The sequence below is a fragment of the Mycobacterium sp. 155 genome (genome assembly GCF_000373905.1).
Lineage (GTDB): Bacteria > Actinomycetota > Actinomycetes > Mycobacteriales > Mycobacteriaceae > Mycobacterium.
Window position 1 is genome coordinate 1379653 of record NZ_KB892705.1, and the last position, 57671, is coordinate 1437323.

General features: G+C 65.3%; 33 protein-coding genes (1 of these 33 running past the window's edge). 9 read left to right on the forward strand and 24 right to left on the reverse strand.

Annotation, left to right across the window (positions count from 1 at the left end; genetic code table 11):
- Positions 1-48 precede the first annotated feature (48 nt).
- Genes B133_RS0106415 through B133_RS0106425 form a run of 3 tightly spaced genes read left to right on the forward strand, consistent with a single transcriptional unit; the run spans position 49 to position 1737 of the window.
- Entirely contained in the window at positions 49-477 is a 429-nt protein-coding gene (locus tag B133_RS0106415; protein WP_018599899.1) for an ester cyclase, read from the forward strand.
- A 5-nt stretch (positions 478-482) separates the two neighbouring features.
- Positions 483-1001: a flavin reductase family protein gene (locus tag B133_RS0106420; RefSeq protein ID WP_018599900.1), complete on the forward strand. Its 519-nt coding sequence runs from the start codon at positions 483-485 to the stop codon at positions 999-1001.
- A gap of 34 nt (positions 1002-1035) precedes the next feature.
- The gene (locus B133_RS0106425) at positions 1036-1737 is read left to right on the forward strand and encodes a GntR family transcriptional regulator (RefSeq protein ID WP_018599901.1); all 702 of its coding nucleotides are present in this window, start codon (positions 1036-1038) and stop codon (positions 1735-1737) included.
- A gap of 61 nt (positions 1738-1798) precedes the next feature.
- Here the strand turns inward: B133_RS0106425 and B133_RS0106430 are convergent, their stop codons facing one another.
- Together B133_RS0106430 and B133_RS0106435 are read right to left on the reverse strand one after the other, a co-directional pair.
- Positions 1799-2455 (reverse strand): 3,4-dihydroxy-2-butanone-4-phosphate synthase, encoded by a 657-nt coding sequence (locus B133_RS0106430; protein WP_018599902.1) that lies wholly within the window; start codon positions 2453-2455, stop codon positions 1799-1801.
- 38 nt (positions 2456-2493) lie between these two features.
- On the reverse strand, positions 2494-3138 hold the full coding sequence (locus tag B133_RS0106435) for a GntR family transcriptional regulator (protein ID WP_018599903.1): 645 nt from the start codon (positions 3136-3138) through the stop codon (positions 2494-2496).
- 440 nt (positions 3139-3578) lie between these two features.
- On the opposite strand from B133_RS0106435, the gene B133_RS25155 reads away from it, so the two are divergent.
- Complete coding sequence (locus B133_RS25155) at positions 3579-3713, forward strand: hypothetical protein (RefSeq protein ID WP_018599904.1); 135 nt, start codon at positions 3579-3581, stop codon at positions 3711-3713.
- A gap of 156 nt (positions 3714-3869) precedes the next feature.
- Positions 3870-3992, forward strand: a complete 123-nt coding sequence (locus B133_RS25160; RefSeq protein WP_255349241.1) for a hypothetical protein — start codon at positions 3870-3872, stop codon at positions 3990-3992.
- A 24-nt stretch (positions 3993-4016) separates the two neighbouring features.
- On the opposite strand, the gene B133_RS0106450 is transcribed toward B133_RS25160, so the two are convergent.
- The gene (locus tag B133_RS0106450; protein ID WP_026256057.1) at positions 4017-4658 is read right to left on the reverse strand and encodes an FKBP-type peptidyl-prolyl cis-trans isomerase; all 642 of its coding nucleotides are present in this window, start codon (positions 4656-4658) and stop codon (positions 4017-4019) included.
- 510 nt (positions 4659-5168) lie between these two features.
- Here B133_RS0106450 and B133_RS0106460 point away from each other — a divergent pair.
- Positions 5169-6410, forward strand: coding sequence for a S1C family serine protease (locus B133_RS0106460; RefSeq protein WP_018599909.1), 1242 nt, complete (start codon positions 5169-5171; stop codon positions 6408-6410).
- Positions 6411-6491: 81 nt separating this feature from the next.
- Here the strand turns inward: B133_RS0106460 and B133_RS0106465 are convergent, their stop codons facing one another.
- The 4 genes from B133_RS0106465 to B133_RS0106480 form a co-directional block, all read right to left on the reverse strand.
- On the reverse strand, positions 6492-7100 hold the full coding sequence (locus tag B133_RS0106465; RefSeq protein ID WP_018599910.1) for a bifunctional 2-polyprenyl-6-hydroxyphenol methylase/3-demethylubiquinol 3-O-methyltransferase UbiG: 609 nt from the start codon (positions 7098-7100) through the stop codon (positions 6492-6494).
- Positions 7101-7410: 310 nt separating this feature from the next.
- Positions 7411-8094 carry a response regulator gene (locus tag B133_RS0106470; RefSeq protein ID WP_018599911.1) on the reverse strand — a complete coding sequence of 228 codons (684 nt, stop codon included), beginning with the start codon at positions 8092-8094 and terminating at the stop codon, positions 7411-7413.
- Positions 8076-9764: a sensor histidine kinase gene (locus B133_RS0106475; RefSeq protein WP_018599912.1), complete on the reverse strand. Its 1689-nt coding sequence runs from the start codon at positions 9762-9764 to the stop codon at positions 8076-8078. The genes B133_RS0106470 and B133_RS0106475 overlap by 19 nt, the downstream gene beginning before the upstream one ends.
- Positions 9765-9832: 68 nt before the next feature.
- Positions 9833-11269 carry an MFS transporter gene (locus B133_RS0106480; protein ID WP_018599913.1) on the reverse strand — a complete coding sequence of 479 codons (1437 nt, stop codon included), beginning with the start codon at positions 11267-11269 and terminating at the stop codon, positions 9833-9835.
- Positions 11270-11677: 408 nt separating this feature from the next.
- Here B133_RS0106480 and B133_RS0106485 point away from each other — a divergent pair, with 408 nt between their 5' ends.
- A complete protein-coding gene (locus B133_RS0106485) occupies positions 11678-12619 on the forward strand; it encodes an alpha/beta fold hydrolase (RefSeq protein ID WP_232423352.1) in 942 nt (313 codons plus the stop codon).
- A gap of 78 nt (positions 12620-12697) precedes the next feature.
- Here B133_RS0106485 and B133_RS0106490 read toward each other — a convergent pair whose 3' ends face one another.
- The 10 genes from B133_RS0106490 to panD all read right to left on the reverse strand — a co-directional run bounded on the left by B133_RS0106490 (position 12698) and on the right by panD (position 26664).
- On the reverse strand, positions 12698-13075 hold the full coding sequence (locus B133_RS0106490; RefSeq protein WP_018599915.1) for a nuclear transport factor 2 family protein: 378 nt from the start codon (positions 13073-13075) through the stop codon (positions 12698-12700).
- 87 nt (positions 13076-13162) lie between these two features.
- Complete coding sequence (locus tag B133_RS0106495; protein ID WP_018599916.1) at positions 13163-16135, reverse strand: RND family transporter; 2973 nt, start codon at positions 16133-16135, stop codon at positions 13163-13165.
- Between the two features lie 127 nt (positions 16136-16262).
- On the reverse strand, positions 16263-17621 hold the full coding sequence (locus B133_RS0106500; protein WP_018599917.1) for a hypothetical protein: 1359 nt from the start codon (positions 17619-17621) through the stop codon (positions 16263-16265).
- Positions 17618-18970 carry a hypothetical protein gene (locus B133_RS0106505; protein WP_018599918.1) on the reverse strand — a complete coding sequence of 451 codons (1353 nt, stop codon included), beginning with the start codon at positions 18968-18970 and terminating at the stop codon, positions 17618-17620. The genes B133_RS0106500 and B133_RS0106505 overlap by 4 nt, the downstream gene beginning before the upstream one ends.
- Complete coding sequence (locus B133_RS0106510; protein WP_018599919.1) at positions 18967-20310, reverse strand: hypothetical protein; 1344 nt, start codon at positions 20308-20310, stop codon at positions 18967-18969. Before B133_RS0106510 ends, B133_RS0106505 begins: the two co-directional genes overlap by 4 nt.
- A gap of 79 nt (positions 20311-20389) precedes the next feature.
- Entirely contained in the window at positions 20390-21760 is a 1371-nt protein-coding gene (locus B133_RS0106515) for a hypothetical protein (RefSeq protein ID WP_018599920.1), read from the reverse strand.
- Positions 21757-23085, reverse strand: a complete 1329-nt coding sequence (locus B133_RS0106520) for a hypothetical protein (RefSeq protein ID WP_018599921.1) — start codon at positions 23083-23085, stop codon at positions 21757-21759. The genes B133_RS0106515 and B133_RS0106520 overlap by 4 nt, the downstream gene beginning before the upstream one ends.
- A 21-nt stretch (positions 23086-23106) precedes the next feature.
- Positions 23107-24573: a condensation domain-containing protein gene (locus B133_RS0106525; RefSeq protein WP_018599922.1), complete on the reverse strand. Its 1467-nt coding sequence runs from the start codon at positions 24571-24573 to the stop codon at positions 23107-23109.
- 331 nt (positions 24574-24904) lie between these two features.
- A complete protein-coding gene (locus tag B133_RS0106530; RefSeq protein ID WP_018599923.1) occupies positions 24905-26254 on the reverse strand; it encodes a lysine N(6)-hydroxylase/L-ornithine N(5)-oxygenase family protein in 1350 nt (449 codons plus the stop codon).
- Positions 26254-26664 carry an aspartate 1-decarboxylase gene (gene panD, locus B133_RS0106535; RefSeq protein ID WP_018599924.1) on the reverse strand — a complete coding sequence of 137 codons (411 nt, stop codon included), beginning with the start codon at positions 26662-26664 and terminating at the stop codon, positions 26254-26256. The genes B133_RS0106530 and panD overlap by 1 nt, the downstream gene beginning before the upstream one ends.
- 265 nt (positions 26665-26929) lie before the next feature.
- On the opposite strand from panD, the gene B133_RS0106540 reads away from it, so the two are divergent.
- Positions 26930-27910 (forward strand): ABC transporter substrate-binding protein, encoded by a 981-nt coding sequence (locus B133_RS0106540; protein WP_018599925.1) that lies wholly within the window; start codon positions 26930-26932, stop codon positions 27908-27910.
- A 61-nt stretch (positions 27911-27971) separates the two neighbouring features.
- Here B133_RS0106540 and B133_RS0106545 read toward each other — a convergent pair whose 3' ends face one another.
- From B133_RS0106545 to B133_RS0106560, 4 genes are read right to left on the reverse strand one after another with little or no spacing between them, the layout of a single operon-like run.
- On the reverse strand, positions 27972-50681 hold the full coding sequence (locus B133_RS0106545; RefSeq protein WP_018599926.1) for a non-ribosomal peptide synthetase: 22710 nt from the start codon (positions 50679-50681) through the stop codon (positions 27972-27974).
- Positions 50682-50739: 58 nt separating this feature from the next.
- Positions 50740-52518: an ABC transporter ATP-binding protein gene (locus tag B133_RS0106550; protein WP_018599927.1), complete on the reverse strand. Its 1779-nt coding sequence runs from the start codon at positions 52516-52518 to the stop codon at positions 50740-50742.
- A complete protein-coding gene (locus B133_RS0106555) occupies positions 52515-54206 on the reverse strand; it encodes an ABC transporter ATP-binding protein (protein ID WP_018599928.1) in 1692 nt (563 codons plus the stop codon). The genes B133_RS0106550 and B133_RS0106555 overlap by 4 nt, the downstream gene beginning before the upstream one ends.
- Complete coding sequence (locus B133_RS0106560; protein ID WP_026256060.1) at positions 54203-54457, reverse strand: MbtH family NRPS accessory protein; 255 nt, start codon at positions 54455-54457, stop codon at positions 54203-54205. The genes B133_RS0106555 and B133_RS0106560 overlap by 4 nt, the downstream gene beginning before the upstream one ends.
- A 171-nt stretch (positions 54458-54628) precedes the next feature.
- Here B133_RS0106560 and B133_RS0106565 point away from each other — a divergent pair, with 171 nt between their 5' ends.
- Entirely contained in the window at positions 54629-55588 is a 960-nt protein-coding gene (locus B133_RS0106565) for a methionyl-tRNA formyltransferase (protein ID WP_018599930.1), read from the forward strand.
- On the opposite strand, the gene B133_RS0106570 is transcribed toward B133_RS0106565, so the two are convergent.
- The 3 genes in view from B133_RS0106570 to B133_RS0106580 are tightly spaced (each overlapping or abutting the next) and all read right to left on the reverse strand, a layout consistent with a single transcriptional unit that may run on beyond the window.
- Positions 55578-56453, reverse strand: coding sequence for an ABC transporter ATP-binding protein (locus B133_RS0106570; protein ID WP_081618189.1), 876 nt, complete (start codon positions 56451-56453; stop codon positions 55578-55580). The two genes, B133_RS0106565 and B133_RS0106570, sit on opposite strands and share 11 nt — an antisense overlap.
- On the reverse strand, positions 56450-57514 hold the full coding sequence (locus tag B133_RS0106575; protein WP_018599932.1) for an iron chelate uptake ABC transporter family permease subunit: 1065 nt from the start codon (positions 57512-57514) through the stop codon (positions 56450-56452). Before B133_RS0106575 ends, B133_RS0106570 begins: the two co-directional genes overlap by 4 nt.
- Positions 57511-57671, reverse strand: the final stretch of a protein-coding gene (locus B133_RS0106580) for an iron chelate uptake ABC transporter family permease subunit (RefSeq protein ID WP_018599933.1). 880 nt of this gene lie beyond the right edge of the window; 161 of the gene's 1041 nt are visible here — the last part of the coding sequence; the start codon falls outside the window, past its right edge; the stop codon is at positions 57511-57513. The genes B133_RS0106575 and B133_RS0106580 overlap by 4 nt, the downstream gene beginning before the upstream one ends.

A 57671-nucleotide genomic window follows, 5' to 3' on the forward strand; every position in this document is an offset into this window, starting at 1 on the left:
CGTCCGTATGAGCAGATCGGTAGTCGCACAGTGAAAGGAGACAAGGACATGTCTGACATCGACGACCGTCGTGATCGGATCCAGCAAGTTTGGGAGGCGGCATGGGACCGCGGTGAAGTAGATGCTCTCGACAAGCTGTTTAGCCCAGACTACTTGCGGTTCGGCACTTCCAGCAGCGGTCAGAGTTTGGCCGATTTCAAGGCGTCGATTGTCAGCACTCGTGGTGCGTTTCCCGATCTTCTGACCGTGGTCGACGAAATTGTCATCGAGGGCGATCGTGCCGCGGTTCGCTGGCACAGCACGGGAACACACCAGCATCCGTTCTTGGGTGTACCGGCCACTCAGCGCACAGTCGAGATCAGCGGGGCGACATTCTCGCGATTTGACGGCGACCATGTCGTCGAAGAGTTCGTTACCTGGGACCCCAGAGCACTCCTGACTGCGCTCGGGATCATCACCGTCGGCCAGGATCATTGATCGAGATGACAAACGACGAAGGCGCGACGGTCCGGATTGAGCCCGACCTCAACGTGATGAAGCAGGTCAATCGGCAGTTCATCAGCGGAGTCACGGTTGTTACTGCGCTAGACGAACAGACGCCTCGGGGCTTGGCTGTTAATGCTTTCTCCAGCATCTCGCTCGAGCCCCCAACGGTGATGGTTGCAGTACAGCGGACCTCCTCCACTCACGACTGCCTTTATCGTGCGAGGCACCTGGCCATCAACATCTTGTCGACCGATCAACTCGATGTGGTCAATGTCTTCGCCACGAAAGCCCCGGACAAGTTCTCAGGTCTGGATTGGGCTCCGGGACCGTTCGGGAGCCCGCTGATCAACCACAGTGGCGCTCAGATGGAAGTGGAGATCCGCGAACGACTGCAAGCCAGCACCCATACGGTGTTCATCTGCCGAGTGGTACACGCCGCGGTCAGTGATCGTCCGCCGATGGTTTACAGTGCCGGTAAGTTTTTCGATGGCGGCGCTTTGTCGCCGCTGGGCTGACCCAGGTTGGAGTGACATCGGAGGGGACGCACGGGTGAGAAGCGACGACGGCTCCCGCAACGGCTCTATTCAGAGCAGACTGATTGCTGAGGTCCGTCGTCGCATCATCGCCGGTGAGATCGCTCCTGGAGTCAATATCTCAGAACTCGCTCTGGCCGAGGAGTTCGGTGTCTCCCGCACACCGGTGCGGGAGACGTTCAAGCAGCTACAGACCGAAGGCCTAATCGAGATTCGACCTCGAGTCGGTACTTTCGTGACTATCCCGTCGCGGCGCGAAATCCTGGAGCTGTTCGAGATGAAAGAGCTGCTGGAAGGCGCTGCGGCACGGTTGCTTGCCCAACGTGGGCGCGTGCCGGAAGTCGATCGACTCGAAGAAAACTTGCGCCAGTTCGATCAGGCCGTGGCATCCGACGATCGCGCCCGGTACGTCGAACTCATCGACGAGTTTCACAACCTTCTCATCGTTGGTGCTGACAACGCCAAATTGGAAAGCCACTATCGGACGTTGATGAATCAGCTTGCCTACTCGCGCCTGGTGACCACTTCGCTGAGCCAGCCCGGCCGGCCGCTGCAGTCCAACCGCGAGCACCGTCAGGTATTCGAGCTGATCCTCGCCAAAGACGGGGATACTGCCGAACGCGTAATGCGCGAACACGTCCGCGCCAGCCGCCAGGCCCTTCTTGCTGGTCTTGACCAGGGGTCGACCGTTTCCCGGGGCCGGCGACACGCCGTCTAGTTGCCCCGAGAGAAGGCGTGCCGTCTGGTCCCGCTGGGGGCCGATCGGGGCGGTTACCTGGTCAGTGCGTTCGCTTTGTCCGGACGCCGTCCGAGCGTGTGTCGATGTCAGAGGTTCCGGCGTTCAGCGCCAGTTGGTGGTTCAGTCCAAACAACGTCGCCGTCAGGCCGTCGAGGACCTCGCCGGCGTCATCGACGAGTCGGCACATCACGACTACCGGCGAATGCCCTGCGGCTCTGCTCAGATCGACGGCACGTTCCCACACCCGCCCGCGCTCTGCGAATCCGCCGTCCGCGCAGCGGACCGGCAGGACGTGGCCCGGCCGGGTCAGGTCATCGGCGACGGTGCCGGGGTCTGCGAGCACTTGCATGGTTTGGGCTCGGTCCCGTGCGGAAATGCCTGTGCCGATGCCTGATGCGGCATCGACAGCCACGGTGAACGACGCACCGCTGTGCTCTGAGGCGAGAACCGGCTGATCCGGTATCCGCAATCTGTCCAGCAGCGAACTCGGCATCGCGGCGTGAACAACTCCAGACGAGTGACTGATGGCGAAGTGCAGTTGGGCTGTGGTGGCGGTGGCTGCCGGAAATGCGAGTAGCGCGCCGCCCTCATCGAGGAACACTGCGGGCAATCCTGCAGCAAACGCGTCCCTGACCTCGGCACAAAAACCGTCGGCCCAGTCGGCGTTTGCCGCGGACGGTGTGATTGTGCTGGTCATCGATCGCGCTCCTGGTCTGATTGTTCGTCGGTTGATGGTCAGAACTGCACGCCGGCCAACAGTGCTTGCCGGCTGGCGCGAACATGTTCGCGCATTACGCGTTCGGCGTTGGCACCGTCTTGGGCGACGATCAGCTTGAACACGTGGCGATGCTCGCAGTCGCACTGGGCAAGCCGACCGGGCTGGCTCAGTGAAGTGGTCACCAGGCGCGAGTAGGCGAGTTGGTTCATCAACGTCCGGTAGTGGCCCTGCAACTTGGCGTTGTCAGCCCCGGACATGAGCACGTTGTGAAACTCGTGGACCAGCTCGGCGTACCGAGCGCGATCATCATCGATCACTGCGCTGGCGGCTCGCTGGAGGTTGTTTTCCAGCTGATCGATTTCTGGTACCTTTCCGCGCTCGGCGAGCAACCGGGCGCCGGCGCCTTCGAGTAGTTCTTTCATCTCGAACAACTCGACAATTTCGCGCCGCGACGGGGTAGTGACGAAGGTGCCGACCCGAGGTCGAATCTCGACCAGACCTTCGGTCTGCAGCTGCTTGAACGTCTCGCGTACCGGGGTTCGGGAGACACCGAACTCCTCGGCGAGGGTCAGTTCGGAGATATTGACACCGGGTGGGATCTCGCCGGCGATGATGCGGCGACGTATCTCGGAAATCAGCCGGTCGGGCTTGGGACGACTCACGGGATATCGCAGGTAACGGTGTTGCTGCGGCAGATGTCGACAGGCACTGGACTTACCTCTTCCGGTGATGGTCTGGTGTGGATGCGCCAACGGGGCCGAACAGTTGCTATGGCGAGACCGCGGTCAGGACCGGGTTCGGCCATCTCGCCGGATGCGCTTGTGGTATGCAACAGAATGTAGCTGTCAACACAAATGCATGTCAATGTGATGTGAGATCCTAAATCAGTTTCCCTGCACATCGGTGTGTGTGTCCAACCGATCATGCAGCTAAAACCGCTGGAGCATGGCGCTTGTGGGGCGTTGTTTTGTGTGCAACGACGCATCGACCAGGTGTACGAGTACAAGCATATTGTGCCGGGACTGAATGTCTACTGGCATGCAAGAAGGTCAGTGCGGGGTGTTCGAACCCAGGTTTGGTGGAGCATCGTCAGAGACCCGCTGTGGCTGAGTCGCTCGACGAGCTCCTCAACGGTGCCCGCATCGAGCAGGACGTGTTCGACCTGCGCTCGGCGCGTTGGACGACGAGCAGTTGCACGCTACCGCCGCTGACTTCGCCGCTCAGCTTTGTCGGTTAGGTACGAATATCCTTATCGCACAACGATTTCTGTCCAACACATCGATGACAGCCTAGGAATGCCGAACATGCTGGTCCACCCGTGGGGCTGCATTGGATACCGCCGAATGGCGCAATCCTGACTCGAACGCGAGGCCTGGCATCCCAAAGCCCCGTGATGCCAGGAGAAGTGGGGATCACCATGACGTTGTCAGGTGCGGGCGTGATGGAAGCAGGCCGGGTGCTCGCGGGTGTCGACGGTGCCGTCCGCATCGACCAGATCCACGACGACGTTTTGTGAGTGTGCCGGTCGCCTCAGCCGGCTTCAGTCCGTGGCGTCGAGAATCTTGATCGCGAAGACGAGTGTGTCACCCTTCTGGATTCCGGCGCGGGGCTCACCATCGGGATACCCGTCGGCGGATGACATGGCGACGGCGACTGTGGAGCCGACCTTCTGTCCTGCGATGGCCTTCTTGAAGCCGGTCACGACGCCGTCAAGCGGGAACTGGACCGGCTCGCCGCGTTGGTAACTGCTGTCGAACACATTCCCGTCACGTCCGTTGACGCCTGTATAGCAAACGGAAACCGTTGCGGTGTCGCCGACGACAGGGCCGTCTCCGGGTTGCAGTGTGTGCACCTGGGTCTCAGTCACGGTGAACGGTGCGCCCACGGTGACGTTCGGCGCCGCGGTATCGGTAGATCCCGTGACGGCGACGTTGCCGGTGGCGCCGGCCAGTGTCCACTCGGGGTTGGCGCCGGTATTCGGCGCTGCCGTCGGACACGTACTGGCAATGGGTGCTGCCGTGCTGACGGGCGACGGAGCCGATTGAGACGCGGAAGACGTATGTGTCGCCGGCGTGCTTGCTGATCGGTTGTCCGCGTCGGAGCTGCATGCGGCGAGCGTCATGGCGATCGATGCGGCGCAGGCTGCGAACGCGACGGAACAAGACACACGGGAGGAGTTCACGGCCGTCACCGTACAGCCTCGTTGCCGGGCTGACGCCGGTCAGGTGGCCCCGGCGACGGCCGGCGGGAGTTCCGGGAAGACTCACCCGACGGCTGACCGAGCCCGGTACCGACCCCGTCGAAAAGTCTTGGACGGCACCGAACTCATTCTCAGCAAAGTCTCAGCCAGCACAGGCAACCTACAGGCGGGCGCCGGCACGGCGCATGAGCATCTGCGTCTCGAGGAAGAAGAATCCACGCAATGAGCGACTGGTCGAGGAATTCGTCACAAGGAAGCCACAGCGAGTGGCGGCCGAAACAGCCATCCAATCAAGATAACCCGGCCCAATGGAATCAGTCCGGGTATCACTACCCGTACAACTCGGCCGGCGTCACCGGAATGTACCCTCCGCCCTATGCTCCGAGCTCTGAGGCGAGTACTCCGTTCCAGGAGGCGCAACCACAGCAAAACCCGCAGCATCGGAAGCGCTCTCGAGTCGGCGTACTCGTCGTAGGCACGGCCGCGGTTGCCATGGTGGCAGGCGCTGCGACGGCGGTAGCCGTCGTCGACCATGCGGGACATGGTGTACCCACCGCCCAGGCGCCGGCCCCGGTGAACATCGGAAAGCCCGTGCCGGCCAACGGTTCCACACCCAGCCAGCCAGGAAGCACGGCGCCCACCGGATCGGTCGAACAGGTGTCGGCCAAGGTGTTGCCCAGCGTGGTGAAACTGCAGATCGAAAGCGGGCAAGGACGCGAGGAGGGGTCCGGTATCGTGCTCAGCGCTGATGGACTGATCCTCACCAACAACCATGTCGTGGCTGCTGTCGCACAAGATGCCGGTGGTCAGCAGCCCATGACTCCGCAAGACGGGCCGAGCACCCGAATTCCCGGTCTGCCGCGCGGAATGTTCCCGGGTGGACAGTTCCCCGGCGACGGTCAGTCCGGACCCGACACCCAGGACGATCCGTCTGACAGTCCGTTCACCAGGCCGTCCAGCCGGGTCGCCAGCGCTGCACAGGCGACCGTGACCTTGTCCGATGGCCGCACAGTACCGTTCACCGTCGTCGGAACCGATCCCGATGACGACATCGCAGTGGTTCGGGCACAGAACGTCTCCGGGCTCACTCCGATCACAATTGGTTCTTCGAAAGATCTGAAGGTGGGGCAGAACGTCGTCGCTGTCGGCTCACCGTTGGGCCTGCAGGGGACCGTTACGACCGGCATCATCAGTGCATTGGATCGCCCGGTCGCGACCGGCGATGAGCAGACCGGTCAGCATTCGGTGATCAGCGCCATTCAGACCGATGCGGCGATTAATCCGGGCAACTCCGGAGGCGCGCTGGTGGACATGAATGGCGATCTCATCGGGGTGAATTCCGCCATTGCTTCGCTGGGCAGCGATCAGGGCTCGCAGAGCGGTTCCATCGGACTCGGTTTCGCAATCCCGGTGGATCAAGCCAAACGTATTGCCGACGAGCTGGTTTCGACGGGAACGGTCCGGCACGCCTCCCTGGGCGTCCAGCTCACGTCTGGTAACAACACGTCCGGTGCGATGGTCGCCGGGGTCCTCGACGGTGGTCCGGCAGCCCAGGCCGGACTGCCCAACGGAGTGGTGATCACAAAGCTCGACAACCAGGTGATCGACGGTCCCGACGCTCTGGTCGCGGCGGTTCATTCCAAGGCACCCGGGGACAACATCACGTTGACCTACGATGACCAGTCGGGAGCTTCCCGCACCGTGCAGGTCACCCTTGGGCAGCTCCAGTCGTAACCGCGCACTCTTTACACAGGGGCCACGAATCCGTTGGGTTCGTGGCCCCTGTGGCTTGATCGGATCCTTCCCGCCGAGGAGTCATGGTGACCGCCGGAGAACCGCGACCAGGAAGTCGGAGTTTTCGGTGAACGGACGTAGATCCCACGAGGACAGCAGCAGATCGGGCATGAATCCGGCCGCGGCTGCGTCATCGAAAAACTGACCGAATTCGTAGTCGCGGCCCCCTCCGAAGCCGATCACGGCCCGACCGTCGCCGAGAAGGTGCGCACGAAGTCGGACCAGCACCTGAACGCGGGTACTCGGGGCGAGAAATGTCATGACGTTGCCGGCCGACACGACGACGTCGAACAGCTGTGTGATGCCACGTGCGGGCAGGTCGAGTTCGGCGAGGTCGCCGACGAGCCAGCGTGGCCCCGGGTGATCTTGCTCGGCAGCCTTGATGAGTGCCGGATCGACATCGACGCCGACTACGTCGTGGCCTGCCGCGGCGAGGTACCCGCCTACGCGGCCAGGACCGCAGCCAGCATCGAGTATCCGGGCGCCGCGTGCCACCATCGCGTCTATCAGGCGGGCTTCGCCGTCCAGATCCTGGCCAGCGCGCGCCATGGATCGAAAACGTTCGATGTACCACTGTGAATGGCCGGGGTCAGCCGCGACCTTTTGCATCCAGATGCTCTGCTCGACCACGACACCATTGTCGCAGCGGATCTACCGCGAGGACATGTGCGTTGATCGGATAGTTCAACGGCAGGTAGCAGCTGGCCGCAGGCACGATCCGGCGGAACTGTTGGCAGCACTGCGGGCGTCGGTGAGTTCCACTGCCTCACCACCGCTTCCCATAATTTCGCGCCTCGTCGAGATCGTCGTGCACGGGGAGGACTGTCGGGTGGCAAGCGGCGTTACTGTTGGCGGCATGTGGTCGCCGAGTCGCGCTGTCCGAGCTGTCCGGACTCGGTGCCGCTGAGTTGGGGCGGCGGGCCGGCTCAGGCGATTGAGCTCACCGCGCTTGCCGATTGGGTGGTTTGTTGACAGCCACAAATTCCTGTTCGGGCCGACCGGTGGTGCCGTAACGCAGTTGAACCTTGGCCTCGCCGGCGTTGGCCAACGTCGACAGATACCGTTGTGCCGTCGCCCGCGAAACCCCGATCTCCGTGGAGATCTCGGCAGACGACATCGGCTGACCCGATGCGCGAAGTGCCTGGAGTACAAGCTGTTTGGTAGGCGAGGTGGCGGCGGTCGGGGACTGCGGGGGCGTGATGCGGGGGCGCAGGGCATCCAGCGCCGAGTCGACGTCGCCGGCGCCAAGATTGGTTCCAGAAAGGATTCTGCGATAGCGCGCGTAGCCCGACAGGCGGGCTGCCAGGTCTGCCGGAGCGAATGGCTTCACGAGATAGCTCAGGGCGCCGGCCGCCAACGCTGCGCGGATCGTTCGGGCGTCGGTGGCGGCGCTCAAAACCATACTGTCGCACTGTAACCCGCGGACAAAGTCGATCCCCGATCCATCCGGCAGATAGACGTCCACCAAGGCAAGGTCGACGGGGGCTGCCTTGTGGGCAGCGGCGAGCGTTGTCACTGTTGTTGATACGGAGAACCCCGGTAGTGCGTTGACGATGCCCGCGTGCATGTTCGCCACTCGGAAATCGTCATCGACCACCAGCACCGTCAGTTCTGTGCCACCCATTGGGCTTCCTCCTCCACCATCACACCCGGCAGCCGGGCGATGAACTCTGCGCCGCACAACTCTGTGTCCGGATCCCCCGGGCTCGACAGCCGGATATCGCCACCCAATGCACGACTGATCTGGCGAGACAAGGCCATTCCGATGCCGCGCCCACCCGGTATTCCGGAATCCGGCTTCGTCGACTTGCCTTCGGTGAACACGTGCTCGACGAAATCGGAGGCCACCCCATCGCCGGTATCGGCCACGGTGATGTGCAGTGTTGAACCATCCTGCAGCAGTTCCACTTCCACCACCTTGTCCTCTTTTGCGCCGGTGCGGGCTGCGTAGATGGCGTTGTCCAGTAGATTGCCGAGTACCGACGTCACATCCACCGGCAGCGCGAGTCGGCCGGGTGCCCAGGTGTTCTCGCCGATCGTCAACGTAACGCCTGCTTCTCGGGCGCCGGCAGCTTTTGCCGCCAAGAAGGCCTGCAGGAACGCGTCACGGATGGCTTCGATGCCGGGCAGTGCCGAGCCCAGGGGGCCAGACCCGAGCAGTTCCTCCACATACTGAGCTGCCTCGTTGACATGGCCGCCGTGCAGCAGACCGTTGAGCAGATGCAGCCGATTGGCGAACTCGTGGCGCTGGGCCCGCAACACCGTGCTCATCAGCTGCACGGCATCGAGTTCGCGGGTCAACGATTCGACATCGGTGCGATCCCGCACGACCAGTACGGTGCCCAGTTCGCGGCTGTCACGCGTGACGGGTCGAGAGGACACCACCACGATCCGGTCGCCGACGGTGGCAATACTCGGCGTCGCGTCTGCCGCCCTGAACACCTCGAGCACCCGCGGGGTCAGGCCGATGTCTTCCACCGACCTGCCCGCCTCTTTGCCGATCTCGAGCAGTCTGGAGGCTTCGTCGTTGACGAACGTCGTCTTCCACGTGGAGTCGACGGCGAGCACGCCCTCGTCGATACCGTGCAGGACTGCGGCCTGGCTGCGGATCAACTCCGCCATCTCCGAAGGCTGCAGACCCATGGTGAGCCCCCGCCAGCGTCGGGCGAGGAGGACCGAACCGACGACACCGATCACGAGTGCCACGCCGACCAGAACAGCCGCGGTCCGCACATCAGTCCACAGTTGATGGTGCACGGCCGACGTCGAAATGCCTACGCTGACTTCGCCGGTGACACGGTCCGAATCCGGTGCCAGCACAGGTACTTTCGCCCGAACCGACGGTCCCAGCGTGCCAGACTCCCTCGTCACCACCTCGTGTCCGGCGAGTGCGGCGGTGGGGTCGGTACTGACATGTCGGCCAAGCTGGTCTCGGCTGGGGTGGGAGAGCCTGATGCCCTGATTGTTGGTGATCACCACGAACAGCACGCCGGTGCGTTGCTGGATCTCGGTGGCGAGTTGCTGCAGGGGCCCGTGCGCCAACTCGTCGGTGAGCGCCGGGCTTTGTGTCAACGGGGCAGCGTCGTAGCGAGCGACGTCGGCGCGTACCGCAGGGGCGAAGGCGATGGCGCGGGCCATGTCCAACGAGCGGTCTTCGTACTGGTCGGCAAGGCGCTGGTGACTCATGAAGGCGAGCAGACCGCCTGCGATACCCAGAGTGAGCGTTACTACGGCGACTTGCAGCAACAGCACCTGGGTAGCGAGCCGCACATCCATGTGCAGCCTTTTGGCCATGGGCCGAGCGTACGCGCTGTCGTGAGCACAATGAGCAAAATTAGCACGGTCACGTGCCCGCGGACTGATCACGTCGGATTGATTTCCTCGAGGCTCTGCCCAGCGGTGCGCGGTCCGATCGACGCGATCACAGCGATCGTGATGGCGAGCGCTACCAGGACGGCGGCGAACATCGCGGTGGCCCCGTAATTGTCGAGCAGCGGGACGAGAATGAAGGGGAGTGTCGCACTGGAGAGCCGCGACACCGAATACGCCCAACCGACTGCGGTTGCACGCACATCGCTGGGGAAGATCTCCGCCTGATACACGTGGTAGGCGTTCGAGAAGACGTTGCTCGATGCGGTGACCAGCAACCCGAATACGACGATGAGCGCGTGGACGGTTGCGGTCGAGAAGAGGACGCCGCAGACCGCCATGACGACGACCGTCGCCATGATCAGGTACTTGCGCTCGAACCGCTTGAGCAATGGAATCGAAATCAGTGAGCCGATCGGATAGCCGATGAACGACACCGCCGTGAACAGCAGCGATGAGGTGACGTCGTAGCCGCGGCTGACCAGCACCAGTGCCGCCAGCGTGCCGAACCCGTAGTAGCCGAATGGCTGGAACAGGTGAAAGATGCCGAGCATGACCAGCCGCTGTCGGTAGGGCGGCAGACGGAGCCGACGAGACGCAGGCACGGTCCGCTCCGGCTCCGAAACTGGGTCATCGCCGCCGTCACGGTCGGGCGTGGAGTCCGGCGTCGGGTCCGTACCGGCTTCGAACGCACGAAGCGCCGCGCGTGCATCGTCGATGCGACCGACCCCCGCCAACCACCGCGGTGACTCCGGCAGGCCGCGGCGCAGCACGATGATGAACAACGCGCCGATCGCGCCGATCACCAACAGGACCCGCCAGCCGTCGAAGCCGAACAGGCTGCGGTCGGCGAGCCATAGTGAGAGGAAACCCAGTGCCGGCACCGCGAGGAAGGAGCACGTGTAAGCCCAGGCGGCCAGGCGCCCTCGATGAGCCTTGGGGAGAACATCGGCGAGGTACGAATCGGCGATCGGATATTCTGCTCCCACGCCGATTCCCGCCATGAAGCGTGCCGCCACCAGCAGCCACGGGTTCGGCGCGAATGCGCCGACGACGCTCCATACGGAGAACCACGCCAGCGTGATCAGGAACGCTCGGCGGCGCCCGATTCGGTCAGCAATCCGACCGAAAGTGATTGCGCCGACGAACATTCCGAGGAATGACGAAGCGAGCAGCAGCTGCAGGGCACTGCCACCGAGACCGTACTGAGTCTTCAGCGTGGTGGCAATCGTGCTGGACAGAAAGATCTCGTAAACCTCGAAGAAGAGCCCGAGTCCGATAGCGATGACCGCTCTGCGGTGGATGGGGCCGACGGGGAGATCGTCGAGACGGCGCCCGATCTGGCGGGGTCCAATGTCCCGATCGGTGTGCACTGGCACAGTCGCGGCGGTCCGCCGGTCGGGGGTCTGGATTGCGGGCCGCGTCGTCATCTGTCACTCCTTGCGGGAAGCCTTGGTCTTCTGCGCTCATGACGCTACGGAGCTGTTCGCGTGTTGACTCGCTTGTGCGCGCAAGCCGCGCACTACTCGTTTTGTCGCCTTTTGCGCATTGCGCTCAAGTGTCTGCGCTTTGTCTGAATTGCGAATTGGTGCAAGACTATTCGCTCTCTGAGCCGATGCGAGCAATGCGAAAAAGATCCAAATCGGCTACTTGTGCGCGTTGCGCGCACAAGCGAGTCACGGCACCTGTGCGATTCGTAGATTTTGGCCCATCGGAATGTCGGGATCGTCCCGGCGTCGACACGCACCGAGGAGTCCACCATGTCGGTCGCACCCGAACCACTGGCGCCGAACGTGTTTCGTCCTGTGGCGTCAAACGGTGACCACTGTGTCGAGCGGATGGTGACGACGAGAGACGGCGTCTGTCTCGCGGTGTCCGATCACCGCTCTGAACGCGCCGACGCGCCGACAGTCATTCTGCTGCATGGTCTTCTACTCTCACAGGAGAGTTGGGAACTCCAGGTGTGCCACCTGAGGCGTCGGTATGGCGGCAGGATCCGTGTCATCACCTACGACCACCGTGGTCATGGTCGGTCGGCCGGCGCAGCAATGTCCACCTACGAGATCTCGCAACTCGCTGCCGATCTCGCAGAGGTCTTGGCCGCGATGCACATCACCGGTCCGCTCACTCTGGCGGGTCACTCGATGGGCGGTATGGCAGCGCTGGCGTACTTCGGTCTCCCGGAGTCGCAACGTCCTGTCGAGCCGGCCGGCCTGGTCCTCGTGGGGACTGCCGCAGGCAGTATTGCCGAGCGGGGGGTAGGTCGCCTGCTGGCAACACCTGCGACAGACGCGCTGTTCGGACTGGTGCACCGCATGCCGCAACGGGCAACGGACAAGGCCGTTCAGGCGCTCGTCCGGCCCCTTGGTGATGCGTTGAGCAGACTCGCCGGTGACCGCCCTGCGGCCGCCGCGGTCGGATCCGCTGTGGCCGCTGCCGCCATCCATACAGCTTCGTTGACGACAGCTGCCGGTTTCCTGCCGAGTCTGAAGCGCTACGACGTGTATCACGCTCTTGAATCCATTGCCGCCAAGACGTTTGTTGTCAGCGGCGGAGCCGATGTCCTGACTCCGGCATCGCATTCACATGACCTCGTCGCCGCGATCCCTGGCGCAATTCATCTGCACCGCCCGGCCGCCGGCCATATGTTGCTACAGGACGCCGCCGAGTGCGTCGGCGATGCGATTGGCCGCGCGATGGGGATGCGCCGCGGTTCTCGCCGTCATGCGCACGTGTCCCGTAACCGTTCTTCAGCAGCACAACTCGCGGTCGTGGTGTGAGTCCTTGCCGCCAGGTGTGAACGTGGCTGTGCCAAACATGCCGACAGTTCGCCAACGACTCCACGTTCGGCAGGGAAATCAGTAGGTCTCGAACGCCGGTAAGGTGTTCCAACTCGGCCATGTCGTTTCCCAAACACAGCTGATCTTGCCGTCGGTGAAGGCGGCGATCAACACCACCTCGATACGAGTAGGGCTTTCGCCTGGACGGCTGGTCGTGATCCATACCCGGCCTGCGACCTTGTCGGCCGTCTCCACCCAGGCCTGTTCGTCGTATTCCACGGAGTAGCGGATCGGCGTGGCGTAGACGGTCCTGTGGCTTGCGGCGAACGCATCGAAGTCTTGTGTGACGCCGTTGGAGAACATCACGAATGTCGGATGGTAGAAGCGTTCGATGGCTGTGGGGTCTTTGTTCTCCACCATCTGCTCGAACATCTGCCGCAGTACAGCCACGCTCATGGTTCGCCAGTGTTCATCTGCGCGCGGCCCACAGTCAAGGAGGGCCGCCATTTGGCCACCCTCCTTGATCGCGGACTGGTGCGCCGACTACCCGCTGTGGTGTCCGCCTTGCGGACCGGGAGCGGCCTTGCATGGCCTTGTCGGCCACCAGTTCGCCCGGCCGACGAGCGCCGCGACGGCCGGGACGGTGATCGTGCGCACCACGAACGTGTCGATCAACAGGCCCGTGCCGATGATGAAACCTATCTGCACCATGGTGGAAACGCTGCCGACCATCAGGCCGAACATCGAAGCCGCGAAGATGATTCCGGCCGAGGTGATGACACCGCCTGTGGAACGGATGGCACGGATGATCCCGGAGCGGATGCCGTTACGTGACTCTTCCCGTATGCGGCTGATCAACAGCAGGTTGTAATCCGCACCGACCGCGACCAACACGATGAACGCCATCGCCGGCACATTCCAGTAGAGCTGCTGGTGACAGATGAACTGGAAGAACGCGACTCCCAGACCCAACGCTGACAGGTACGAGATCACCACCGAAGCAATGAGATACAACGGTGCGACGATCGCACGGAGCAGCGCGACCAGGATCAGGAAGACGACGGCCAGCGTCAGGACGATGATCAGTCGCAAGTCATGGTTGTAGTTGCTGCGAATTGCGCTGTACATCGGAGTGGTCCCGACCATCGATATCGTCGCATCGGACAGTGTCGTGTTCGGCTGCGCGGCTCGTGCCGTGTCCAGGATCGTCCGGCCCTGATCCATCGCGGCGGTGCTGAAAGGGTCGAGCTTCGTCTCGACGAGGTAGCGCGCGGAGTGCCCGTCGGGTGAGATGAACAGCTGCGCAGCGTTCTTGAAATCGTTGGTCGTCAATATCTGCGGCGGAACGTACATACCGGCCATCGACGGCTGTGCTGCGTCGTGTTTGATCGACAGCAGCAGATTGGCCGCCTGATTCATTCCCAAGCCCATCTTCTTGGTCTGATCGACCAGGGTCTGGACGCCGTTCGCGAGTTGGTTGCTCCCGTCGGCCAGCGCATTGGCGCCCTGCTCCATTTGCACGATCTTCCGTTGCGCGGCTGCTGGGTCGGTGATCCCGACAGACCGCAATCTGGCGTTCGTGGATTGCATGAGCGTGCTCAACCCCTGGACTGTCGTCAGCACCTGCTGTGCCGACGCGTCGGGTTGACCGACGTCGCCGGCAGCCAGTTGTTGTAGCTTCGCACGGCCGTCGCTGCACGCGGGGTCGGCGTCGCACTGCGGGCTGCTGTTCAACGCGTTCAGTACTGGAGTGGCATCGTTGACAAGACTGTTGGCCGCTGTCTGGTTGCTTCCCACGTTGTTCGCATAGGTGCGAATGGTGTTCAACAGTTGCGTCGTGTGAGCATTCGTGAGCAGCTGCTGCACTTGACTGAGCGTCGTGGTCATCGCTGTCATGGACTGTCCGGCCTGATCGACCTGGTCACGAACGCTGCCAAGGGTGTTCGCCAGTTTGTGAGCGCCGCCGGCAAGGGTATCGAGATCGCTTGTCTTGCTGCTGATCTGCGACGACGCATCCTGAAGTTTGGAACCGACTTCACCGGCTTGATAACTGACCTTGGTTTGGTCGAGCGGCTTGCCCGTCGGCCGGGTGACACCCCGCACCGCCGCGATGTTGGGCAGCTGAACGACGCGCTGCGCCATCTGCTCCATATCGGCCAAGGTTTGAGGGGTCCGCAGGTCACGAGGCGACTGGATGTAGATGTACTCCGGCAGTAGAGCGCTCGTGGAGAAGTGCGCAGCCATCGCGGAGAATCCCTGATTGCTCTCCGCCGATGCCGGCAGCTGCATACGGTCGTTGTACGTCGGGTGCATGTAGAGCGCGCACGCGCCAAGCGCGATCAAAACTGTCAGGCTCACCACGAGGTGCGCCTTGGGGCGTCGGACGATGTGGATCGCCGAGCGCTGCCACAGTCGGCCGGTAAGAGGCGGCCGTGGTGCGATCCAGCCTCGCCGGCCGGTCAGCACGAGAACAGCGGGCAACATCGTGACAGCCGCGACGAACGCCACTGCGATCGAAATTGCCAGCGCCGGCCCCACACTCGTGAATGCGGGCAGACGGGTGAAGATCATGCCGAGAAACGTGACGGCCACCGTGGCAGCCGATGCGCCGATCACCTTGCCGATCGAGACAAGCGCGCGCTGCACAGCCCGATCGGAATCCATACCGGAGCGGATATATTCGTGATAGCGACTGATCAGGAAGACGGCGTAGTCCGTGCCGGCACCCGCGATCATCGCCGTCATCAACACAATCGTGAAAGACGAGACACTCAGCCCGATCTGTGTCAGTGCAGACACCAGACCTTGCGCCGCGGCAATCGATATCCCGATGGTGATCAGTGGCAGCAGCACAGTGACGGGCCGCCGGTAGATCACCAGCAGGATGAGCAGTACCAGCAATGCCGTGGCGATCTCGATCAGGTGCATGTCGTGGGCGGTCACGATCGACATGTCTCCGACGATGGCGGCCTGTCCAGTGACATGTGCTGTGAGTCCCGAGCCGGCGGTGGCTTTTTGGACGATCTGCGTGATCTCTTGGTAAGCCTGTGAAGATTGCGGCGAGCCGGGTGGTGCCTTGAGGGTGACCGCCAGGTAGAACGCCTTGTTGTCGCCGCTGACCATCAACTGGCGCAACGCGGGCGTGCTGATCATGTCCTCCACGCCGGACACGGCGTCGGTGCTTTCGCGCAACTTGTCGGCCAGCGTGCGGTAGGTGTCGTTGTCAGCGGGTTTCAGACCATGCTCGTCAGTGAGTATGACCACCAGGATGTTCTGGTTCGACTCGTGAAAATCCTTCGCCATCTGTTGGGTGGCTGCCATTGCCTGCGGCGGTAGCGGTTGCATGGTCTGGCGTTCAACAACCTTCGCCAGCGGGGTGACGGTCATCGACAACACGACGATCAGGGCGATCCAGGCGGCGATGACGAGCCAGGGTGCACGTACGACGATGCGACCCAACAGGGCGAAACCGTCGAAGCACTTCGCGGTCCTGGTGGTACTGGTCTGTTCTAACACGGTGAATTCCTCACGGTCGCTCGCGAATTGCCGCGCGCGCCAACGTGATACTTGCGCGCATGAGACGAAGTTACGGAGCCGTTCGCGAGGTGTCGCGCTTGTCGGCGATAGTCGGCGATACCTCCGATTACCGCGCTTTTTCGCATTGTGCTCGCTGGTTTCCCCAGCCCGTGGTGGCGGTGAGCGAGAAGTCGCTCAGAGCACTCGAAAGATCCCGCCACAGGTCGTCAAGAGTATTGGGACAGTTCGGCTGATACCCGAACACAGAGATGAAGACCCTTCCGTGCACTCTTCCGGAGAGCAACCCCAGCAGACCACCGGTGCGACCCAACGTCGCCTCGGTGATCCCGGGGTAGAAGGTCCGCATGGCGAAGTATTCCGCGTCAGTGCCGTCCGGCCGGTTGGCATTCGGGTTGAGTGCCCCCAGATTGGACGCCCCGCTGGTCGTTGCGCCGCCCAGGGCCACACCCGTCATCGCCCTGATGAGCCACCGCGGCAACAGCGGAGTCAGGGGCAGCAGCGCCCACCGCTCGTCGGGGATCTCGTGGCGGCGGATCAGGGCTTGCTTGATCGCGGCCCGGATCGCACGCAGATCCGTCGCAGCGGTCGCCGGGTCAACCGTGACCTCGACAGCCGTGATTGCATTGGCGCGGGTGTCGTCGTCGGCGCGTTCGTTGACCGGTAGTGCCAAAGTGACGAAGCCGTCTGCGGTGACGCGTCCCGCCCGCTCCGCGAGCCGGGCCGCCACACCCGCGAGCAGCGCGTTGCTGCTCGCTCCGAGTGACTGTGCGCACGCATCCCATTCGTCGGCATCGATGAAGATCGTTGCTTTCGGGGCGTCGACGCGTTCGTGGCACCGGACGAAGGGCGAACGCGGCGCGCTGGGTGTCGGGCTGTCAGACCCCCGTCGGGCGGCAAATCGTCCCGCGGCGAGGACGGCTCGTCCCATGGCGGGCAGATCGCGTGCGGTTTGGCGGGTGTCCTTGCGCAGGGCCCGCCACCGCCCGCGTGACCCGGCGGCAGGCCAGGCGATCGAGTCGCTACGGCCGGCGGCCGCAGCCGTCAACACCTCGCACAACCCGACACCATCGGTCAGGCAGTGAGACGTCACGAGGCTCACGCCGGTGCCGCCGTCGGTGAATGGCAGTGCGGCGAGGTGCCATCCGGGTCCGTGTTCGGCATCCAGGGGCGTGTTGGCTTGCTCGGTCAGCCAGTCGTCGAATTCTGCGCGCGGCCGCGGTGTCGCGACGATTTCCAGCTTGGGCTGGTCACTGGGTGTCACCCAGCGGTGCCGGCCGAACGGCAGTGGGGAGCGTTCGATGCGCCGCGACAGCCGCCCGCGCTGAAGATGGTGATGAAACCGGCGTAGCCCGTCGACGTCGACGGCGCGGTCATACACCCAGACGCACTGCAGCAGATTGGTCGCTCCGGTCGCTCGCTCGCCCAGAAACGCGGTCTGGTCGACGAGATCGAGGACGTTGCTCATCGTTCGGCTCCCATCGTGATCGCTTCCGAGCTCGTGGTAGCGGTGAGTGAGAAGTCGCTGAGGGCGTGTGAAAGGTTCCGCCACAGAGCATCATTCGAGTTCGAACGGCCCGGTTGATAGGCCAGTACCGAAACAAAGACCTGTCCTGGCGTTCTTCCCGACAGCAACACCAGCAATCCACCCAGTCGATGCATGGTTGCCTTGGTCACGCCTGGGCCGAGAGGTTTCATGACAAAAGAGTCGGCATCGGTGCCGTCGGGTCGGTAGGCGGCGGAGTTGACCACACCGAGGTTCGATGAGACGACGCTTGCCGCGCCGTTGGCAGAGACGCCCACGCAGCGCCTGACCAGCCACTGCGGCAACAGCGGAACCAGCGGCAACAATCCCCACCGCTCGTTGGTCACCTCGTCGGCGCAGATCAGCGCGTGCTTGGTTGCGTTGCGGATCGCGCGCAGGTCGGTGGTCGCGGTCGTCGGGTCGACGGTGATGTCGACGTTGGTGATGGCGTTGGCGCGGGTATCACCGGGGGTGCGCTCGTTGACGGGGATGGTCACGGCGACCGCACCGTCGGTGGTGACGCGTGCCGCTCCGTGGGCGAGGCGGGCGGCGAACGCCGCGAGCAGCGTATTGCTGGTTCCCCCGAGTGCGTGGGCCCGCGCGTCCCATTCGTCGGCGTCGACGAAGATCGTTGCCGTTGGGAGCGTGATGGGTTTGTCTCCACGCGCGGGCACGGCCCGCGACGCCGGGGCCTCAGCGTCGCCGCCGCGGCCGCGCCGGCTGAATTGTGCTGCGGCGATGATGGCTCTGCCGATGGCAGGGAGGTCGCGTGCGGTTTGGCGGGTGTCCTCGCGTAGGGCCCGCCACCGCCCGCGTGACCGGGCGGCAGGCCAAGTGATCGGGTCGTGCTGGCCGGCGGTGGCGGCCGCCAATGCTTCGCAGAGTCCGACGCCGTCGGTGAGGCAGTGAGACGTCACGAGGCTCACGCCGGTGCCGCCGTCGGTGAATGGCAGTGCGGCGAGGTGCCATCCGGGTCCGTGTTCGGCATCCAGGGGCGTGTTGGCTTGCTCGGTCAGCCAGGCGTCGAATTCTGCGCGCGGCCGCGGTGTCGCGACGATTTCCAGCTTGGGCTGGTCACTGGGTGTCACCCAGCGGTGCCGGCCGAACGGCAAGGGTGAGCGTTCGATGCGCCGCGACAGCCGCCCGCGCCGAAGGTGATGATGGAACCGGCGTAGCCCGTCGATGTCGATGGCGCGGTCATACACCCAGACGCACTGCAGCAGGTTGGTCGCTCCGGTCGCTCGCTCGCCGACGAACACCGTCTGGTCGAACAGGTCGAGGACGTTGTTCATTTTCCTGCTCCCACCGTGATCGCTTCCCGGCCCGTGGTGGCGGTGAGCGAGAATTCATCGAGAACGTGTGAAAGGTGCTGCCACAGATCGTTATTTGAGTCGATACGACCGGGTAGATGTGCCAGCACGGAGACGAAGACCCGGTGATGCACTCTGCCCGAGAGCAAGGCCAGCACTCCGCTGGTGCGATGCATGATCGAGTTGGTCATCCCCGGGTACAGCGACTTCATCGCGAAGTAGTCGGCGTCGGTGCCATCAGGGCGGTTGAGGGCCGGGGGAGCCGCCCCAAGATTGGATGAGACGACGTTGGACGCACCGCCGGTGGCCACACCCACCAACCGCCTCGTGAGCCCCGCAGACAGCAGGGGGACCAGCGGTAGCAGTGCCCACCGCTCGTCGGGCTCTGCCTCGGCACGGATCAGTGCGTGCTTGGTTGCGTTGCGGATCGCGCGCAGGTCGGTAGTCGCTCGCGTTGGGTCGACGGTGATATCGACGTTGGTGATGGCGTTGGCCCGGGTATCACCGGCGGTACGTTCGTTCACCGGTATCGACGGAGTGACCGAGCCGTCCGCGGTGACCCGCCCCACGCGCCGGGCCAGCCGGGCCGCCAGACCCGCGAGCAGAGTGTTGGCGGTTCCCCCGAGTGCGTGAGCGCGGGCGTCCCATTCCTCGATATCGACGAAAATCGTTGCTGTGGACAGAGTGACATGTTCGTCGGTTCCGGTGAACCGCGTGACCGGCGCGCCATCGCCGCTGCGGTGCTGTCGGACGAACTGGGCGGCTTCCAGGAGGGCTCGGCCGATGGCAGGCAGGTCACGTGCGGTTTGACTGGCGTCGTCGCGGACGGCCCGCCACCACCGGCGTGACCCGGCAGCCGGCCAGCTGATCTTGTCGGTGCAGCCAGAACTCGCGGCTGCCAACACCTCGCAGAGCCCGACGCCGTCGATGAGACAGTGGGAGCTGACTAGGCTCACCCCGGTGCCGCCGTCGGTGAACGGCAGCACCGCGAGGTGCCATCCGGGTCCGTGTTCGGCATCTAGCAGGGTGTTGGCCTGCTGATCGAGCCACGCGTCGAGCTCGCCCCGCGAGCGCGGCGTCGCCACGATCTCCAACGCGGGCCGATCGTTGTGGGCAACCCAGCGGTGCCGGCCGAACGGCAGCGGTGAGCGTTCGATACGGCGAGACAACAGGCCCTGCTGGAGATGACGATGGAACCGGCGCAGCCCGTCGACATCGATGGCGCGGTCATATACCCAGACGCACTGCAACACGCTGGTGACTCCGGCCGCCCGCTCGAAGCTGAAGTACGTCTGGTCGTACAGATCGAGTACGTTGCTCATTTCCCTTGGGTCCCTTCGCTTGTCGTACACATCCGAGTGAGACCGAAGTTACGGCTTCGCCGGTGCCGTGTCGCGCTTGTCAGCGATAGCCGGGATTAGCACCGATTTCCGCGGTTTCGCACGTTGTGCTCAACCAGCCCACGGTGCCGGCGAGGGAGAAGTCGCCTAGTGCCTTCGAAAGAGTCTCCTGCAATTCGTCATTCGTGTTGGAGCGGCCCGGCTGGTACGCAAGGACCGAAACGAAGACCTGCCCCCGCGTTGCACCCGAGTGCACCACCAGCACCCCGCCGAGCTGATCCATCAGCGTCCTCGTCACGCCCGGGTAGCGCGACAACAGGGCAATGCGCTCGGCGTCGGTGCCGTCCGGCTGGTTGACGGCTGCGGGGGCTTCGCCGAGGTTGGATGAGACGACGACGTTGTTCGCGCCGCCGGTGGCCACGCCGATCATTCGCTTGGTGAGCCGTTCCGGCAACAGCGGAACCAGCGGCAGCAGTTCTTTCCGTTCGTCGGGTGACTCCCGGTGCCGAATCAGAGCTTGCTTGGTTGCGGCCCGGATGTCGCGGAGGTCCGTTGCGGCGGGTGCAGGGTCGACCGTGATGTCGACCATCGCGACCGCGTTGGCGCGAGTGTCGTCAGCGGTGCGCTCGTTGACGGGCATGGCCACGGTGACCGAGCCGTCTGCGGCCACTCGTCCCATTCTCTCCGCGAGACGGCTCGCCAGCCCCGCGAGCAACGTGTTGCTGCTCCCGCCGAGCGACTTCGCGCGGGCGTCCCACTCGCCGGCATCGAGAAACACCGTTGCGGTTGGCAGAGAGACGATCTCGTCGGTACCGGCGACCGCAGGGCGGGGCCGAGCGGCTGGTTCGGTATTGCGACGATTCTGCCGAGCGATTCGCGCGGCGGTCACGGCGGCCCGGCGAATACCGGGGATGTCACGCAAGGTCTGGCGGACATCCTCGTGCAACGCCTGCCACCGCCGGCGGGATCCGGCAGCGGGCCAGTCAATCGCGTTGTCGTACCCGCACGCTGCCTCCACGATCGCGATGCACCCTCCGATGCCGTCGGTGAGGCAATGCGTGAGGACAAGGCTCACGCCGGTGCCGCCGTCGGTGAATGGCAGTGCGGCGAGGTGCCATCCGGGTCCGCGTTCGGCATCCAGTGGCGTGTTGGCCTGCTCGGTCAGCCAGGCGTCGAATTCTGCGCGCGGCCGTGGCGTCGCCACGACTTCCAGCTCGGGCTGGTCACTGGGTGTCACCCAGCGGTGCCGGCCGACCGGCAAGGGTGAGCGTTCGATGCGCCGCGACAGCCGCCCGTGCTGAAGATGGTGATGAAACCGGCGTAGCCCGTCGACGTCGACGGGGCGGTCATACACCCAGACGCACTGCCCGACACCGGCTGCCTGCCCGAGGCGAAAGAAGGTCTGGTCGACCAGATCGATCACGTTGCTCATTTTTCGACACTCTCTTTCCTGTCAAGCGAGAATTCCTTCAGCGCACGCGAAACATGGTTCTGCAGTTGATGATCCGAGTTGGCGTGATCCGGCTGGTACGCCACGACCGAGACAAACACCCGTCCCTGCGCTCTGCCCGAGAGCAGCGACAGCAGGCCACCGAGCTGGCGCATCGTCGCGGTGGTCATGCCGGAGCTACGCGACATCATCGCGAAGGAATCGGCGTCCGTGCCGTCTGGCCGGTTCGCGGCCGGATCGACTGCACCGACGTTGGACGCGCCCACGCTGGAGGCACTGTTGGTGGCTGCGCCGACCCATCGCTTGCCGAGCCGCTCAGGCACCAGAACAACAAGGGGCAGTAGTGTCCACCGTGCATCGGGTTCTTCCCGGGAGCGGATCAGCGCTTGCTTGATCGCGGCCCGGATCGCACGCAGGTCGGTTGTCGCCGGTGTCGGGTCGACCGGGATGTCGACATTCGTGATGGCGTTGGCGCGGTTGTCGCCGGCTGTGCGCTCGTTGATCGGCATCGTCAAGGTGACCGACCCGTCTGGGGCCACTCGTCCCAGTTCCTGGGCGAGGCGGGCCGCAAATGCTGCCAGGAGTGTGTTGCTGGTCCCGCCGAGTGAACATGCGCGGGCGTCCCACTCGTCGGCGTCGACGAAGATCATTGCCGTTGGGAGCGCGATGACTTCATCAATTTCGGTGGCTCGCGGTGATGTGGTCGTGGAAAACGTGCCATTGCCGTCGCGCCGGACAAATCGTGCTGCGGCGCCGATTGCGCGACCGACGGCGGGCATGTCGCGTACGGTTTGGCGAGCATCTTCGCGCAGGGCCTGCCAGCGGTGTCGCGACTGCGCAGCCGGCCAATCGATGGCGTTGTCGTCACCGGATGCCGCGGCTGCAACGGCTTCGGTGAGACCGACGCCGTCGGTGAGGCAATGTGACGCCACCAGGCTCACGCCGGTTCCGCCGTCGGTGAACGGCAACGCCGCAAGATGCCATCCGGGCCCGCGCTCGGCATCCAGCGCAGTGTCGGCCTGCTCGGCCAGCCAAGTGTGGAACTCCTCACGCGGCCGCGGTGATTCGACGATTTCCAGCTCGTCGTAGTCGGCGGAGGAAACCCAGCGGTGCCGTCCGAAAGGTAAGGGGGACAGCTCGACCCGGCGTGCCAACCGCCCGTGCCGAAGATGGCGATGGAACCGGCGCAGCCCGTCTACGTCGATCGGTCGGTCATAGGTCCAGACACATTGAATCAGGTTGGTGACACCGGCTGCCCGCTCCACACGGAAGATGGTCTGGTCGACCAGATCGAGGACGTTGTTCATGATCGTGATGCCCTTTGCTTGTCAGCTGCTCGCGGTGCACACAGCGCACCGCTCACTCGAATTCGCGTGATGGGCAAGCTGTTCGATCCAGTCCGCGGTGGTCTGTGCGACGTGGGCGAAGACCTGGCACAACATCGCGATATACCTGTGCACCGATTTTCGCGCGACCGCGTTGTCCGGGTACGAGACCGTCACCGTGGTCTTGGTGGTGTGCCGGTTGATCCACATGTTGATTTCGCCGTTGTTCAGGTTGTCGCCGTAGGTTCCGAAGTTGGTCTCGTCGAATAGCGAGGACACCGGGATCTTCCGAAAATCTATATAGGACACCATCATCGATGGCCGCACGGGGGGCTCGATCTCGCTCCCGGCTGCCGCCGCAAGTTCCAGCACTCGGTCGAGTGGCACGTCTGCGAGGTGTTTGGCGCCGTCGAAGGACCGCTGTGCAGCGCGCGCCGCCGCGGGAAATGACCCGTCGCTCGTCGGTACGGTGACCGGAAACAAACTCGCGAACCAGCCGACGGTCATTGCATCGACGCTCGGCGTCCGCGTGTCGTAAGGGGTGAAACCGTGATAGGTCTCGGTTCCGGCCAATTCCCGCTCGGCGAGCGCGGCGCACGCCAGGACACCGCCGACGAAACGCGCGCCCGCGGCACAGCATGCGGTGTCGAACGACTCGGTGGCCACATCGTCCAGCAGGTCGACGGTGACGAATCGGCCTACGTTATCGCCGGGCTTGTCGCCAAGCGGCAACGGGAAACTCGGCCAGGCGCCATTCGCGTCCCGCGCGAACTCGATCCAATCCCTGGCCTCGGGAGACGACATGGTCAAGCCGGCGAGCAAGTCATGCTGCCGACGGGCGAAATCGCGGTAGCTGCTGACAGGCGCAAGCGCGGACTGCGCATCCTCGATCCCGGTGGTGATCAGGTGGTGGTACATCAAGTGGATGTCGAAGAAGATCACGCCGGCAGAGATACCGTCGATGTGCAGATGGTCGATACTGGCGTAGAACGTGAAGTAGCCGGTGTGCTGGACGATACCGAATGTGAAGCAATCCCATTGAAGTGTTTCGGGCGTTGCCGCCAACGCGTGGTTGCGAACTTCCTCGGCAGTCATGTACCCGAATTCCACTGGAGCGAAATCGATCACCCTGGGATCCGCGATGGTCCGCCGCACGAATGCACCGTTGTCGAACTCGAACCAATCGTGGTAGGCGTCGTGCCGACGGACGTGTGCGTTGATCGCGGCCGTCATCGCCGGAATGTCACAGACACCAGGAATATCCCAGCCCACGACCATCAGGCGGGGGAGCTGCTTGCCTGAGGTCTTGCCGATGTACGCCTTCCGAAGGTGCTGTGCCCGCTGATAGGTCGGCGGCAGGGTGCTACGTTTCGCAGCGTGCGCCGCAGCGCGTGCGCCGTGTGACGCCATCCACGTGGTCACCGGACCATCCGAAGGCTGCCATCCGCTGATGTTGCCCAATGCGACCATTCCTGGCTCCTTGCCGTTCGGTTTTCGTCAACGCGATACGACAGAAATTAGGGTGGTACGGGCGCTGTGGCGCGCTTGTGTGCACTAGTCGCGAAGTAAGCGATTCACCCTGTTCTGCGCATTGTCGTCACCGCTTCCGGTCGGCCCCGGTCGATGAGCAGAACGCGGACAAGCCCAATGAATGCGGGCTTTTGCGGGTTGCATGCACAAACGCCCGAGTGGCACGGTGACGTTCGTAGCTTCTGTGTCGAACGTTCGCTCAGGGTGGTTTGATCCGCATGGTGATCGTTCCCGCCGCGCCGATCACAGTCGTGATCGGCGCGGCGATGGGTCAGTCTGTAGCAGCAGCGCCGGCACCGACGACGGTCTTGGCCCTTGAGTTTGCGACGATAGATCCCAGGATTTCTCCACTGCGCACTGCGATGTTGGACAGCAGCGAGGATGTCAGCCCATGGGTGTGCTCGGTATTGCCCTGGATGTACAGGTTGCCGGCGGTGGCCGGCACTGTTGACAGCCGGTAATCGCGCGACACCGCCGGCTGCCCGTCCTGGAGCACCACGTCCGTATACAGTTCGCCGAGAATGCGGTCGAGGCGGGCCGGCAGAAATCCCGTGGCGTAAATGACGGCATCGCATTCGATCTCGTCGACCGATTCCGTGGGGTGATGCAGGATTTGCACCGTCACACCGTTTTCGTGCTCGTCGGCGCGCTGCACGCTTGACGCGCCACGCAGGAACAGCCGTCGGTGACCGGCCACCCGCTCGGCATACTCGCGGGCGTAGAGCTCCTCGATGAGCACCAAATCGACAGCCGAGTAGTTCGTCGAGCGGTGGTAGTCGATGAGCTTGCGACGCACACCTGGTTGCGCGACGTAGAAATCGTCTACCGCGTCCGCGTCGAACACCCGGTTGGCAAACGGGCTGTCATCGGCCGGGCTGAAACCATACTTGGCGAAGACCCCGTGTACTTCGATGTCCGGGGATAGCGAGTGCAAATACGCACACACCTCGGCTGCGCTCTGCCCCGCCCCGACAACGACGTAACGGTTGTGTAGGTTCTCCGGCATCACCTCGAGGTCCTGGAGCAGTCCGTGATTATGGATCTGGCGAATGCTGCGGCGGATTCCCGACGGTAGTTGCGGCTCGAGCCCTCCGGCAATCACCACATTGCGAGCCCGTAGTACGCCCTCGTGTCTGCCGGTAACCATGACGTCAAAGGCCCCGTCGGCATCACGCAGTCCGACCACCCGTGAACCGTAGCGAACTGTCGTATCCACTTTGTCTGCGGCCCAGGTCAAATAGTCGTGGAACTCCAGGCGGGTGGGGAAGAACGTCTTGTAGTTGATGAATTCGGCGAGCCGACCCCGCTCGGTGAGGTAATTCAAGAAAGTGAACCCGCTCTGCGGGTTACGCTGGGTGACGAGATCTTTCAGGAACGAGATCTGCATGGTAGTGCCAGGGATCAACATACCGGTGTGCCAACCGAATTCCGGCTTCGCCTCGACAAACTCAGCACGGATCGGCCGTTCGGTGGGATGGCTGTCGTTGTATTCGCGGATGGCGATCGCCAGAGCCAGGTTGGACGGGCCGAAGCCTACGCCGAGGACATCGAGTACCTCGTCGGGGCCGTTGTTTCCGTGTCCATTGTTCCCGTTGTGCGGGAGAGTTCCGTTGGCCGACATCACACCCGACCCACCAGCTGGCCCATCGACCCCGGCACCGGTTCAGCCGGGTCGGAACCCAGCGCGACGATCCGGTTGTCGGCGTCCACGTGCACAACTCTGGGCTGATGTCCGGCGCGTTCGTCCTCGTCGAGCTGTAGGAACGACATGATGATCACCAGGTTCGATGGCGAGATCAAGTGTGCTGCAGCACCATTGATACCGATGACACCCGATCCGCGTGCTCCGGTAATGGCATAGGTGACCAATCGGGCGCCACTGGTGATGTCGACGACATGCACCTGTTCGCCCTCGATGATGTCAGCGGCTTCCATGAGATTCGCGTCAATCGTGATGGATCCAACGTAGTGCAGATCCGCCTGCGTCACCGTTGCCCGGTGAATCTTGCTTCCAAGCACTTGTCGCTGCATTGCCTACCCCATTCTTCTTGCAATCAGAAAGACACGGCTGTACCGCAACGCAGCTCAGTAAGTGCCTAGCGAAGGCTAACCTAAATCACAGGATCTGCAAGCGCTAGCATCTGCTGGCGGATAGATGTTGCCTCACGCCAAAGTGCTTGCGGCACTTTCGCTCGCACGACTTTTGCCGGATTTGGACCGGGTGGAAACCGCGCATGAGTAAGGGCAGCCTAAACTAAGATTTGCCAGGATCGTCACAGGGAAAGGGAGTTCGCGAATGAAGTTTCAAAAAGGAGCGTGGCGCCGGCTGATGATGCCGATCGTCGCCGCTGCCGTCGTCGCCGGATTGGTGTCCGCCTGCGGAGGCGAATCCACGTCGACGGCAACCGATACCACGGCCACGATCAGCCATAAGTTCGGCGAGACAAAGGTTCCGGCTAACCCCAGCCGGGTCGTCACCGTGGGCTGGACCGATCAGGATTTCGTCCTCCCGCTCGGGGTGGTACCTGTCAGCAGTCGTGAATTTGCGCAAAATTACAACGATTTGCCGTGGGTTCAGAAGGCAACCGATGGTAAGGGCGTACCGACATGGGGTGCCGACTCGATCGACTTCGAGGCCATCGCGGCGCAGAAGCCCGATCTGATCCTGGCGATTTACGAGACCATAGATCGGCAAACCTACGATCGGCTGTCGCAGATCGCTCCAACAGTCATCCAATCGTCGGACTATGCCGACGAGGAAACCCCCTGGAACGTCCAATTGCTAACCACCGGCAAGGCGCTCGGAAAGGAAGCCGAGGCAAAGGCACTGGTGGATCAGGTACAAGGACGCATCGATGAGGCTCGCACGAAGAACCCGGAATTCGATGGCAAGACCCTGGTGGTCGATTTCGGTCCGGCTGACGGCGGACACTACCTATTGGGCGCCAAAGACCCCCGCCGTTCGTTGTTCACCGCGCTGGGTTTCAACACCCAGGACGTGGTGGGTGACGTCAGTGAGGAGAAGCTGGGACTGCTCGACCGCGACGTGCTGTTCGTCAACGGTGCCACGAAGCAGGAACTCCTCAAATCGCCGGCATTCGCTCGCCTGAGCGTGGTGAGCCAGGATCGTACGCTCTATACCAATTTCGACTCCAAGCTCAGCGATGCACTGACCTACAGCGGTCCTGACTCGCTGCTCTACGCGCTCGATGTGGTGACGCCGCAGTTGGCCAACGCCCTCAACGGCCGGCCGGTCGCCGATCTGGCCAACGCCTGAGCCGACAACAGCATTCGAAGCCCCGCCGCCTCCAGCGGCGGGGCTTCCGCTTGTCTGACGGCTACCGGTGCTTCCGGCCAGTCAGTTCAGCGGCGATCAGCGGGCCCAGCCGCTCCAGGATGGCCGCGTCCATCAGCTCGGAATGGCGGCAGTCCAGCTCGACCACCCGCAACTCGCCGCCCACATGCTCACGCCAGCCCTGGGACGCCACGCCCGTCAGGTCCATCTCCAGAACGGTGGCGTCCACGAAGAAGACGTCTCCGGTATAGGTGCCGTAATTCGCGCCCATCGTGAATCGTTCGGCCGCCACGTAGTTCTCGACCACCAGGGCGATCTGCTCGTCGTCGAGCACAGTGATGGCATCGTCGGTGTCGCGTACCAGCTCCACGGCCTCGGCGACGGACATCCTGATTCCCGGGTCGACGCCGAAGCCCATCTCCCGTAACAACCCGGCCAGCACCGCGGGCCCATCGAACTGCGCATCCCCTTCGGCGGCATCCGTACGAGCGTCCAGCATGCCGACGAAGCTGACCTCGCGGCCTCGCCGGGTCAGCTCCTGCGCCATCAGCAGGGCTATCGAGCCGCCGAACGACCACCCGAGCAGCCGGATGGGCCCGTACGGAGCCACGGCGACGATGCTGTCGGCGTAGGACACCGCGAGTTCGGCGATGGTGTCGGGTAGCGGTGTCCCGCTGAACAAGGGCGACTGCAGGCCGTAAATCGGAATATCTTGTGGGAGATAGCGTTTGAGACCGGCAAATTGCCAGCTGAGTCCGCTGGCGGGATGCAGGCAGAACAGCGGTGCGGCTGTGCCCGAAGCTCGCAGTGCCAGCACCGGCGCGAGACTGTCCGATGATCCGCCACCGGTGCTGATTCGCTGATCGATCTCGGCGACCGTCGGTGCTGCCATCAGATCGGCTACCGGGACGTCCACGTCGAACTCGCGTCGCAGGGCGGCCGCCAGCCGGACCAGTAGCAGCGAGTGGCCGCCCATGACGAAGAAGTCGTCGTCGATGCCGGTGACCTCGACGCCCAGGACCGTGGAGAACAGGACGCACAACTGCCGCTGTCGGGCGGTCTCTGGCGGGCGCCCACCGACCGAGTTGGCACCGAGCTCCGGTTGCGGCAACGCCCGGCGGTCCAGCTTTCCGCTCGGGGTGAGTGGAAATGCCTCCAGTGCAACAAATGCCGACGGCACCATGTGGCCCGGCAACACCGCGGCCACATGCTCACGCAGCTCGGCAGCGTCAATCTCGACGGCCCTGGCGGGTAGGTAATAGGCCACCAGCCGGTCCTCGCGCACCACCACGCGGGCCGAGGAGACCAGCGGATGTCCGACTAGGACCGCCTCGATCTCGCCCGGCTCGATACGTACGCCGCGCAGCTTGATCTGGTCGTCGGAGCGGCCCAGGTACTCCAGCTGACGATCGGCACGCCACCGGACCACGTCGCCGGTACGGTACATCCGCTGACCGGGGGAGTGGGGGCACGCGACGAAACGTTCTGCGGTGAGCGCGGTTCGGTGCAGGTAGCCGTCGGCCAACTGCACTCCGGCCAGATACAGCTCGCCGGGAGAACCGGCAGGGACAGGGTTCAGATACTGGTCGAGGACGTACACCCGCACGTTCCAGCCCGGCACCCCGAGGGCCACCGGCCCGCCGTCGGCGGTCCAGCCCAACACGTCGACCGCAGCCTCGGTGGGTCCGTACAGATTGTGCAGTGGCACACCGACGAACCGCTCGGTGAACCGGGCTGCCAACTCATTGGGCAACGCCTCGCCGCCGACCGTCACGCGCGTCAAGGACGTGCACTGCGCCGAGCGCGGCTCGTCCAGGAACACCTCGAGCATCGACGGCACGAAGTCGATGGCCGTGATGTTCTCGGCGACAATGGTTTCGGCCAGATATCCCGGTTCACGGTGCCCACCGGGACGGGCCACCACCAGGGTGGCTCCGACGCTCAGCGGCCAGAACACCTCCCACACCGAGGTGTCGAAGCTGATCGGGGTCTTGACCAACATGCGGTCGTCCGTATCCAAGGGATACGAGTGCTGCAGCCAGCCGATCCGGTTGACGATCCCGGCGTGGGGCACTGTGACGCCTTTGGGGCGACCGGTGGAGCCGGACGTGTACAGCACGTACGCACTTGCGCGGGCGTCGACCACAGGTTGCCGCGCCGGTGACGGACGGTCCCGGGCCATCCGCACCACGGCCGGGTCATCGAGCACCGTAACGGGTTTCGCGTCGGCGATCATGTATGACAACCGGTCCGACGGGTATTCGGGGTCCAGGGGTAGGTACGCCGCGCCGGTTTTGGTCACCGCCAGCAGCGCCACGATCAGCTCCACCGATCGGGGCAGTGAGACGCCGACGATGCCGCCTGGATGTGTTCCCGACTCCAGCAATTGCGCCGCCAACCGGGCCGACCAGTCGTCCAGTTCGCCATAGCTGAGCCGGTGCCCCTCGAAGACCACGGCTACCGCGTCGGGGGTGCGTTGGGCCTGCCTGCTGACCAACGCGCCCAATGAGATCGGCTCCACCTCGCGGTCCGTGCGGTTGCAGCCCTCGAGCAGGGCCGCGGCCTCGCCGGACTCCAGGAGATCGATCGCGCCGATCCGCATGCCGGGATCGGTGGCGGCGCACTCGAAAATGCGGATTAGTCGTTGGGTGAGACTGTGCACCGTCGACTCGTCGAACAGGTCGGCGGCGTACTCGGCCATGACCGCCGCGGTGCCGTCGGCGCGCTGGTCGATCAGGGTGAACCCCAGGTCGAACATGGCCGCGGTCACCGCTGGTTCGCGCCACAGCGTCGGCATACCGAACATGTCGGTGTCTGACCCGTCACGCAGGTGATATCCGATGAACAGATTGAACAACGGGTTGCGTCCGGGCACGCGAGGCGGATTGAGCTCCTCGACGAGCCGGTCGAACGGCAGGTCCTGATGCGCGAACGCGGCCAGGTCCGTGGTCCGCACCCGCTTCAGCAGCTCGGCCAACGACGGGTTGCCTGCGAGGTCGGTCCGCAGCACCACGGTGTTGACGAAGAAGCCGATCACCTCGTTGAGCGCGGCATCATCGCGGCCGGCCACCGGCGTACCCACCACGATGTCGTCACCGGCGCCCAGCCGGTGGACCAGTGCGGCGGCCGCGGCATGCAGCACCATCAACATGCTGACCTGGTGTTCAGTGGCCAGAGTGCGCAGCGCGGCGACGGTTTCGGCCCGAAGCGACAGCTGCAGAGTACTACCGGCGCCGCTGGGCCGCGGTGGCCTGGGCCGGTCGGCGGGCAGTTCCATCTCGTCGGGGGCACCGGCCAGTGTGCTACGCCAGAACTGCCGCTGTTGCTCACCCACGCCGGCCAGCAGGTCGCGCTGCCACAGGGTGAAATCGGCGTACTGCACGGCCAGTTCGGGCAGGACCGCGCCGAAGCCGTCGCGGCGGGCCCGGTACGCGGTATCAAGATCGGCGAGGAATGGCGCGTCCGACCATTCGTCGGTGGCGATGTGGTGTAACAGCAGCGCCACCGTGTGATGTTCGGGGTCGGAGGTGAACACATATGCGCGCAGCGGGATCTCGGTGCTCAGGTCGAATCGGTAGCCAGCCGCCACCTGGACTTCGGCCTCGATGTCTGCCTCCGCGCAGCCGGTCACCGTCAGGTGCGGGCGGGTGCCGCGTGGCAGGATCCGCTGGTGATACACCCCGTCGTGTTCGTCGAACACCGTGCGCAGCGACTCGTGCCGGTCAACGACGTCGGTCAATGCATTGCCCAGCGCATCGAGGTCGAGCGCACCGTCGATCCGGAATACCAGCGGATAGTTGTAGGCTGCTCCGGTTTCCCCGAGCCGGTCGATCACCAGCAGTCGCTCCTGGGCGGGTGATGCAGGGATTCGGTCGGGCCGTTGGGCGGCAACGAGTTCTGGACGCTGCCTGGTCGCTGCCGCGTCGGTGAGTATCGGCGCGAGTGCCACAACCGTGCGGGCGTTGAACACGTCCGCGAGGGACAGCTCGGCACCCAGCTCGGCACGGAGCCGGCTGATCAGGCGAATGGTGAGCAGGGAGTGTCCGCCCAGGTCGAAGAAGTCGTCGTCGACACTGATGTCCTGCACTCCGAGGATCTCACCGAACACGGCACACAGGGTTTCCTCGAGCGGGGTCTGCGGGGGTCGACCGCCGACCCGGCGGGTCTGCGGCGCCACCTCCGGAAGCGCCCGGATGTTGAGCTTGCCGTTGTCGGTGAGCGGGAGCGCCGCCAACGTGGTCATCGCGGTCGGCACCATGTAGGACGGCAGAACCCCGCTCAGATGTGCCCGCAGTTCGCCGATCAGATCATCGTCGGCGGTCTGGTCGTTCGGCACCACATAGCCGACCAGGCGTTGCGCGCCGGCCGTGGTCGGATCCGCCCGGGCAATCACGGCGGCCTGAGCAACCTTGGGATGGGCGGCCAGTGCGGTTTCGATGTCGCCGAGTTCGACGCGATAGCCCCTGATCTTGACCTGATCATCGGTACGGCCGAGGAAGTCGAGGTTGCCGTCGGGTCGACGGACTACGAGATCTCCGGTCCGGTACATCCGGCCGGAGCCGAACGGATTGGCCACGAACCGGCCTGAACTCAGCGCCGGTTGGCGCAGGTATCCGCGGGCCAGGCCCGCGCCCGAGACATACAGCTCGCCGGGAACACCATCGGGTACCGGCCGCAGCCAGCTGTCGAGTATGTGCGCGTGCGTGTTCCAGATCGGTTTGCCGACCGTGGGGGTGGTGCTGTCATCGGTACCGCCGCCGAGGGTGTTGATGGTGTATTCGGTGGGACCGTACAGGTTGTAGCCGTACCAGGAATCGCTGTCGCGCAGCCGGTTCCACACCGCACTCGAGACGGCTTCGCCGCCGAGCAGTACCAGTACCGGTGGATGCCCGGTGTGATCGAGCAGCCCTTCCTCGAACAGCAGCGCCGCATAGGTGGGCGTCACGTTGATGACATCGATTTCATGCGCGTGGCAATAGCTCACCAGAGCGGTGGCATCGCGGCGCAAGACCTCGTCACAGATGTGCACCTCGTGGCCTTCTATGAGCCACAACAGTTCTTCCCAGGACATGTCGAAGGAGAACGACACGGTGTGAGCGATCTTCAACCGCCGCCCACCCGCCTTGGCGATGGCTGGGGCGAAGATCGCTTCCCGATGGTTGAGATGCATGTTGGTCAGGCCGCGTTGCGGCGTGACGACGCCCTTCGGTTTCCCGGTCGAGCCGGAGGTGTAGATCACGTACGCGGGCTCATCGGGACCGGGAGTGTAACCGTCCCAATCGGATCGGGCCGCGGCCACCATCGCGATGGTCTCGGGGTCATCGAGTACCGCCACGGGGCAGTGCTCAGGGGCCAGCCTTCCGATCCGCTCGGCGGTGCCCTGGGTGGCCAGCACACATACCGGACCGGCGTCGTCGAGCATGACGGCCAGCCGGTCGTCGGGATAGTCCAGCTCCAACGGCAGGTAGGCTCCGCCGGCTCGCAGTACCGCGAACAACGCCACCACTGCGTCGATGGAGCGTGGGATGGCCAGTGCCACTGTCGTTTCCGGGCCGATGCCGCGATCACGCAGCACCCAGGCCAGCCGGTTCACCGCCGCGGCCAGCTCGTCGTAGTCGATGCTGCGGTCGCCGCACACCAGCGCGGTCAGCTGCCCGGACGCCCCGGCCCGTTCGGCGAGCAGGTCGATGACCGTCGCGTCGGGTAGCCCATGATCGGTTTCCGCGTCGCGAGCATCCATCGCCTCCCGCTCGAAGGGCAGCTGCAGACGAACCGAGGCGAGCGCCGCCGCGTTGGGTCCGCCGTCGCCCAACTGCACCAGTACATGCTGCAGCCGGTCCAGAAGTGTTTGGGCGTAGCCTCTTTCGACCACATCCGGCCGGTACTCGAGCTTCATCCACAGCTTGCGCCCGGGTGAGGCGACCCATGTCAGCGGATAGTGCGAGGCGTCGACAGAGTCGTGCCCGACGATGCCGTGCTCGGACTCCATGTCGGTGAACGTGTCGTCATCGAGGAAGTTCTGCAGCACATAGAGGCTGTCGAACAGCGCCCCGGCACCAGTGAGGCCGTCGTGGCCGGCGGCCACGAGTGCCCGTTGGATGTCGCCGAGGCCCAGGTACTCGTGGTCCATCAGGGCGAGCCGGTCGGATTGAACGGCGCGCATGGTGTCGCCGATCGAACGCGCAGGGGCCAGCCGCACCCGGGTCGGCACGGTGTTGAGGAACAGTCCGATGACGGAGTCGATACCATCCAGGTCCGTGGGTCGGCCCGCCACAGTCGAACCGAAAACCACGTCGTCCGAGCCTGTTTCGTAGGCCAGCACCATGGCCAGCGCGGTGCTGATCAACGCGTTGAGGGTGACACCGGCCGAACGGGCGGTCCCCGACAGCGCCGCCGACTGCTCCTCGGTCAGCATGAACTCCAAGCGCAGCGCCAGGGTAGCTTCGACGCCGGCCGCGGCTGGTATCAGCAGGGTCGGGGCAGTCAGGCCGGCCAGCGCCGTCGCCCACCGGCCGGCTGACTCGGCGCGGTCCTGGTCGGACAGCCACCGCAGGTAGTCAGTGAAATCTGCGGTGGGAGCCGGAAATTCGATACTCTCGCCGCGGCGCCGTGCGGAGTATGCGGCGAACAGTTCGCGCAGCAATTGTTCGCGCGACCAGCCGTCCAGCAACAGGAAGTGGTAGCTGAAGATTAGCCGGTCGCCTGCTCGGGTACGGATCACGGTCATCCGCGCGAGCGGCGCCGTGGCCAGATCGAAAGTCTGCAACCGGTCGGCAGCCGTGAGTTCGGCCATACGCTCAGCGGCCTGGTCGGGCGTCAGCCCGCTCAGGTCGACCAGCCGTGGTTCGCACACCGCGTCCACCGCGATGGCGGCCACCGGCTGGGCCAGGTCATCGGCCCAGAAACCCGACTTCAGCACGGGATTGCGGGCCATCACCGCTGTGTAGGCGGCGCGTAACGCATCCAGATCGACCGGGTCTGCGAAGTCGAAGATGTTCTGCACGATGTACACCGCCTCGGTGGCATACCGGGACTGGAAGTACACCCCCTCCTGCAACGGGGACAACGGCCAGATGGTCTCGACCGGCTGAGGCATGGCCGCGGTGACCCGGTCGATCTCGCCTTGGGTCAGCGTGACCAGCGGCAGGTCCGACGGGGTCAGCGCAGCCGTCCCGGCGTGGGCGACGGCCACCCCGCCGAGTTCGCGCATCGCCGCGGTCCAGTACTCGCCGAGCTCGGCGACGGTGTCGGCGGTCAATTCACCCTCGGCGTAGGTCAGGGTGGCACGCAGCCGCGGACCGTCATCGGTGTCGTCGCAGATCGCGTTGATCTCCAACAGATATGGCGTACCCAGGTCGGCGTCAGGGCGGGTGCGCAGGGCATCCACTTCAGGCGCTGAGGCCCAGTCGTCGGCCGCGTCGGCGGGCCACCGGCCCAGGTAGTTGAACAGCAGCTGGGGTCCGGGCAGCCGGCCGAGGACCCCGGCTGTGCGTGGGTTGCAGTAACGCAGCTGACCGAATCCGAGCCCGCCATCAGGGGCGGATCGGAGTCGCTCCTTGACCTCCTTGAGCACGCCGAGCAGATCGGCAGCCGGGGCGGGTAACCGCACCGGCGCGATGGAGGTGAACCAGCCGACCGTGCGGGACAGGTCGAGGTCCTCACCCCAGCCGTCGCGGCCGTGCCGCTCCAGGTCGAGGACCAGATCGGCGTGGGCCGCCCCGCCGTGGGCGGCCCGCCACCGGGACACGGCCAGATGCAGTGCGGCCACCAGGGTTTCGGTTACATCGGCGTTGGCCGCAGCCGGCACGGTGGTCAGCAGCGGGAGCGTCTCGGCGGCGGTGAGTCGCACCTCGTGGTCACGCGTGGCACCCACGGTCAGCATCGTGGGGCCGGCTTGCGGGTCGAGTTCACCGCCCGGCGCCAGCACAGCGGTCCAGTGCTCGAACTCGGCCAGCCGCGCCGCTTGTTGGGCGTTCTCGTTGACCGCGCGGGCGTAGGTCCGGATGGACGTGGGCACCGGGGGCAACGCGACCCGCTGGCCGGCCAGCACCTGCCGGCAGGCCTCGGACTGGTCTTCGATGATGATCCGCCAGGACACTCCGTCGACGGCGAGGTGGTGCACGGCCAGGATCAACCGGCCCTGCCGCTCAGACCCGAGGTCGATCCACACCGCGACCACAATCACGCCATTGTCGGGATCGAGCCGGCCGACAGCCGCATCGGATTCTGCCGCGATGAGCTCGCGCAGCCCTTCGTCGCCGATGTTCTCCCCGGCCACGCGCGTGATGGAAACAGGCGCAGCGGCGGTGGTTTCCAGTGACCACAGCAACGGCGATGGACGGTGCAGCCGGATACTCAGCGCGTCATGTCGCGCGATGACGGCGTTCAGCGCGATTTCCAGCTGTGTGTGCATGACCCCGGCGGGGGTGCGCAACAGCTCGGTCTGGTTCAACCGTGACACCGAGCCGCCGAGTTCGGCCAGACGCTGCACGATCGGGGTGAGCATCACCTCGCCCAGATCCGGACCCGCGTCGTCGGCGACGGCTATGTTCGGTGCGTCGGCGGCGACGGTCTCGGCCAACGCCGCGGGGGTGCGGTGCACGAACACCTGCTGCGGGGTGATCCGGATGCCGTGCCGCCTGGCCCGGTTGACCAGCTGGATGGCCACGATGCTGTCGCCGCCCGCGGTGAAGAAGTCGTCGTCGCGCCCGACAGCGGTGCCGAGGATTTCGGTGCACAGCGCGGCCAGCTGTGCTGCGGTGTCGTGTGCTTCGACCGCGGCTGCCCTGGTGGTGGCGGGTGGCGGTGCGGTGACCGTTTCGGGTGCCGGCAGGGCCTTGCGGTCCAGCTTGCCGTTGACGGTCAGCGGCAGTGTGTCGAGCGTGATCAGCGCCGAGGGCACCATGTAGTCCGGCAGCCGCTGCGCGAGTTCGCCGTGCGCCGCGGCAATGTCGAGGTTGTCGCTGCTCACCAGGTAGCCGATCAGCCGGGCCCGACCGGTGTCGTCGTGGCGGATGTCGGCCGCGGCGTTCGCCACGCCCGGCAGCGCCGCCAGCGCCGACTCGACCTCGCCGAGTTCGATGCGATAACCCCGGATCTTGACCTGCTGATCGGAACGGCCGAGGTAGACCAGTTCACCGGTCTCGGTCCACATGGCCAGATCGCCGCTGCGGTACAGCCGTTCGCCGGCTGCGTCGAACGGGTTGGCCACGAACCGGGTCGAGGTCAGGCCGGGTCGTCCGATGTAGCCGCGCGCCACCTGCCCGCCGGCGATGTACATCTCGCCGACGACGCCGGCGGGTACCGGCTGCAGATTGTTGTCCAGCAGGTGAATTCGCAGCCCGGGGATCGGACCGCCGATCAGGCTGTCGGTCGCGGCAGTGTCGGCACGTTCCAATGCGCGGTGCGAGACGTGAACACAGGTTTCGGTGATGCCGTACATGTTCACCAGCCGTGGGCTGTCCACCTCGTGCCGCTGATACCACAGCGCCAGCCGGGTGAGATCCAGCGCCTCGCCGCCGAAGATCACGTAGCGAAGCGCGAGCTCGGGGCGGATGCGGTTGTCGGCCTCGATCAGCGGGTAGAACGCCGACGGGGTCTGGTTGAGCACCGTGACCCGTTCGCGCACCAGCAGATCGAGCATTCGCTCCGGGTCCCGGGCGGTCTCCGGCTCGACCACGACAAGGGTGCCCCCGTGCAACAGCGGTCCCCACAGTTCCCACACCGAGAAGTCGAACGCCGAGGAGTGGAACATCGTCCAGACGTCATCGGGCCCGAACTCGAAACGGGAAGCTGTCCCCGCGAACAATGCCGCGACGTTGCGATGGCTGACCGCGACACCCTTGGGGAGGCCGGTGGACCCGGACGTGTAGATGATGTAGGCCGCACCATCCGCTGAGCCGGTGGGCGCGCTTGTCGTCGCGGCATGACCGGCGGCGTCCGCCAGGATCACGCGTGGCACGTCGCCGACATCGAACCGGTCCGCCGCATCGGTCAGCAGGCACACCGGAGCTGAGTCGTCCAGGATGTGTCGCAGCCGCGCCGCCGGTGACGTGATGTCCACCGGCACGTAGGTGCCGCCGGCCTTGATTACCGCGAGCAACCCGACGATCAGGTCGGTCGAGCGGGGCAGCGCCACCGCGACCCGAGACTCGGCCCGCACACCCAGATCGATGAGCGTCGCGGCGACTGCCGACGCCCGGACATCGAGTTCCGCGTAGGTGAGTTGGTCGTCACCGCAGCGGACGGCGACGGTGTCCGGCCTGCGGCGCACCGCCGCGGCGAACATCTGATCGAGCCTGCGATCCGGTCCGGGCCGCGACTCGTCAACCACGACGAAGTTGTGCTCCGCGGCGGTCCGCAGGTCGATCGCGCTGACCCGTTTTTCGGGCTGCTCGGCGAACGCGGCGAGGACGAGCTCGACCCGCTCGGCGTATCGGTGTGCGGCGGCCTCGGTGATCATGGCGGCGTCGTATTTGATCTCGATGGTGAGTTCATCCTCCACGTATGCGACGAAAGAGACCGGGTAGTGCGGCGAATCGGTGCCGCTGAACCCCTGGAACGCGATGGCGCGTGGATCACCGTGTGCGGCAGACGATGTCGTCGGGAAGTTTTCGACGACGACCATGCTGTCGAAGAACTCGCGGACCCCGGCGAGTCGGGCCAGCTCGGTCAGGCCCAGCTGCTGGGCATCCAACAACGCAGCCTGCTGGTCCTGCAGGTCGGTCATGGCCGCAACGATGGCGCCGTGCGGCTGCCAGGACATAGGCACCGGGATGGTGTTGATCAGCAACCCGACGATGGACTCGGTACCCACCAGTTCGCCGCCGCGACCCGACACCGTCGAGCCGAACACCACGCGGTTGCGGTCGAGCAGCCGGCCCAGCAGTAGGCCCCACGCGCCGTGCAGCACGGTGCTGACCGTCAAGCCATGTTCCCGGGCGGCGGCTACCAGCGCGGCGGTCAACTTGGGGGACAGGCGGCGCACTGCGCTGCGGTGCTCACCGACGAGGTGGCCCTCGGTGCGGGGGACGAGCGTGGTCGGTTCGATCCCCGACAACGCCTCCGACCAGGCTTGCCGTGCCGCCACCCGATCGCCACCAGTGACGGCTTCTACGTGGTCACGCAGGGTCACGCCGACGGCCTGCGGGGAGGTTCCGATGCCCAGTGCGGCGTTGTAGTGCTCGACGACGTCACCGAAGATCACCGGGTAGGACCAGCCGTCGGCCACGATGTGATGCACAGTCTGGATCAGCCGGTGGTCATCGGTACCCGACCGTACCAGCGTGTAGCGCACCAGCGGCGCCCGCGACAGGTCGAAGGGCCGCGACAGTTGTTGGGCGGCAATCTCATTCGGTATTCCGTCGAGCACCTCGAAGTCGACTGTCGGCTCGGCCCAGATGACCTGGGCCAGCCGGCCGTCGGACAGCTCGCGGAAGCTGGCTCGCAATGCCTGATGGCGTCCCAGCACCCCAATGAGACTGGTACGCAACAGCTCTGGATCCACGGGCCCGGACAGCTGGGCGATCTGCTGCACACGGTAGGTGTCCACGGATGCGCCCGTTCCGTCGGAGGCCTCGGCTCCGCCGAACATGCTGTGGAAGTACATGCCCTCCTGCAGCGGCAGCAGCGGCAGCACCTCCTCGATCGGGCCGGTTTGCTCCCACTCATCGATATCGGCCTGCTCGACGGCGATCAGCCCGAAGTCCGAGGGGGTGTGCCCGGTGAGGGCGTGGCAGCGGGTCAGCGCGGTCAGGGCCTCGGACCACAGTGAGGCCAGCTCGCCGATGTCCTCGGTGTCGAGCAGCCCACTCGGCCAGGCGAGGTTCATGGTCAGCACCGTGCCGTCGGGCCGGTCCTCGGCCAGCGCGTTGATCTCCAGGGCCACCGCGGGATTGCTGGGGTCGACACCTTCGCTGAGTGCACCGATCTCGGCGACCGGCTGCCAGTCGTTGCCGTTGCCGGCACTGAACCGGCCCAGGTAGTTGAACAGGATCTGCGGTGCTTGGCCGGTCAGCGGGCGCGCCTCATCCAGGTGGCGCAGCACGCCGTAACCGAGGCCTCGGCTGGGTACGGTGCGCAGTTGCTCTTTGACCGCCTTGGCGGCCGTCGCCAATGCGGGCCCGGCGGCCAGCACCTCGTCCCACGCCAAGGCACCGGGGTCGACCCGCACCGGGTAGATCGCGGTGAACCAACCGACCGTCCTGGAGAGATCCAGATCGCCTGCCATCAGCTCCGATTCGCGGCCGTGCCCCTCCAGATTGAGCAGTGCCGCGCTGCCCTGTGCCCGACCGCGATCCCTGCGCCACTGGCCCAGTGCCACGGCCAGCGCGGTGAGCAGCACATCGTTGACACTGCCGTACATCGCGGCGGGAACCGAGGACAGCAGGGTCGAACTCACCTGGGGTGTCAGCGATATCTGATGGCTGCGCACGGTGGCGGCGATGTCGCGGGCGGGATCCAGCGGGCGGGTGCCCATGTCGGGATCCGGGGTGGCCAGCACATCCTTCCAGTAGTCGGCCTCGTCGAAGTCGGTCTGCGTGATGGCTTGCGACCAGGTCTGGAATGAGGTGGATACCGGATCTACGGCGACGGGTTTGCCTGCGCTCAGCTCGGTCCAGGCCCGGGTTAGATCGTCGGTGATGATGCGCCAGGACACCCCGTCGATCACGAGATGATGGATGACCAGCAGCAGTTGCCCTGTAGCACCTGGGTTTTCGTACCACACCGCGCGAACCATGACTCCGTTCTCGGGCGCCAGTTCTCGGGCGGCGGCGGTCTTGGCCTGCTCCACATCAGCCGACGTGAGCACACCAGCTCGAACCGTCAGCGTGATCGGATCGGCGGACTTCGGCACCGCCAGGGACCAACCATCGGCAGTGACCGACAACCGAGCCCGCAGCATGGCGTGCGCATCGACGACGCTGCGCACGACGGTCTCGATAGACTCTGCGGTGGCCGCGGCCGGGGTGGCCAGCACCATGGCCTGGTAGAAGTTGGCCAGCGGGGTGTCGGCCTGCTCGGTTTCGGCCAGCATCGGAGTGGCGGTGATCGCTCCAATTCCGCTGTCGGGCGCTGATTCCGATGTCGGAAACGTGGTTTCAGCGGCCGAAGCCAGGGCTGCGACGGTGCGGCGCCGGAACATGTCGCGTGGAGTGATGGCCAACCCGGCCTTGCGGGCGCGCCCACATACCGCGATCGATGAAATGCTGTCGCCTCCGAGCGCGAAGAAGTCGTCGTCCACGCCGACGCTGTCGAGCCCGAGCACCGCGGCGACGATGCCCAGCAGCGTGGCCTCCCGAGCGGTGCGCGGCGCCCGGCGTTCGCCACGGTGAGCGGCTACGGGTTCCGGCAGGGCGGCGACATCGAGCTTGCCGTTGATGGTCAGGGGCAGCGCGTCGACCACGCCATAGCGGGTTGGCACCATGTAGCCGGGCAGCAAGGCGGCCAGGTGATCGCGCAGGTCTGCGACAAAGCCTGCCTCATCTGCGGGAACTTCTTGCGGGATTACATAGGCGACAAGGGTTTTCACTGGCGGCGAAGCTCCGTCTGAGCGTGCCACTACGGCACAACGAGCCACGCCGGGCGCCTCGGCGAGCACCGACTCGACCTCGCCGAGTTCGACCCGGTATCCACGGATCTTCACCTGGTCGTCGGCGCGGCCGAGGTAGTCCAGGATTCCGGGCTCGACACTTCCGGTTCTGAGGCGAACCAGGTCTCCGGTGCGGTACATCCGGCCGCCGGGCACATAGGGGTCGGCGACCATCGCGGTGGCGGTCAGGCCGGCCCTGTTGTGATACCCGCGGGCCAGGCCGGTACCAGCGATATAGAGCTCGCCGGTGCCACCGTCGGGTACCGGCCGCAACGCGGAGTCCAGCACGTAGCCCCGCGTGTTCCAGATCGGCCGTCCCACGGTCGGGGTGGCACTGTCGTCGGTGCCGCCGCCGAGTGTATTGATGGTGTATTCCGTTGGGCCGTAGAGGTTGTAACCGGCCGAGCCGGGGTGGTCGCGCAGCGTCGCCCAGACGTTGTCGCTGACCGCCTCGCCGCCCAGCAGCACGAGTGGTGGAGTGTGAGCACCGTCGAGCAGTCCGGCATCGATCAAGTGATGGGCGTACGTCGGGGTGACATTGATGACGTCGATCCGGTGCCGGTGGCAGTAGGCGACCAGGGCCGGCGCGTCGCGGCGCAGTTCCTCGTCGCAGACATGCACTTGGTGCCCTTCGACGAGCCAGAACAGCTCTTCCCAAGACATGTCGAAGGAGAACGACACGGTATGGGCGATACGGAGTGGCTCAACCGATGCGGCCCGTCGCACCGTCGGGCCGAAGATGGCCTCGCGGTGGTTGAAGTACATGTTGGTCAGGCCGGCATACCCGGTGAGGACGCCCTTGGGACGCCCGGTCGATCCTGAGGTGTAGATCAGGTACGCCGGGTGCTGCAGCCGCAGCTCACCGGTCGCGAAATCGCCGAGTTCAGCAGCGGTCAGCGGTGTTGAGGCCGTAGCAGCCAGAACGGCAAGGCTTTCCGGATCGTCGAGCGCGATGATCGCGGTGCCCTGGTCGCGGGCGAAGTCGCTCAGCTCGGAACGTTCCGTGGTGGTCACCAGCAGCACCGGACCGGCGTCTTCGACAATGGTGCGCAGCCGTTCGATCGGCAGGTCGAGCTCCAGCGGCAAATAGGCCGCGCCGACCCGCAGCACCGCGAACAGTGCCACCACCATGTCGATCGAACGCGGAAGTGCCAGTGCCACGAAGGTTTCCGGGCGCGCACCACGGGCCCGCAGGTACCGGGCGAGCTGCGATACCCGATCGTCGAAGTCGCGGTAGGTCAACGACTGTGCGCCGAAGACCAATGCCACCTCATCGGGGATCTCGGCCGCACGGCGGGTCAGCAGTTCCGCGATGGTGACCGGCTCGACCGGCCGAGCCGTCGCCGACCAGCGGTGTTCCAGCTCGCCGCGGCGCCGCGCGCCCATCAACGCAATGCTGCCGATCAACGCGTCGGGGTGTTCGGCGACGGCGGACAGTACGCGCAGTAGCTGCTCGACCATCTCGGCCGCCGTGGCGTCGTCGACCACCCGGTACTCCAGTTTGACGGTCAGTTCACGGCCCGGGGTCAGCACCCAGGTCAGTGGGAAATGAGTGGTGTCGTGATAGCTGACCCCGACGATGCCGTTCCGTTCCTCTAGATCGGTGAACGTGTCGTCATCGAGGAAGTTCTGCAGTACCAGCAGCGAATCGAACAGCGGCCTGCCGGAATCACCTGCCGCACGCTGGATCTGGCCCAGTCCGAGGTGATCGTGGCGCATCATCGACACCCGTTGCTCGCCGATGGCGGCCATCGCCGCCGATATCGGGCGGCTCGGGGCCATGTCGACGCGGACCGGGACGGTGTTCAGGAACAGCCCGATGGTGTCATCGATGCCGACCAGTTCGCCCGGGCGTCCGGCGACGGTGGTGCCGATGACCACATCGTTGCTGCCGGCGTGGTAACCGGTCACCAGGGATACCGCGGCGGTGACCACTGCGTTGAGGGTGACGCCTTGTGCGGTGGCGCAACTCAGCAACCGCTCGGTGGTGTGCTCGGGCAGTGCCACCACGATGCGGCCCGGCTCGGCGGCGGGGGAGGCGTCGGGATGACCGGGCTCCACACCGCTGGCCAGCGTCGGCCCGCTCAGCCCGCCCAGCAGCTCCCGCCAGGCCTGGGCAGAGTCGGCCTCGCTCTTGGCGGCCACCCACTGTAGGTGACGTGCCACCATGTCGCCGTGCAGTTGGATCGCACCGCGTTGTCCGTCGGAGTCGTACAGCTCGAACAGCTCCCGCAGCACCAGTTCCCGCGACCAGCCGTCGAACAACAGGAAGTGGTAGGTGAGCAGCATCCGGTCACGGCCTTCGGGCAGCCGGATGACCGTCAACCTGAGCAGCGGCGGAGTCGTCACGTCGAACGGTATGGTGCGGTCGGTGTCGGCAATCCGTCGTGCCGCCGTGGCCAGGGCTGGGTCGGTCGGCGCATGGCCGGATAGGTCGACGACGGCGATGTCGGCGGGTGGATCGGTGATCACCACCTGAATCAGCGCGGTCGCGTCGGGGGCCGGTTCGTCCTCGACGTGCTCGACGGTGTGGAACCCGACCCGCAACTGCGGATGGCGGTGCAGCAGCGCCGTGAAAGCTCGTCCCATCGCATCCAGGTCGATACGCCGGTCGAATGCGAACGTGTTCTGCGCGATGTACGTGGGCCCGGCGTCGGCCAGCGTGCTCTGGTAGTAGACGCCCTGCTGCAGTGGGGACATCGCCCAGATGTCCTCGACCGCATCGCCTTCGGAGATCCGGTCGATGGTTTCCCGGGACAGCCGCACGGTACAGAACCGATCGATCGGCTCGCTGTTCTCCGGCTCGGTTTCCTCGGACAGCAGTGCCGCGAGTCCGATGGCTGTGCGGCCTCGGAACACGTCCTCGGTGGTGGCGCGGTAGCCGCCACGGGCGAGTCGACTGGTTACCCGGATCGCCGTGATGCTGTCACCGCCCATGGCGAAGAAATCGGCGTCGGCGCTGACGGTGTCGCGACCGAGCACCACCGACATGACGTCGACGATGGCGCGTTGCACGTCGTCTGCCGGCGCCAGCATCACGTCGTTGTCTTGGCCTTCGGCGCCTATCAGTGCCCGAAGTGCCGCGGTGTCGCGTTTGCCGTTGGGCAGCAGTGGCATCGACTCGAGAGACTGGATCGAGGTCGGAACCAGGTGGCGGGGGAGTTCGGCGGCGACGGCGCTCAGCAGGTGATCAGGTTCTCGATTGTCCGGCCCGAGTACCACGAATGCGGCCAGGCTCGAACCGGATCCGACCACCGCAACCTCACGCACGCCGGCTTGTCGGGCCAGTGTGGCCTCCACCTCGCCGGGTTCGACGCGATACCCGTTGACCTTGAGTTGGTCGTCGGCGCGTCCCGCGAATGTCACCCGGCCGTCGGGCAGCAGGGCGCCCAGGTCACCGGTGCGGTACAGCCGCAGGCCGTCCGCAGCGGCCACGAACCGCGTCGCGGTCTGCCCGGCGCGATGCAGATAGCCTCTGGCGGATTGCACACCGGTGACGTAGATTTCGCCGATCACCCCGGCCGGCAGATCTCGCAGCTGGTGGTCGAGTATCCGGATCCCGGTGCCGGGGACGGAACTGCCGAGCGTGATGGCTCCGACGCCCTGAACCCCGGCGAGCACATCACCGGTGACCTCGGAGGACCCGTAGGAGTTGACCACCTCAGCGGTCGGGGTGGCCTTCCGCAACGCTGCGAGGTGTTGCGCCTCGAGTGCTTCGCCGCTGACGATCCACCGACGCAATGCACCGACCTGGTCGGGGTGCTCGTCGGCCAATGCGGCGGCCAGCGACGGTACCGCAACCAACTGGGTGACGCCGTGGGCGGCGATCAGCTCGGCTAACCGGCCACCGTCGCGGGCGATCACGTCGTCGGCCAGCACGGTGCAGGCACCGGCGGCCAGACCGGCCAGCAGCTCGGTGGTGCCGTCGATGAACGACAGCGAGCTCTTGGCCACCCGCACGTCGGCTGGCCAGGCGGTGACGGCCCAGGCCAGTCGATTGGCCAGGGCCGCATGGGTTCCCAGCACAGCCTTCGGTTCTCCGGTGGAACCCGAGGTGTACAGCAGCGACACCGCGTCGGCGGGGCTCACCGGCACCGGGGTGAACGGTGCGCTGGCACCGTCGATCTCGGCAATCGGAACCACCACGGTGCCCTCCGGCACCGAATCGCGGAGAACATCGTGTCCGTCGACGTCGACGAGCACCGCCGCGGGACGGGCATGGTCGAGCATGAACGCGATGCGGGGGCGCGGATAGGACAGATCCACCGGCAGATAGGCCGCACCGGTGGCGATGATCGCCCACATCGCGGCGACCAGGTCGGCTGACCGGCGCGCACCCAGAGCCACCACGTCTCCGCGCCCGACCCCGGCAGCGGTCAGGCGGTGCGCCAATGCGGCTGCCCGGTCGTCGAGTTCGCCGAACGTCCAGGTCGTGTCATCACAGATCAGGGCCGTGGCGCCGCGGTGCTCCGCGATGGCGGCAGCGAGCAGGTCGGTGACGGTGCCTACCGTCGCGGCGGGGAGTTCTGGCGGCGGGGCAGTGAGGGTGATGCGATCTGCCGCAACCGTCGGATCGGCCGCGAGTGCGCGCAGCACCTCGGCGAAGGCCGAGACGGCGGTGTCGGCGAACACGTCCGAGACGTGTTCGCGGTCGTTGGTGACTGTCACCGTGATGGTGTCGCGCACGGTGATCATCAATGTCAGGGGATAGTGCGGAGCCTCGACGACCGCGATATCGCCGAGCGTGAGCGCTCCGCGGGAATGAGTTGTGGCACCGATGTTCTCGATCACCACCAGCGAGTCGAACAGTTCACCGATGCCGGACAGGCGATGCGCCTCGGTCAACGGCAAATGATGATGCTCAAGCAACTCGGACTCGATCTGGCCGAGCCGGGAAGCGACCTCGGCGACAGTGTCTCCCGCGGACCAGCGCACCCGCACCGGCACGGTGTTGACCAGCAGCCCGACCATGGTGTCGATACCTCGGACGGCGCCGCCGCGCCCGGAGACCACAGTGCCGAATACCACGTCTTCACGCCCGGTGAGCCGGCCCACGGTGACTCCCCACGCGGTGTGCAGGAGGCTACCCAGGGTCACCGACGCGGCATCGGCGGCAGCCGCCAGGTCGGTCCGCTGCGCCACGGTGACGGTGCGCGAGCCGAAACCGGCTGCCGATTCGGGGGCCCCGTCGGCGGCCGCAACCCGGGTGGGCTCATCGATGCCCTCGAGCACGACGGACCAGGCGGCCGCGTCAGCGTTCGAGTCGCGGGTGGCCAGCCAGTCGATGAAACGGGTGAATTGCGGTGCCGGACAGTCGAAGTCATCGCCAGCGTAGGCCGTCAGGAGATCATCGAGCACGAGCGGCACCGACCATCCGTCGGCGACGATGTGATGCACGGTCTGGATCATCGTGTGCACATCATCGGAGCGCCGGACCAGTGTGTAACGGGTCAGCGGGGCGGCGGCCAGGTTGAACCGCCGGTTGCGTTCCCACTCAGCCCGCTGCTCAATGACGGCCGCCGGGTCTGTGGTGTACCGGGCGTCGACCACGTCGAAGTCCGGTGGCACCACGTCGGCATGTACCGCAACCGGGGTGCCGTCCGACAGCGTGGTGAAAGCGGCCGAGAGCGCGCGATGGCGGGTCGCGACGGTTTCGGTGGCCCGTTGGAATCTCTCCATGTCCAGCGGGCCGGTGATGTCCACGATCTGTTGCACCACATATGGGTCGCGACTGCGGCTGAAGGTGGAGTGGAAGTAGATGCCCTCCTGCACCGGGGTGAGGGGAAGAATGTCCACCAGCCCGGGATAGCTGCGCTCGAGTTCCGCGACATCGGCCGCGCCGGCGCTGACCCGGCCGAAATCGGAGACGCTGTGCCCGCCGACGTAGGCGCTGGTCGCGATGGTGGTCAGTAGCTCGGTCCAGGTCCGGGCCAGGCCGTCCACCTCGGATTCGGCGACGGCGGCCGAGGGCCAGCTGAAGGTGGCGCGCAATACGGTTCCTTCAGCGGTGTTGACCGCCTCGGCGTTGACCTCGAGCAGCCGCGGTAGTGGCATGGCCGGATCTCGGCCCTCCAGCACCGCGACCTGATCGTCGGCGAAGGCCCACGGACGATCGGCGGCGTCGAACCGGCCGAGATAGTTGAACAACACCTGCGGCGCAACCGTCAATCCGTCGGCGGCCCTTAGATAGCGCAGGGCGCCGTAGCTGAATCCGTGCGACGGCACCGCTCGCAGCTGGTCCTTGATCGATCGTACCGCTGCGCCGAGCTGATCACCGTCAGAAAGAGCTGCCTGCCAATCGAATTCGTGATCAGAGAGGGCCACGGGGTAGAGTGTGGTGAACCATCCCACGGTGCCCGACAGGTCGGTATCGCCGACCAGTTGCCCCTCGCGACCGTGGCCCTCCATCTCGACCAACACGGTGTCCTGGTGGCGGCCGCGTCCTGCGAGCCAGTTGCGCAGCGCCAGGTACAACGCCGCTACCAAGGCGTCGTTGACATGTCCGTGGATACGGTCGGGTATCGCGGTGAGAATCGCCTCGGTGATGGCGACCGGCAGCTGGACGGTGAGCCGCGACTCGGAGGCCACAGTGTCGCGGACCGGGTCGAGTGTCCTTCTACCCCAAGGGGTTTCGGTATTGGCGCAGACCTGTCGCCAGTACGGGAGATCGTGGTCGAAAGTGCCGGCCTGCGCGGCGTCGGTGAGGCGTTGCGCCCAATCCCGCCACGAGACGTCACCAGCCGCAAGCTCGATGGGCCGACCCTCGGTGAGGTGCTGGTAGGCCGTGGCCAGATCCTCGGCAAGGATACGCAGCGAAACCCCGTCGATCACGATGTGGTGGGCGATGACCACCAAACGCCCAGCCGCCCCAGCTTCATTGCTCCTCGCGTCCGCCTCAGCTTGATTGCTCCTCACGTCCGCAGCAGGCCGGCGGACCCAACCGAACGCCACCACGATTCCACGGGCCGGATCCAGGGCGCTGACGAGGCGTTCGGCCGTGCGCTGTACCGCAGCGTCGAGATCGTCGGCGACATCTACCACCGTCAGCTCGACGGCGGGTGCCTTCTCGACGATCGTGAGCCGGCTGGCCGTACCGGACGTGGCAGCCCACAGCGCATGGTGTCGATTCAGTGTCGCTTGCAGGATCGAACGCAGCGACACCTCGTCCAAGTCGGCCGGGGTGACCAGTGACATGCCCTGATAGAAGCCGTTGAGCACCGAACCGTCGGCACCGGTTTCATCCAACCAACGCAGGATCGGGGTGGGCTCCGCGAGGCCGGTCGAGGCAATAATTCCAAACGTTGATCTGCCACTGTCGGTTTCGGCAAGCAAAGGAGCCAGCGATTCGGCGGTGCGATGACTGAACATATCGCGTGGGCGCAGCGAGTACCCCGCAGCGCGTACCCGGCTGACCACCCGGATCGCCACGATGCTGTCGCCGCCGAGGGCGAAGAAGTCCTCGTCGACGCCGACCGTCTCGAGATCGAGGGCATCGGCGAACGCCACACACAGGACCGTCTCACGAGGTGTGCGCGGTGCGGTGACGGTCCGCGACCGCGGCAGCTCGGGTGCGGGCAAGGCCCGGCGGTCTGTTTTGCCGTTGGCTGTCACTGGGACCCGATCCAGGGCGACGAAAACTGTGGGCACCATGTAGCCCGGTAGTCGAGTGTGAGCCCAGGCGACGATTTCGCGGTGCAGCGCTTCGTCATTGACCACACCATCGTCAGCCACCAGGTAGCCGACCAGTTGCTCGCCTCCGCCCTGGCGGTGCACATCGACTATCACCTGACGGACCGCCGGGTGGTCGGCCAGTTGGGATTCGATCTCCTCGAGCTCGATGCGCCGCCCGCCGATCTTGACCTGGTTGTCGGCCCGGCCCAGAAACTCCAGCGATCCGTCGGCGGTCCAGCGGGCCAGGTCGCCCGTGCGGTACATCCGAGAGCCGTTGCTGTCGAATGGGTTCGCCACGAACCGCGAAGCGGTCAATGATGCCGCGTTGACGTAACCCCGACCGAGAAGAAAGCCCGCCGCGTACAGCTCACCCCCGACGCCCGGCGGTACCGGACGCATATCGTCATCGAGCACATACAGCTGGGTGTGCGGGTTGGGCCGGCCGATCGAGGTGGCGATACGCTCGGCGGTGTCTCGGTAGATCACGTGGGAGACACCGATGGTGGCCTCTGCCGGACCGTAACCGTGGTAGAGCGTGGTGGTCAGCTGGCAGCGGAAACGGGCGAACAGTCCAGGGGTGAGCACCTCTCCGCCACACCACACGTGGTGCAGCGATTTCAGTGAACTCGGTGCGCCGGCAGCGGTGGCCAGTCGGTCCAGCTCCAGCAGGGTGTCGAGCATCGAGGACACCAGGTAGACGAAAGTGACTCGTTCGGTCCGGATCAGGTCCAGCAGGTATTCGGGGTCCTTCTCGCCATCAGGCGCAGCCACCACCACCCGTCCACCGCTGACCAGCGGCAGCAGTATCTCGTTGACTGAGATGTCAAAAGACAGCGGGGCTTTGAACAGCGAAGCGTCGTTGCGGCCGTCTTTTCCGAACAGCAGCACCTGGTCGCGCTGCCAAGTGAGCCGCTCGGCGATCGCGTCGTGGCGGATCATCGCGCCCTTGGGTTTTCCGGTCGATCCCGAGGTGAAGATGACATAGGCCAGCTGACTCGGGTGGACGTCGATATTGGGCAGCGCCACCGACTCCGAGGTGTAGTTCCAGTCCGACAGATTCACCGCCAATGTGGGGACGTCCCAATCGGGTTCGTACTCGCCGGCGGTGAATGCGGCGACGGCACCGGAATCGGCCAGCACCTGGCTGCGGCGGTGCAGGGGCCAGGTCGGGTCGAGTGGTACGAAGGCGGCTCCGGCCATCATCGCCGCCAGGACGCACACGACCATCTCCGCCGAGCGTGGGATGCCGATCGCCACCACGGATTCCGGCTGGGCATCGGTGGCCGATCGAACGGTGTGGGCCAGTTGAGCGACGTGCGTCGCGAGCTCACGGTAAGTGAGTCGGTGCACCCCGTCGACGACGGCGATATCATCCGGGGTGGCTGCGCACTGGGCGTAGAACAACGTGGGCACCGTCGACGGCCGTTCCGGCGTCGAGTAATTGTTCCACTGGCCCAGAAGGCCGGTCATGTCCAATACTTCCGTGGTCACGTGAGCAACCCCTTCATACCTAAAGTGCCGTGATCTGTCTGTGGTTCGCACACCGGGGTCAGTTGTGCTTGCTCCAGGCCTGCCAGAGCCGCGCATACCTGCCGTCGAGTGCGAGGAGTTCAGCGTGTGTGCCGTTTTCGACGATTCGCCCGTTGTCCATGACCGCGATCTGATCCGCCGTCGCGGCCTGGGTCAGCCGGTGAGCGACGATCAGGGTGGTTCGACCGGCGGTCGCGGCGGCGGCGGCATCCTCGAGTTCCACGGCATGAGCGCTACCGGCCTCAGCGGTCGCTTCGTCGAGCACCACCACCCGTGGATCGGCCAGTACCAGTCGGGCCATCGCGACGTGCTGGGCCTGCGCAGCTGTCAACGCCACACCGTGTTCGCCGACCAGGGTGTCCAGGCCATCCTCGAGGGCCTGCACCCATTCGCGGGCGCCGACGGTGTCCAGTGCGGCCCACACCTGCTCGGCGTCGGCATCGGGTGCCACCAGACGCAGATCGTCGATCAGCGGCCCGGAGAACACGTGAACGTCCTGGGTGATGGTGGCCACCCAGCGCCGTAGCTCCTCGCGGTCGATGTCGGATACCGCGACCCCGCCGATGCGGGCTGTACCCGACGTCGGGGTCAGCATGCCGGCGACGATCGCGGCCAACGTCGTCTTGCCCGCGCCGGTGGTACCGACCAGGGCACACCGGCTGCCCGCGGCGACACGTAACGAGACATTGTGCAGCACTTTGGGTCCCACGCGATAGGCGTACGAAACGTTGTTCAATTCGACGTCTGCGCCAGTGGGCGCATCCGCTGAGACGGCGCCGTTGCGATCCTCACCTGGCATCCGCAGGTCGATGATGCCCACCAGCCGGCCCAGACTGGCTGAGGCGGACTGGATCTCGTCGAAGTTGTACATCAGTTCACCGATCGGGTTGAACAACCGGTGGAACATCAGGGCAGCGGCGGTGACCTGTCCGACCGTGATGTCACCCGCGCGGACCAGCAGGAAACCGGCCACCAGGGTCGCGGTGAGGCCGATGAACTCGGCCCGGTTGACCCGGCCGACCAGGCGGGTGAAGAAAGCGAACACCGCGATCGAAATGTCGCGTGCCCGTGCCGACGCCCGGTCGATATCGGCCAGATGCCGATCGTGAATCTCATAGGCATCGATGGTCTTTGCGCCCTGAATCGACTCCACGGTCACTTGTGCCCGGCTCGCTATCGCCACCCGCTCCTGGGCGTACATCGGCGCTGAACGTGGTAGGTACCACCACAGGCCTGCGACATACGCGGGGATGGCCAGGGCTCCGGCCAGTCCCAGGCGCCAGTCGATACTGGCCATGCCGGCCAGCGTGACCACACCGAGGAACAAGCCGTTGAGGATCATCGGCAGCACCTGTGACACCGTGCGCGCAACCACCGCCACATCGGGCCCGACCCGCGACAGCAGATCGCCGCGTCCGCTTTCCTCGATCAAGGTGGCCGGCAGATTCAGTGCCCGGTGCAGCACCTGCTCACGTAGGTCCGCCAGCATTTGTTCGCCCAGCCGGGTGGTCAGGTAGGACGACAGCCCGGTGCCCAGCCCACCGACCGTCGCAGCCACCGCGATGACGGCCGCCAAGGTGACCAAGCCCCCAGCCGTGTCGCCCCGATCGGCCCGGTCCACCAGGGTGCCCAGCAGATAGATAGGCAGAACCGCGGCTCCGGCGGCCGTCAGGCCGACCACGATCACGGCGGGCAACTGAGCGCGGCGTCGGCGCAGATCGGCAAGCAGCCAGCTAGCGGACCGCTTGGCGGTGGCGACCGGAAGTACCGGCGGCGTGATGGGTTCGTCGGAGATCATCGTGTCACCAGGTCGCGGTAGTGATCATGGGCGTCCACCAGATCCCGGTGCGTGCCCTCGCTGTGCAGGTGCCCGCCGGTCACGAGTAGCACGCGGTCCGCGGCCGCGAGCAACGCCGGGCTGCTCGTGAACACGATTGTTGTGCGGCCGGCTACGGTGCGCAGCTGCCGAAGGCCGTCGGCGATGGCCTGCTCGGTGACCGCGTCGACGGCCGTGGTCGGGTCGTGCAATACCAGGACTTCGGGGTTCACCAGCAAGGCGCGGGCCAGGGTCCAGCGTTGTCGTTGGCCACCGGAGAGGCTGGAACCGCGTTCGGCCACGGGGTGGGCGAGGCCGTCGGGATGCAGGTCCACCACGTCGACGGCGCACGAGGCTCGCAGGACTTCTTGAATCCCCTGTACATCCGGGCCGGTCACCTTCAGATTGGATTCCAGCGTGCCGGTGAACAATGCGCTGAGATGGTGTTCGACCAGCAGGTGATTGCGGCGTTGACCCGCCGGAATCTCGGTGATGCGGCGTCCTCCGACGCGGACTGTGCCGGCCTGCTCGGAACGCTCGTAGCCAGAGAGCAGTTCGATCAGGGCGGTTGCGTCGCGGACGTCGGTGGTGAGAACCGCGACGAACTCGCCGGGCGCGACGTCGAAGGACAGATCGTCGAGGCTGGCGTGCGAGGCGTGCTGTACCGACAGAGCGCCGGGTGCGACACCGGGGTCGGCGGCCGGGGTCTCAGCGGGGGCGTGCCGGGTGGGCGCGTTGAGGACGTTGGCCACGCGGTTGGCCGATGCCCGGGCCTCGGCCACCCAGCTCGGCACGATGGCCAGCAGCGAGAACGGCTCGATGAGGAACTGTGCCAGGCCGATGACGGTGATCAGTTGGCCCACCGAAAGGTTGCCATGGATGGCGAAATATGCGGCCAGTACGGCGACGGCCATGGCGGTCAGGGCCCCGGCGGCAGCCGCGACGCCTTGGTGCACGCTCTGGATACGTGCGGCCCGCAACGTGGCAGACAGCGCCCGGCGGCTGGCCCGCCGGTAACGCGCAGCCGCATTGGCTTGGGCGCCGATGCCCTGCAGGGGGCGGTGGCCGCTGATCAGGTCGGTGGCCAGCGCTGTGGCGCGGCCGATCTCGGCCTGTTGGTCTTCCACCCGACGCGCGATCAGCGGTGCGGTTAGCTGCAGGCCGATCACCACGAGGGGTACGCCCACCAACACCATCAGGCCCAGCGGCAGGTAGATGGTGAGCAGCACGGCGCCGCACACAATGGTGCCCACCACTGCGGCGGCGATGCGCGGAATGTAGTCCAGCAGGTAAGAGACGTTGTCGGCGTCATCGGACGAGATCGAAAGCAGCTCCCCGACTTTGTATTCGGTTTCGACCCCGGCCGGATCGAGAATCTTGGTGCTGGTCTCGACCCGCAGCAGATGAGATTCGCGGGCGATGGCGAACATCAGCAACCGTGCACCATAGCGATAAAATACGGTGAGTACTAGGAAAAGCGCGGCAAGTACCGTAATCCAGCGAATTATCGCCGAGGTACTTCCGGTGGCCACGGCCCGGTCGACGATGATGCCGATCAGTACCGGTACCGAGACCTCGCATAGTTGGTGTAGCGCGATGAGGCCGGTACCTGATATGAGCCACTTGAGGTTTCGGGTCACCGTGCGTCCGAGGACGCCGGCTCCGGTCACGCCGATGACACTGCGTCAGACGCGGTCACCGAGTGTTCCATGTGCTCGCGCAACGAACGTGGCCGCATGTCGGTCCAGTTTTCTTCGACGAAGCGCAGTGCATCGTCACGTCCGGCACCGTCGGGAGCACCGAAGACCACAGCCCACCCGGTGGGGGTGTCGGCGAACACCGGCCACAGCGAGTGCTGGTCCTCGTCGTTGACGAGCACCAGAAAGCGGCCATCCTGGTCGTCAAAAGGATTGGTAGACAAGGTGTTCCTCCCGTACGTTCTCGGTCACCGTAGTATCGGAGGTGACTCGGTGGTGCCGTACCCTGTTGGCGTCGTCGGCGCTCACCCTGAATCCCCCCTACAGCCGCACGGCATGGTATCAAAGGTTAGGCTTACCAATATCCGAAGGAAACAGGTTTAGGGGAGGTTCGTGTGCGGGTCGTCATGTTCGGCTATCAGACGTGGGGACACCGCACGCTGGAAGCGCTACTGAAATCGCGCCACGAAGTGTGCCTGGTCGTCACACATCCCACGAGCGATCATGCTTACGAATCGATTTGGGCGGACTCCGTCGAGGATCTGGCTCGTAGCGCGGGTATCGAGGTATTCCTGGCCAAACGTCCGACTCGGGAACTGAACGACAGGGTCGCGGCCTTGGCACCCGATATCGGGGTGGCCAACAATTGGCGTACCCGGCTCCCACGGGAGCTGTTCGGAATTCCCACCCACGGCACGCTGAACCTGCACGATTCACTGCTACCCAAATTCACCGGTTTTTCGCCGGTCATTTGGTCGCTCATCAGCGGCGCCAGCCACACCGGGCTGACCGCCCATTTCATGGACGACGAACTCGACACCGGCGACGTCGTATTGCAGCGCGCGGTCGAGATCACCCCGGTCAGTACCGGCACCAGCCTGGTACTCGATACGCTCGACCTGGTCCCGGAGGTGCTCGACGAGGCGCTGGATCTCATCGAATCCGGCGCTGTGGCACCGGCGCCACAGGATCTGTCCCAGCGGACGTTCTTCCACAAGCGTTCCGATGCCGACAGTCTGGTGAACTGGTCGTGGCCGGCCGCCGACATCGAGCGCTTTGTTCGCGCTCTGTCGGATCCGTACCCCAACGCCTACACCTATTTTCGCGGTGAACGCCTCAGGCTGATCTCCGCCCACGTATCCCGCTGCACCTACGGCGGCACACCCGGACGGGTGTTCATCGAGGAAGACGGTGGCATGGTGATCGTCGCCGGGGCCGACGCGTATCGCGGTCAGTTACCGGGTCTGGTGCTCGACGTGGTCCGCACCGACGACGGTCGCGATCACCGCGCACTCGAGTACTTCGAGCACGGCGGCGGATATCTCACCGCGGCGCCCGAACTGATCACCGTCTGACGGTCCGGGTGTATTGAGATGCCCGGGGCACGATCAACGGCGTCCCGGTCTGCGGATCGTCGATGATCTGACACTGCAGCCCGTAGACCTCGTCTACCAACTCTTCGGTCATCACTGTGCCTGGAGCACCCTGGGCCACAATGTGTCCCGATTTCATTACGATGAGCTGATCGGCGTATCGACAGGCCTGATTGAGATCGTGCAAGACGGCCACCACTGTTCGGTTGTGCTCGCGGTTGAGCATCACGAACAGATCAAGCAGATCAACCTGGTGCGCAATGTCCAGATATGTGGTCGGTTCGTCGAGCAGAATCAGCGGGGTTTGTTGGGCCAGCACCATCGCCACCCAAACACGTTGGCGCTGACCGCCAGACAGCTCGTCGACCAGCCGGGCGGATAGTTCGGTGACCCCGGTGTACCGCATCGCGTCGGCAACGGCTCGGGCATCCTCGGCTGACCACTGACGCAGTACCTTCTGATGCGGAAAGCGGCCGCGGGCAACGAGATCGGCCACCGTGATGCCTTCTGGGGCGATCGAGCTCTGTGGTAGCAACCCGAGCCGCCGGGCTACATTCTTGGTGTGCAGCGATGCGATGTCGTGGCCGTCCAGGATCACCTGTCCCGCCGCAGGTTTGAGTAGCCGAGCGAATCCGCGCAGCAGCGTGGACTTTCCGCACGCGTTTGGGCCGACGATTGCCGTCACGCGGTCGGCGGGGATGTCAACAGACAGCTCCGTGATGATCGTCCGATCCTCGTAACCGATCGACACGGTGCTCGCTTGCAGCGTGACATCAGTCTGCACGACGCTCGAAGCCACAGTCGAATTCGCGATTGAGTTCACGGGGGTTCCGCCCTCTTTAGTCATGATCGGCGCCGCGCCTGGGTGAACAGCAGGTACACCAGATACATCCCGCCTACCGACACAGTTACCGCGCCCACCGGCAGCTCGTTGCCGGTGAACACGTGTTGGGCGGCGATATCGCTGGCCAACAGCAGCACTCCTCCCATTGTGGCGGCCGGCATCAGCGCCACGCCCGGACTTGCGGTGAGCCGGCGCGCGATCTGCGGCGCCGCCAGGGCCACGAACGAGATCGGGCCAGCCGCCGCACACGCCAGCGCCACGAGCGCCACCGCGGCCACCAGGTACGCCAAACGGGTCCGTTCCGGTGAGACTCCCAGGGCGCCGGCAGCGTCGTCACCCATCTGCAGCACGGGCAGCTGTGGACCCAGGCTTAGCAGGACCGCGGTGACGATCACCAGGCACACCGTCATCGGCACCACCTGAGCCCATGTCAGTCCGTTGAGGGTGCCCTGCTGCCACACTGCGGCCGTCACCGCGGTGTGGTGGTCCAGTTTGATCACCACCCATTGGTTCACGGAGTTGAGCACTGCACTCACTCCGATTCCGACCACGATCAGCCGGTAGCCCGCTAAGCCGTTGCGATAGGACAGTGCATACACCAGCACGGCGGTTATCAACCCGCCGGTCAACGCACCGGCGGCTACGGCGTAATAACCACCGCCGGTGGCGGCCAGCACCGCCAGCGCACCGGTGTACGCACCCGAGTTCACCCCGATGATGTCGGGACTGCCCAGGGGATTTCGGGTCAGTGCCTGGAATATCGCGCCGGACACACCGAGTGCGGCACCTACCAGCAGGGCCATGAGCATGCGTGGCATGCGCCAGTGCAGCACCACGACCCGGTCGAACGAGGAGTTCGTGCCGACCAGCACCCGCAACACGTCTGTCGCCGTGATCGAGTACTTGCCGATCCCGATGGCCAGCACAGCGGCTGTCGCGGCGCCGAGCAGCAACCCGGCCACCACCGCCACTGCCCGCCATGAGGCGCGCGCCGAGACCGTGCCGATTACGGGCAGGCCGAGGCGCACCACGCATTGCCGCTTTCCGAAATCGATCACGGTCATGTCCGGTCGCCTCTTGACTTACGGATCAGCCAGATCAGCACCGGCGCGCCCAGGAAGGCGGTGACGATCCCTGCCGGCAGTTCGGCCGGCCGAATCACCACGCGGCCAAGGATGTCGGCGCCGAGCATCAGGGTGGGGGCCGCGACAGTGGCGTAGG

Coding starts and splice junctions, on each gene's coding strand:
- B133_RS0106415 (WP_018599899.1), top strand. CDS start 49: ATGTCTGACATCGACGACCGTCGTGATCGGATCCAGCAAGTTTGGGAG.
- B133_RS0106420 (WP_018599900.1), top strand. CDS start 483: ATGACAAACGACGAAGGCGCGACGGTCCGGATTGAGCCCGACCTCAAC.
- B133_RS0106430 (WP_018599902.1), bottom strand. CDS start 2,455: ATGACCAGCACAATCACACCGTCCGCGGCAAACGCCGACTGGGCCGAC.
- B133_RS25160 (WP_255349241.1), top strand. CDS start 3,870: ATGCCAGGAGAAGTGGGGATCACCATGACGTTGTCAGGTGCGGGCGTG.
- B133_RS0106460 (WP_018599909.1), top strand. CDS start 5,169: ATGGTGGCAGGCGCTGCGACGGCGGTAGCCGTCGTCGACCATGCGGGA.
- B133_RS0106470 (WP_018599911.1), bottom strand. CDS start 8,094: ATGGGTGGCACAGAACTGACGGTGCTGGTGGTCGATGACGATTTCCGA.
- B133_RS0106475 (WP_018599912.1), bottom strand. CDS start 9,764: ATGGCCAAAAGGCTGCACATGGATGTGCGGCTCGCTACCCAGGTGCTG.
- B133_RS0106480 (WP_018599913.1), bottom strand. CDS start 11,269: ATGACGACGCGGCCCGCAATCCAGACCCCCGACCGGCGGACCGCCGCG.
- B133_RS0106485 (WP_232423352.1), top strand. CDS start 11,678: ATGGTGACGACGAGAGACGGCGTCTGTCTCGCGGTGTCCGATCACCGC.
- B133_RS0106490 (WP_018599915.1), bottom strand. CDS start 13,075: ATGAGCGTGGCTGTACTGCGGCAGATGTTCGAGCAGATGGTGGAGAAC.
- B133_RS0106500 (WP_018599917.1), bottom strand. CDS start 17,621: ATGAGCAACGTCCTCGATCTCGTCGACCAGACCGCGTTTCTGGGCGAG.
- B133_RS0106505 (WP_018599918.1), bottom strand. CDS start 18,970: ATGAACAACGTCCTCGACCTGTTCGACCAGACGGTGTTCGTCGGCGAG.
- B133_RS0106510 (WP_018599919.1), bottom strand. CDS start 20,310: ATGAGCAACGTACTCGATCTGTACGACCAGACGTACTTCAGCTTCGAG.
- B133_RS0106515 (WP_018599920.1), bottom strand. CDS start 21,760: ATGAGCAACGTGATCGATCTGGTCGACCAGACCTTCTTTCGCCTCGGG.
- B133_RS0106520 (WP_018599921.1), bottom strand. CDS start 23,085: ATGAACAACGTCCTCGATCTGGTCGACCAGACCATCTTCCGTGTGGAG.
- B133_RS0106525 (WP_018599922.1), bottom strand. CDS start 24,573: ATGGTCGCATTGGGCAACATCAGCGGATGGCAGCCTTCGGATGGTCCG.
- B133_RS0106530 (WP_018599923.1), bottom strand. CDS start 26,254: ATGTCGGCCAACGGAACTCTCCCGCACAACGGGAACAATGGACACGGA.
- panD (WP_018599924.1), bottom strand. CDS start 26,664: ATGCAGCGACAAGTGCTTGGAAGCAAGATTCACCGGGCAACGGTGACG.
- B133_RS0106540 (WP_018599925.1), top strand. CDS start 26,930: ATGAAGTTTCAAAAAGGAGCGTGGCGCCGGCTGATGATGCCGATCGTC.
- B133_RS0106550 (WP_018599927.1), bottom strand. CDS start 52,518: ATGATCTCCGACGAACCCATCACGCCGCCGGTACTTCCGGTCGCCACC.
- B133_RS0106570 (WP_081618189.1), bottom strand. CDS start 56,453: ATGACTAAAGAGGGCGGAACCCCCGTGAACTCAATCGCGAATTCGACT.
- B133_RS0106575 (WP_018599932.1), bottom strand. CDS start 57,514: ATGACCGTGATCGATTTCGGAAAGCGGCAATGCGTGGTGCGCCTCGGC.